General features: G+C 72.6%; 36 protein-coding genes and 1 pseudogene (1 of these 37 only partly in view). 15 read left to right on the forward strand and 22 right to left on the reverse strand.

What is annotated here, in order from left to right; genetic code table 11:
* The 7 genes from ACIRQH_RS38935 to ACIRQH_RS38965 form a co-directional block, all read right to left on the reverse strand.
* On the reverse strand, positions 1–317 hold the 5' portion of the coding sequence (locus ACIRQH_RS38935) for an amino acid adenylation domain-containing protein (protein WP_404230127.1). It extends 7,486 nt beyond the left edge of the window; 317 of the gene's 7,803 nt are visible here — the first part of the coding sequence; it begins with the start codon at positions 315–317; the stop codon falls past the left edge of the window.
* A gap of 42 nt (positions 318–359) precedes the next feature.
* On the reverse strand, positions 360–1,547 hold the full coding sequence (locus ACIRQH_RS38940) for an NAD(P)/FAD-dependent oxidoreductase (protein WP_404230130.1): 1,188 nt from the start codon (positions 1,545–1,547) through the stop codon (positions 360–362).
* Between the two features lie 309 nt (positions 1,548–1,856).
* Positions 1,857–2,087, reverse strand: a complete 231-nt coding sequence (locus ACIRQH_RS38945) for a phosphopantetheine-binding protein (protein WP_358820842.1) — start codon at positions 2,085–2,087, stop codon at positions 1,857–1,859.
* A 38-nt stretch (positions 2,088–2,125) separates the two neighbouring features.
* Positions 2,126–3,712 (reverse strand): amino acid adenylation domain-containing protein, encoded by a 1,587-nt coding sequence (locus tag ACIRQH_RS38950; RefSeq protein WP_404230133.1) that lies wholly within the window; start codon positions 3,710–3,712, stop codon positions 2,126–2,128.
* A 94-nt stretch (positions 3,713–3,806) separates the two neighbouring features.
* Complete coding sequence (locus ACIRQH_RS38955) at positions 3,807–4,514, reverse strand: LmbU family transcriptional regulator (protein WP_404230135.1); 708 nt, start codon at positions 4,512–4,514, stop codon at positions 3,807–3,809.
* Positions 4,515–4,747: 233 nt separating this feature from the next.
* Positions 4,748–4,963, reverse strand: a complete 216-nt coding sequence (locus ACIRQH_RS38960; RefSeq protein WP_356176395.1) for an MbtH family protein — start codon at positions 4,961–4,963, stop codon at positions 4,748–4,750.
* A gap of 1,221 nt (positions 4,964–6,184) precedes the next feature.
* Positions 6,185–6,349: a hypothetical protein gene (locus ACIRQH_RS38965; protein ID WP_355879803.1), complete on the reverse strand. Its 165-nt coding sequence runs from the start codon at positions 6,347–6,349 to the stop codon at positions 6,185–6,187.
* A gap of 704 nt (positions 6,350–7,053) precedes the next feature.
* Here ACIRQH_RS38965 and ACIRQH_RS38970 point away from each other — a divergent pair.
* The 3 genes from ACIRQH_RS38970 (at position 7,054) to ACIRQH_RS38980 (ending at position 10,177) form a co-directional block, all read left to right on the forward strand.
* Positions 7,054–7,800 carry a thioesterase II family protein gene (locus tag ACIRQH_RS38970; protein ID WP_404230138.1) on the forward strand — a complete coding sequence of 249 codons (747 nt, stop codon included), beginning with the start codon at positions 7,054–7,056 and terminating at the stop codon, positions 7,798–7,800.
* A 148-nt stretch (positions 7,801–7,948) separates the two neighbouring features.
* Positions 7,949–9,130 (forward strand): serine hydrolase domain-containing protein, encoded by a 1,182-nt coding sequence (locus ACIRQH_RS38975; RefSeq protein WP_404230139.1) that lies wholly within the window; start codon positions 7,949–7,951, stop codon positions 9,128–9,130.
* 219 nt (positions 9,131–9,349) lie between these two features.
* A complete protein-coding gene (locus ACIRQH_RS38980; protein ID WP_404230142.1) occupies positions 9,350–10,177 on the forward strand; it encodes an LmbU family transcriptional regulator in 828 nt (275 codons plus the stop codon).
* Between the two features lie 54 nt (positions 10,178–10,231).
* On the opposite strand, the gene ACIRQH_RS38985 is transcribed toward ACIRQH_RS38980, so the two are convergent.
* Positions 10,232–10,876 carry an FMN-binding negative transcriptional regulator gene (locus tag ACIRQH_RS38985; RefSeq protein WP_358822405.1) on the reverse strand — a complete coding sequence of 215 codons (645 nt, stop codon included), beginning with the start codon at positions 10,874–10,876 and terminating at the stop codon, positions 10,232–10,234.
* Positions 10,877–11,211: 335 nt separating this feature from the next.
* Between ACIRQH_RS38985 and ACIRQH_RS38990 the strand changes: the two genes are divergently transcribed.
* From ACIRQH_RS38990 to ACIRQH_RS39000, 3 genes are all read left to right on the forward strand, one after another.
* On the forward strand, positions 11,212–12,564 hold the full coding sequence (locus ACIRQH_RS38990) for a lysine N(6)-hydroxylase/L-ornithine N(5)-oxygenase family protein (RefSeq protein WP_404230144.1): 1,353 nt from the start codon (positions 11,212–11,214) through the stop codon (positions 12,562–12,564).
* Positions 12,565–13,331: 767 nt separating this feature from the next.
* On the forward strand, positions 13,332–14,249 hold the full coding sequence (gene argB / locus ACIRQH_RS38995) for an acetylglutamate kinase (RefSeq protein ID WP_358822403.1): 918 nt from the start codon (positions 13,332–13,334) through the stop codon (positions 14,247–14,249).
* Between the two features lie 116 nt (positions 14,250–14,365).
* Positions 14,366–15,151 carry a hypothetical protein gene (locus ACIRQH_RS39000; protein ID WP_404230147.1) on the forward strand — a complete coding sequence of 262 codons (786 nt, stop codon included), beginning with the start codon at positions 14,366–14,368 and terminating at the stop codon, positions 15,149–15,151.
* 81 nt (positions 15,152–15,232) lie between these two features.
* Here ACIRQH_RS39000 and ddaH read toward each other — a convergent pair whose 3' ends face one another.
* The 7 genes from ddaH to ACIRQH_RS39035 form a co-directional block, all read right to left on the reverse strand.
* Positions 15,233–16,081: a dimethylargininase gene (ddaH, locus tag ACIRQH_RS39005; protein WP_404230149.1), complete on the reverse strand. Its 849-nt coding sequence runs from the start codon at positions 16,079–16,081 to the stop codon at positions 15,233–15,235.
* A 452-nt stretch (positions 16,082–16,533) separates the two neighbouring features.
* Complete coding sequence (locus ACIRQH_RS39010) at positions 16,534–17,379, reverse strand: 4'-phosphopantetheinyl transferase superfamily protein (protein WP_358822399.1); 846 nt, start codon at positions 17,377–17,379, stop codon at positions 16,534–16,536.
* Positions 17,379–19,676 carry a polyketide synthase gene (locus ACIRQH_RS39015; RefSeq protein ID WP_404230152.1) on the reverse strand — a complete coding sequence of 766 codons (2,298 nt, stop codon included), beginning with the start codon at positions 19,674–19,676 and terminating at the stop codon, positions 17,379–17,381. Before ACIRQH_RS39015 ends, ACIRQH_RS39010 begins: the two co-directional genes overlap by 1 nt.
* A gap of 12 nt (positions 19,677–19,688) precedes the next feature.
* On the reverse strand, positions 19,689–20,438 hold the full coding sequence (locus tag ACIRQH_RS39020) for a phosphopantetheine-binding protein (RefSeq protein WP_404230155.1): 750 nt from the start codon (positions 20,436–20,438) through the stop codon (positions 19,689–19,691).
* A 607-nt stretch (positions 20,439–21,045) separates the two neighbouring features.
* Positions 21,046–21,276 carry a helix-turn-helix domain-containing protein gene (locus ACIRQH_RS39025; protein ID WP_404230158.1) on the reverse strand — a complete coding sequence of 77 codons (231 nt, stop codon included), beginning with the start codon at positions 21,274–21,276 and terminating at the stop codon, positions 21,046–21,048.
* Positions 21,277–21,414: 138 nt separating this feature from the next.
* Positions 21,415–21,741: a hypothetical protein gene (locus ACIRQH_RS39030; protein ID WP_404230161.1), complete on the reverse strand. Its 327-nt coding sequence runs from the start codon at positions 21,739–21,741 to the stop codon at positions 21,415–21,417.
* A gap of 279 nt (positions 21,742–22,020) precedes the next feature.
* Complete coding sequence (locus ACIRQH_RS39035) at positions 22,021–24,111, reverse strand: condensation domain-containing protein (protein WP_404230164.1); 2,091 nt, start codon at positions 24,109–24,111, stop codon at positions 22,021–22,023.
* A gap of 312 nt (positions 24,112–24,423) precedes the next feature.
* Between ACIRQH_RS39035 and ACIRQH_RS39040 the strand changes: the two are divergent.
* Positions 24,424–25,004, forward strand: a pseudogene (locus ACIRQH_RS39040) (IS5 family transposase); the annotation flags it as partial.
* A gap of 30 nt (positions 25,005–25,034) precedes the next feature.
* Here ACIRQH_RS39040 and ACIRQH_RS39045 read toward each other — a convergent pair.
* Complete coding sequence (locus tag ACIRQH_RS39045; protein ID WP_404230167.1) at positions 25,035–25,673, reverse strand: LysE family translocator; 639 nt, start codon at positions 25,671–25,673, stop codon at positions 25,035–25,037.
* Between the two features lie 333 nt (positions 25,674–26,006).
* Complete coding sequence (locus ACIRQH_RS39050; protein ID WP_404230169.1) at positions 26,007–26,468, reverse strand: nuclear transport factor 2 family protein; 462 nt, start codon at positions 26,466–26,468, stop codon at positions 26,007–26,009.
* Positions 26,469–26,639: 171 nt separating this feature from the next.
* Here ACIRQH_RS39050 and ACIRQH_RS39055 point away from each other — a divergent pair, with 171 nt between their 5' ends.
* Positions 26,640–27,812, forward strand: coding sequence for an SRPBCC family protein (locus ACIRQH_RS39055; RefSeq protein WP_404230172.1), 1,173 nt, complete (start codon positions 26,640–26,642; stop codon positions 27,810–27,812).
* Between the two features lie 164 nt (positions 27,813–27,976).
* Here the strand turns inward: ACIRQH_RS39055 and ACIRQH_RS39060 are convergent, their stop codons facing one another.
* Complete coding sequence (locus ACIRQH_RS39060) at positions 27,977–28,858, reverse strand: TIGR03621 family F420-dependent LLM class oxidoreductase (protein ID WP_404230175.1); 882 nt, start codon at positions 28,856–28,858, stop codon at positions 27,977–27,979.
* Positions 28,859–29,100: 242 nt separating this feature from the next.
* Entirely contained in the window at positions 29,101–29,922 is an 822-nt protein-coding gene (locus ACIRQH_RS39065; RefSeq protein ID WP_358822282.1) for an AfsR/SARP family transcriptional regulator, read from the reverse strand.
* A gap of 456 nt (positions 29,923–30,378) precedes the next feature.
* Here ACIRQH_RS39065 and ACIRQH_RS39070 point away from each other — a divergent pair, with 456 nt between their 5' ends.
* From ACIRQH_RS39070 to ACIRQH_RS39080, 3 genes are all read left to right on the forward strand, one after another.
* Positions 30,379–31,473 (forward strand): thioesterase II family protein, encoded by a 1,095-nt coding sequence (locus tag ACIRQH_RS39070; RefSeq protein WP_404230178.1) that lies wholly within the window; start codon positions 30,379–30,381, stop codon positions 31,471–31,473.
* A complete protein-coding gene (locus tag ACIRQH_RS39075; RefSeq protein ID WP_404230180.1) occupies positions 31,470–33,023 on the forward strand; it encodes a BTAD domain-containing putative transcriptional regulator in 1,554 nt (517 codons plus the stop codon). The genes ACIRQH_RS39070 and ACIRQH_RS39075 overlap by 4 nt, the downstream gene beginning before the upstream one ends.
* A 124-nt stretch (positions 33,024–33,147) precedes the next feature.
* Positions 33,148–33,447 carry a hypothetical protein gene (locus ACIRQH_RS39080; protein WP_404230183.1) on the forward strand — a complete coding sequence of 100 codons (300 nt, stop codon included), beginning with the start codon at positions 33,148–33,150 and terminating at the stop codon, positions 33,445–33,447.
* Positions 33,448–33,460: 13 nt separating this feature from the next.
* Here the strand turns inward: ACIRQH_RS39080 and ACIRQH_RS39085 are convergent, their stop codons facing one another.
* Positions 33,461–34,732: an RNA-guided endonuclease InsQ/TnpB family protein gene (locus ACIRQH_RS39085; RefSeq protein ID WP_404230186.1), complete on the reverse strand. Its 1,272-nt coding sequence runs from the start codon at positions 34,730–34,732 to the stop codon at positions 33,461–33,463.
* A 176-nt stretch (positions 34,733–34,908) separates the two neighbouring features.
* On the opposite strand from ACIRQH_RS39085, the gene tnpA reads away from it, so the two are divergent.
* Entirely contained in the window at positions 34,909–35,415 is a 507-nt protein-coding gene (gene tnpA, locus ACIRQH_RS39090; protein ID WP_404230189.1) for an IS200/IS605 family transposase, read from the forward strand.
* 376 nt (positions 35,416–35,791) lie between these two features.
* Here tnpA and ACIRQH_RS39095 read toward each other — a convergent pair whose 3' ends face one another.
* Positions 35,792–36,646, reverse strand: a complete 855-nt coding sequence (locus ACIRQH_RS39095; protein ID WP_404230192.1) for a BTAD domain-containing putative transcriptional regulator — start codon at positions 36,644–36,646, stop codon at positions 35,792–35,794.
* Between the two features lie 947 nt (positions 36,647–37,593).
* Here ACIRQH_RS39095 and ACIRQH_RS39100 point away from each other — a divergent pair.
* Both ACIRQH_RS39100 and ACIRQH_RS39105 read left to right on the forward strand, forming a co-directional pair.
* A complete protein-coding gene (locus ACIRQH_RS39100) occupies positions 37,594–38,220 on the forward strand; it encodes a DinB family protein (protein WP_404230196.1) in 627 nt (208 codons plus the stop codon).
* 999 nt (positions 38,221–39,219) lie between these two features.
* A complete protein-coding gene (locus tag ACIRQH_RS39105; RefSeq protein WP_404230200.1) occupies positions 39,220–39,840 on the forward strand; it encodes a ScbR family autoregulator-binding transcription factor in 621 nt (206 codons plus the stop codon).
* Between the two features lie 1,002 nt (positions 39,841–40,842).
* On the opposite strand, the gene ACIRQH_RS39110 is transcribed toward ACIRQH_RS39105, so the two are convergent.
* Positions 40,843–41,757 (reverse strand): TetR family transcriptional regulator, encoded by a 915-nt coding sequence (locus tag ACIRQH_RS39110; RefSeq protein ID WP_404230203.1) that lies wholly within the window; start codon positions 41,755–41,757, stop codon positions 40,843–40,845.
* Between the two features lie 492 nt (positions 41,758–42,249).
* Between ACIRQH_RS39110 and ACIRQH_RS39115 the strand changes: the two genes are divergently transcribed.
* Positions 42,250–43,230: a ScbA/BarX family gamma-butyrolactone biosynthesis protein gene (locus tag ACIRQH_RS39115; protein ID WP_404230205.1), complete on the forward strand. Its 981-nt coding sequence runs from the start codon at positions 42,250–42,252 to the stop codon at positions 43,228–43,230.
* The last annotated feature ends 902 nt before the right edge of the window (positions 43,231–44,132 follow it).

Genomic DNA, 44,132 nt, shown 5'->3' on the forward strand with positions numbered 1-44,132 from the left:
AGGTCGAAGGTCTGCTTGGCCGCCCGGTCGACGGCCGCGTCCCGCGTGCGGGGGGTGACCTCGCTCAGCGGCAGGGTGACCTGCTCGTGTCCCTGGGGCAGGACCTGCTGGTGGGGGACGCCGTCGTCGTCCTCGACGATGACCGTGCGCAGCACCTCGTGCCGGTCGACGACGTCGTGGAGCGCCGCCCGCAGTGCGTCGACGTCCAGCTCGCCGGTCAGCCGCAGGGCGAACGCGCCGTTGTAGGTCGGCGAGGGGCCTTCGAAGCGGTCCACGAACCACAGCCGGCGCTGCGCGAACGACAACGGGATCATCATGTCTCCAAAATCGGCGTTACCAGGGAGCGGGTCGGCAGGTCGTCAGCTCTGGTCGAGCAGGGTCAGCAGTTCGTCGTTGTAGAAGTCGTCGATGGAGCACGCGCCCGACAGCGTGGAGAAGTAGCGGTCGATGTGCTGCTGGTGGCCGACCAGTTTGCGCAGCATGTCGGTGCGGCCCTCGGGCTTGAGTTCGGCGACGTTCAGGGCGCCCTGGTAGTGGTTGAGGGCCTCGTCGCCCAGGCTGTTCTCGTAGCGGCGCAGGGCCGGTTTGAGGGCGGTGTCCTCGTGGAGGTTCTGGCCGATGGCGTCGGTGAGGGTCTGGGCCTGGACGAAGGCTTCGGTGATGCCGCGGGCGGTGATGGAGTCCTTGTGGTTGACGGCGTCGCCGACCAGGACCCAGCCGGGGCCGTAGGCCTTGCGGAAGTAGTTGTCCTGGTGGCCGGTTCCGTAGAGCTGCTCGACGCGCTCGCCGGACTGCATGCGCTCGTACAGTTCGGGGGCGGTGGTGCGGAAGGCGTCGAGGTAGGCGGGTTCCACGGCTTTGCGGACGTGGCCGAAGTCCTCCTGCGGGAAGTACGCCATGAGCAGGGTGAGGTCGTCGTTGGTGGGCAGGACGCCGATCCAGCGGCCGGTGCGCTCGTAGAGCTCGAAGTCGGAGGGGACGCCGGCCCAGTAGCTGTAGTAGGTGCAGGTCATCCTTGGGTGTTCGATGACGTTGGGGGCGCCGGTCTTGCGGGCGACCAGGGAGCGCATGCCGTCCGCGCCGACGACCAGGCGGGCCTGTTCGGTGGTGACGGTGCCGGCGGGCGTGGTGTAGCGCACACCGGTGACGCGGTCGCCGTCGAAGAGGAGGTCGTTGACCGCGCAGCCCTGCTGGAAGTCCACGCCGGCCGCGACCGCGCCGTCGGCGAGGATCGGGTCCAGGACGTAGCGCCGGGGCGCGTAGGTGGTGCGCAGGCCGTCGATGGGCAGGGAGAAGCCCTCGATGCGCACGCCGGGGCCCTCGTAGCGCTGGTGGGTGATCGGCTGGGCGCCCGAGTCGCGGATCTTGTCCAGCAGGCCCCACCGGTTGAGGAGGGCGATGCCCTGCTGGTGGATGTAGTGCGAGGAGAGGGTGTCCTGCGGGAAACACGCTTTCTCCAGGAGCAGGACGCGATATCCCTGCTGTGCGAAAAGCATGGCCGTCGGCGAACCCGCACAACGGGCACCTATGACAATCACGTCGTACATGGCGCCTCTCTTACCGGATGGTTTTTGGCACGGTTCGGCCGCGGCCGGAAATGCCAGGGCGTGATGGGGGTGCACTGTTCGCTGCGGCCCGCCGAATTAGAGAAAAGGGGGCGGTGGCCGTGGACGAATTCGAGGCTATCCGGCCCGGGCGGGCGGGATGAAGAGATGCCGCGGACCGTGAAAGGACGGCCGTGGAAAGGGTGTTGCACTGGGTGCGGGTATGGCGGGGTGTCCCGCCGGCGGGACGGCGCAGCGCCTGCCGGGGCCCGCCGGTGCCGGTGGCGGTGGCGGTGGCGGTGGCGGTGGCGGTTATGGGGCGAGGGCGGCCTGGGAGTCGATGTAGGCGGCGATCGACGTCACGGTCGGGTTGAGGAACATCTGGTCCATGGGGACTTCGGCGCCCAGTTCCTCGATGAAGGCGCCCTGAATCCTGATCATGATCAGGGACTGGCCGCCCAGGGCGAAGAAATCGTCGTCGGGTGTGATGTCGTCCCGCTGGAGTTCCCGGCACCAGATGGCGCGGACGCGGTCGGCGGTCATCGCTTTCCTCTCGGTTGTCGTCACGGCCAAGGGCTCGGTCAGGCCGCGGTGTTGCTGCCGGCGTACTGGGTGCGGCAGATGTCTGCCAGGGCGGCGCGGTCCACTTTTCCGTGCGGGCTCAGCGGAATGCGCAGGATGTTCGTGAACCGGGACGGCACCATGTTCCGCGGCAGGGTCCACAGCAGGCGGGTGCGCAGGTCGTCCTCGGCGAGGTCGCTGCCCGAGGGGACGACGAACGCGTTGAGTTCGGCTTCGCCGGCGTCGTTGTGGGTGACCACCACGGCCGCCTCGCGGACGCCGGCCAGCCGGCCCAGGGCGCGTTCGATGTCGGTGGGGTCGATCCGCATGCCCCGCACCTTGATCTGGGCGTCCATGCGTCCGGCGACGACGAGTTCACCGCTGTCGTCGATCCGGCCGCGGTCCCCCGTGCGGTACAGGCGCAGGGGCGTCCCCTCGACGTCGATGGTCGTGAACTTGGCGTTCTCGGGGCCGCCGGCACCCAGGTAGCCGGCGCCGACGCCGGCCCCGGAGATGCAGATCTCGCCGTCCTGGCCCGCCCGGACCTCGCGCAGGTCGGCGTCCAGGAGGTGGATGGCGGTGTTGTGGGCGGGCCGGCCTACGGGGGCGATGTCGTGCTCGCCGGGCCGGTAATGGGCCAGGTCGAAGGAGGTGGCGACGTCCGTGCACTCGGCGACGCCGTACTGGTGCAGCAGGGTGCAGGTGGTGCCCGGGCGGCGCGCGAAGTGGGTGAGGCGTTCGGTCTTGAGCGGCTCCCCGCCGAACAGCACGTAGTCGAGCCGGGCGAGCGCGTCGCCGCCGCGTGCGTTCTCCCAGTCGACCAGCAGGTACAGGGTGCTGGAGGCGCAGTGCACGATGCGGATGTCGTACTGGCCGAGCATGCGGTAGGCGAGCATGGCGTCGAAGTTGCGGCTGGCCATCAGGTGCTGGGTGGCGCCGCAGAACAGCGGTGTCATCAGGGCGCGTTGGGACAGGTCGAAGCCGAAGGCGGAGACGACCAGGTTGTGGGAGCCGCGGTGCAGGCCGTACTCGAGCTGGAGCCAGTTCATGAGGTTGAACCAGCCCTCGTGGCGGACGGCGGCCAGTTTGGGGGTGCCGGTCGAGCCGGAGGTGAACACCGCGTAGCAGAGGTCGTCGCCGGTGACGTGGACGTCGGGGGCCTTTGCCGGCAGGGTCGCGAGGTGGCCGGCGAGCTGTTCGAGGTCGATGACCTCGGCGCCCGCGGACTCGACCATCGTGGCCGTGGCCGGGGAGGCGACGATCAGGGCGAGGCCGGGTACCTGGCCGAGCAGCAGCTGCAGGCGGGCGGCGGGGTAGGCGGGGTCGAAGGGCACGTAGGCCGCGCCGGCCTTCAGGGTGCCGAGGATGGCGACGATCATGTCGATCGAGTAGTCGAGGCAGACGCCGACCTTCGCGCCGCGGCTGTGGCCGCGTGCGGTGAGGTAGTGCGCGAACCGGTTCGCGCGCGCGTTGAGTTCCGCGTACGTCACCTGCCGGCCGGACCATACGACGGCCACCGCGTCGGGGGTGGCCCTGGCGTGCTCCTCGAACCGCCGGTGGACGACGGGTGAGGGCGGCAGGGCCACCCGCTTTCCCTGAAGGATCATCAACTGACTCCGATGTGTGAGGTGTCCGGTCGGGTGGGCCCGCCGCGGCACCTGGGCAGAGGGTTCGCCCCGGGCACGCCGGGGCGGTGTGCGCTCAGGCGCTCTGGCGTTCGGCGCTCTCCAGGATCCGGGCCACCCACTTGTCGACGGGCAGTCCGTGCGCGGCGGCGGCCTTGGAGCAGTACTCCAGTTGGCCGGCGGACAGCTCGATGGTCAGTGTGGTGACCTTCTTCCCGTCCTGCCCGCCGGCCTGCGGCGTGGTCCCGGTGCCGGCGTCCTGCCCGCCGTCGCCGGCGGTGTCGGTGAGCTCGGCCCGGTCGCTCTGCACGGCCAGGCTGGCGCGTACCGCGCGGCGCAGTTCGTTGCGCGACCACTTCTGCTGTTCCGCCTTGCGCAGCCAGTAGTCCTGTTCCGGCGGGGACAGCCGGGTCACCTCGGCGTGGTGGGCGAAGCTGAGGCTGTCGCGGCGCCGGTCGTGGTCGAAACGGCGGGCCACCCAGGCGTAGTTGCGCAGGGTCTGGTAGTCGAGTCCGGTCCGCTCGACGGCCTCCTTGTAGCGCCGCCACCCATAGGTGGCCTCTCCGTAGATCAGCCAGTCGGCGAGCCACCAGGCGGAGGAGTTCACCAGTTCCCGCAGGTTGGCCCCGATCTGTTCCCAGGACCGCTCGGAGAGGTTCTGGGGGAAGACCATCCCCGACTTCTGCACCGTGGCGTGCGTCCCCACGAAGGACAGGACCACATCGCGCTGGGCCGGCTCCCCCGTGGTGTGCGGCCTCGGCTTGTACCTGTTCGCAGTTCTCACAGCGCCCGTCACAACCTTCATCTCCCAACTCACAGTGTTCGCCCGGTCTTGGACCGCTCCCCCGGCCGTGCCGGGCGGCGGTCGCCGCCGCCGGCCGGGGCCGGCCCGCTCACATCGCTCGCGCGTGCCGGGACGCGGCAGGCGAGCGGGCCGGCGTGCCCGGGGCACCGCGGGGCCCGCTGGCGGACCCCGCGGTCTGACGTTGCGTCAGTCCGGTTCGGTGGGTGTGGTGTTCAGTCCGCGGCCATGGCCTCGCGCAGGCTCCGCGGGCGCAGGTCGGTCCAGTTCGACTCGACGTACTCCAGGCACTCGGCGCGGGCCGCCTCGCCGAAGACCACGCGCCAGCCGGCGGGCACCTCGGCGAACGCCGGCCACAGGGAGTGCTGCTCCTCGTCGTTGACCACAACGTTGAAGCGGCCGTCCTCGTCATCGAAGGGGTTCGTGCTCAACTGGCACCGTCCTTAACCGTCATGGGTGACTCGCGATGGGCTGTCGCCGGGCCGGGTGCGTGAGCGCACCGGGCGGGGTTCGCCGGCCGGCGTTGTCCGGTCGACGGGACACCCGGGCGTCCGGTCGACAGGACACCCGGCGTGGGTGCGACCCCGGCGTTGCCCCGACCGTAAGGAGCGGGCCACCGGCACAACAAGGGGCGCCGTCACGCCGCCCGCCCCGTCGGGGCAAGGGCCCGCACCGGGCGGGGATCCTCTGTACCGGGCCGGGTTCCTGTGCCACGATGCGCGGCCGCCCCGCCCAGGTCTCCGGGCGGGGCGCGGAGCGGCTGGAGGCCCGGTTCAGAGCGGCTCGACGACGGGGTCAACACGGTTCGAGTGACGGGGAGTTCGGCGGAGGCCCGGCCGTGTGTGTCCCCGGGTGTGTGTCCCCTGGTGTGTGTCCCCTGGTGTGTTCGATACCGGGGGGCCGGGTGCTCGTGCGGGTGCCGTCGCGGGCGGGGTGGCGCAGGCCGCAACGGTGCCGCAGCGGCGGGGGCGCTGCCGGGGGTGGGGGCCGGACGAGGTGCCGGGCGCGCGGGGCGCTGCTCGCTCGCGCGAGGACCCGGTCACGGTGCGGGACCGTGGGGGTGTGGGGGCGTGCTTCGGTCCCCGCACCAATTTCGCCTGCTCGGGGCGCGAGGTGACGCCGGCCAAGCCGGGTCGCGTCCGGTGCTGCGAACGGCGCGGGCCGGCGTTCGGGCAGCGCGCGTCCCCCGTGCGCGGGGTGCGCCGGCTCGGGGCGTACGGGGGCTCGGCGGGCCGGAGTTGGCCGCGGCCGGGGGCCGGTCGTGGTCCTGCGCCGGCGGGGTGCCTGCCCGCGCCGACCGGGGTGGCTCTCGCGCCGGGCGAACGGCGTCATCGGCTGCCTGCCCGGGGGCGGGCGGGGTCGCGTGTCGATGGGTCCGGGGCGTTCTCGGTGTCCGCGCCGCGGTGTCACGCCGCGTGGTGCTCCGCGCCGTGCGGGCGGTGTTGGCAGCACAGGCCCCGGCAGCGGGAACGCACGACTCCCGGCCGCGCGTGGGGAGTTGTACACCGCTTCGCGTCCCGGCCCCGCAGACCGTGCATGCGGGGCCGGGACGCGGAGGCCGCGGCTACGGCACTCGGGGGCCGTATGCGTGGCCGAGGACCTCGTGCTCCCGCCGGGAAGGCAGGTACGCGCTGCGGGGAGCCTGGAGGTGGTCAGTCGATGCCGCGCACGATGTGCGGTTCGGCGGAGACCGCCGCCTCGTCGTCCGCTCCGGCGAGCCGCAGCGGCGGGGCGCCGGCCTGTGCCGTGCCGCCGACATAGCTGTGGGTGTGGGCGTGGCGCAGTGGCTGGTCGAGTTCTTGCCAGTCGTCGTTCACCGGTTCGTCCCTTCGCCGGACTTCGCTGTCCTGGGCGCAGATTGGCCGATCGGACACCACGGCGTCGAAGGGCGCTCGCGTTGTCCCGGGAGCGGCCTGGGACCGGGGCGGTGCCGCCGGTCCTGACGTACGGATGCGAGATCGTCTGCCTCGCGATGCTGGAGCTGGGCGGGAGCGTACGGCGGCCAGGCCCGTGGGGCGTGCGCTCCGGTTCGAGCGGCGGTGCGGGCCCCTCGCCTTGTGGGCGGGGCCTCGGTACGGGCCTGGCCGGCCGCGTCGCTGGTGCCAACTCCTTCAATCTAGCGACGGTCGGTGCGGGGCCGGTCGAGTCCTGGTCGAGACCGAGGGGGCGGCTGGTGCCCCGGTCGGTGACGCGGCCGGCGGGCGGGCCCGGCCGCTGGGCGGCGGGGCCGCGCCGCTGTGGGCGCAGGCGGCGGAAAAGGGGCAGGCGTACGGCTCGTGAGGGCGGCGCGGCCGGCGGGGGTGCGGGGCGGCCGGCGGGGGTGCGGGGCGGCCGGTCCGCCGGCCGGCGGGGGGCCCGGTGCACGGTGGAGGCGGGCGGTCCGGGGCGGGTGGTGCCGTACCTCGCCTGAGGGCCGCTCGAAAGCCGCCACAGCCGCGGCACAGGGCGCCCGGTGGCCGGAACATGACGGGCGCGCGCCGTTCTATGGTCCCCGGGACGCGGCCCGATCCGAGGGAGAGCGATGAACAGCACACGACCTGCCCTGCGCCTGTTCGTCCTGCACCATGCGGGCGGCTCGCACCTGCTCTACCGCACCTGGCCGGCCGCTCTGCCCCCGTCGTGGGACGTCCGGCTGCTCGACGCCCCGGGCCACGGGCTGCTCCTCGACAGGGCGCAGATCACCGACGCCGGCCGCCTCGCGGACCATCTGCTGGATGGTATCGAGGCGGAACTGGACTGCCCCTACGCCCTGTTCGGGCACAGCATGGGCGCCCTGCTGACGTACGAGATCACCCGGCGGATCCTCGCGCGGGGCCTGCCGCTGCCGGTGTGGGCGGGGGTCTCGGCGCGGACCGCGCCGCAGCCGGCCGGGCAGGGGACGCGCTACCACCAGCTGCCCGACGCCGAACTGCGGGAGCGTCTGAAGCTGCTCGGCGGCACACCCGTCGACGTCCTGGAGGACCCCGAGCTGTGGGCCCTGTTCGAGCCGGTCATCCGGGCCGACCTGCGTCTGGTGGAGACCTGGCACCTCCCGGCGGACGCCGCCGTACTGCCGGTGGCGCTGTCCGCCTACGCGGGCGGCGCGGACCATTCCGCCCCGCCCGCCTCGATGACCGGCTGGGCCCGGCACTTCGGGCACTTCCTGGGCTTGCGGGTCTTTGACGGCGGTCACTTCTACTTCGCCGACGATCCCTCGCCGCTGCTGCGGCAGATCCAGCGGGACGCGACCGCCGCGCTCGACGCGGCGGCCCCGGCCCGCACCCGCTGAACCCCCGGCCCGGACCCGCCCTGTGCGGGCGGCCCGTCGCGCGGGACGCACCGCCGGACCGGGCGGTGCGTGCACGGCGCAGCCCCGCACTGCGCAGCGACCTCGCAGCCCAGCCACGTATCGACAGACGAACGTCAGGAGCCAGAACATGAGGACAGGCAAGAGATCCCGGGCCGGTGCGGTCGGTGTGGCGGCGCTCGCGCTGACGGCGAGCGCGTTCACCGCTCCCGCCCAGGCGGCGCGGGACACCACCCCTGCGGCGGCCGCCCACCAGGCGACGCAGCGGGCACTCGATGCGGCCGTCGCGGCCGGTGTCCCCGGCGTCAGCGCCCAGGCGCGCGACGCCGACGGGGTGTGGAAGGCGGCGGCGGGCGTCGGCGACCGGACCACGGGTGCGGCGCGCGGCACCGACGACCGGTTCCGCGTCGGGAACATCACCGACACCTTCGTCGCCACGGTGCTGCTCCAGATGGAGGCGGAGAAGAAGCTGAGCCTGGACGACAGCGTGGACCGCTATCTGCCGGGCCTGGTGAGCGGCAACGGCAACGACGGCCGTGCGATCACCGTGCGCCAGCTCCTCAACCACACCAGCGGCCTGTTCGACTACGTCTCGGACCCGGCGTACGGGCAGAGGTATCTGACGGGTGAGGGCTATCTGCGCCACCGCTACGACACGCTGACGCCCCTGACGCGGGTGAAGGTGGCCCTCGCGCACCCGCCGGCGTTCCAGCCCGGCGTGCGGCACTGGTTCTCCAACACCAACGACGTCCTGGCCGCCCTCGTGGTGGAGAAGGCCGGCGGCCGGTCCTACGAGGACGAGGTGCGCCGGCGGATCATCGAGCCGCTCGGGCTCACGGCGACGTCGAATCCCGGCGAGCGCACCGGCCTGCCCCGGCCCAGCAGCCGCGGCTACTCCAGGCTGTTCGCCGCGCAGCCGGAGCGGATCGACGACGTGACCGCGGTGAACGGGTCGCAGAGCTGGGGCAACGGCGACATCATCTCCAGCGCCGGGGACCTGAACCGCTTCTTCGGCGCCCTGCTGCGCGGAAGGCTGCTGCCGGCGCGGCAGTTGAAGGAGCTCGAGCGGACCGTCGAGAACCCCGACTTCCCCGGCTCGTCCTACGGGCTGGGCATCGAGCGGCTCACGCTGGGCTGCGGCATCACCCTCTGGTACCACGACGGCGGCGCGGTGGGCTGGCTGTCGCTGTCCGCCCTGACCGAGGACGGCAGCCACCAGCTGACGTTCAACTACAACAGCAACTGGGGTGCGGAAACGGTCCTGCCCGTCCTGGACGCCGAGTTCTGCCCGGCGCCGTCCGCCGCGCACTGAGGCGGCCCGGCGGCCGTGGTGCTCCGTCCTTTCAGCGGCGCGCGTCGTGCCGGCGGGACGGCCCCCCACCACCCCGCCCGCCTCCTCCCCCGGCGGGCGGGGCCGTGGGGCAGAGGTGTTCGCCGTGCGGCAGTTCGAGTTCGGCTCCGGTTCCTCTCCAGCCCGCGCTGGAAGAGTCTTCGCCGGTCGTGTGCCACACCCCCTTCTTCCACTGGAGGCATGATGGAGCGTCAGGCCGGTCGAACCGCGGGGTCGCACGGCGGCCCGGCCACCGCTCTTGCGCAGGGCGCGCCGCCCCCGTCGCGCGCGGCGGGGGCGCGGGCACGCCGGGGCCAGGTGCTGACGACCCGGGTGGGTCTGCAGATGCCGGAGCTGATGGCGTACGACGAGTGGGAGCGGGCCGGGCGTCAGCTCGCCGATGTCCTCGACTCCTCGTCGTGGTGGCTGGGCGACTGGCTGGTCTACGGCAAGGACCACTACACCGACCGCTACCAGCGCGGGATACGCGCGGTGGGTCTCTCCTACCAGACGCTGCGCAACTACGCGTGGGTGTCGCGGCGTTTTCCTCATCCGCGGCGCCGGGCGGCGCTGAGTTTCCAGCACCACGCCGAGCTGGCGTCGTTGCCGGCCGAGGAGCAGGACCGGTGGCTGGAGCGGGCCGAGCGGCAGCAGTGGACGACCAAGCAGCTGCGCAGTGCGCTGCGCGCCGCGCGCCGCAGTGAGCAGCAGCCGCCGGCCGCCGCGGAGGCCGGTCAGCGTCTGGATCTGCCCGGCAGCCGCCTGCAGTGGTGGCACCGGGCGGCGGAGCAGCTGGGTGTCGACTTCGAGCAGTGGGTGACGGCGACGCTGGACAGTGCGGCCGCCACCGCCCTGAGGGACCCGGACGCGGCCGGGGCGCAGCGGGAGGTATCCGCGCCGCGGGACGCCGGCGCCCTGCCGGCACCGGCCGCCGGCGTCCCCGCCGCGGGAGCGGGCGCCGGGGGTGCGGGCCAGGGCGGCACGGCCGGGGGTGGCCGCAGGGTTGGGGCGGTGGCCGTCAGCGCCTGACCTTTCTGGCGCTGCGGCCCCGCTTCCCTTGCGTTGCTCGGGTTCCGCCGCCGCTCAGGGCAGCCGGCTCATCAGGCCGGCCGTCTCGCGTTTGTAGGTGCAGGCGCTCTGCCCGAACGACTCCCGGACCCGCTCGCGGACCTCGCCGGGCTGTTCCTGGCTGAGCTTGAACATGCCCTCGGCGCCCGTCACGGTGAAGCGGAAGGCTCCCACGGCGGGTGCGATCTTGCGGAAGTAGCCCAGGGAGGCGGTCATGTCCCAGCCGTCGCCGAACCGTCCCTCGAAGGCGCGGACGGTGGACTCCACGACGCCCAGGGTCTCCTGCACCGAGTCGATCCTCTCCACCACGCCCCGTACGTGGACGGCGGTGAAGTTCCAGGTCGGGGCGGCCGGCGTCACCTCGTAGACGGTGGGTGAGACGTAGGAGTGCGGGCCGGTGAAGGTCAGCAGCAGGACGCTGCCCGACTCCAGGGCCGCCCAGTGCGGGTTCGCCCGGTTCATGTGTCCAAGGAGGGTGGCGCCGGGCAGGTCGCCGGTCCACTCCCCCGAGGTGTCGGGGTCGAAGATGACCGGCAGGTGGGTGGCGAACGGGCCGTCCTCGGGGCGGCCGTTGGCGGCCGCGAGGGCCAGTGGATTGGCGCGGATCAGGTCCACCATCCACGAACTGTCCGGTTCGCGGTAGGAGCTGGGCACGAACATGCGGATTCACCCTTTCAAAAGGCGGCTTCGGGCTCGACGGTGGATCGGAGAACAGCTCCGGTTCAGGGCACGGCCGATCCGAATTGCGCGCTGATCGCATTGCTCCGGGCATCTCGCTGTCGGCGGTGCCGCGCGGAGTTCAGAAATTTTGCGCCGACCATATCGTCGTCCCGCCGGCAGGACAACGCTTTCTGGTTGTCGCGCACTTCGAGTATCTCTCGAACGGTCTTCATGCCATCTTCAAGTTGCCTTTGAGAGGCTCTCCACAGCAACACTGCAGAACGGTCTCTCGGGCCACCGGCCGAGTTTTCCAGACGCAAGCGGGAGAGTTTTCTATGGGCATAACGGGCAGGCGCAGCCAGGAGATCTACGACGTGGTCGGTATCGGGTTCGGCCCGTCCAACCTGTCGCTCGCGATCGCCTTGGAGGAACACGGGGCGAGCGCTCCGGAACATCCGGTCACGTCCCATTTCTTCGAGCGGCAGCCTTCGTTCGGCTGGCACCGGAACATGCTGCTGCCGTCGACGACCATGCAGATCTCGTTCCTCAAGGACCTGGCGACCTTCAGGAATCCGATGTCCCGGTTCAGCTTCATCTCGTATCTGCACGCCGCGAACCGGCTGGTGCAGTTCGTCAACAACCAGGACTTCTTCCCGACCCGCCAGGAGTTCCACCAGTACCTGGAGTGGGCGGCGGCGGGTCTGAGCGACCGGGTCACCTACGGCGCGGAGGTCACCGCGATCCGGCCCGGCACCGAGGGCGGGGTGCGCAATCCCGACCTCATCGAGGTCGAGGTCCGGGCGTGCGACGGCACGGTCAGCCGGGTCACCGCCCGCAACGTGGCCATCTCCACGGGCCTGGTGCCGCGGCTGCCGGACGGGGTGAACGCGGATGAACGGGTGTGGCACAGCTCGCAGTTCCTGGGCCGCTTCAACGAACAGGACCCGGCCGGCCTGAAGAGTGTGGCGGTGGTCGGCGCCGGGCAGAGCGCGGCCGAGATCACCCGGTTCCTGCACGACGCGCTGCCAGACGCCCAGGTCTCGGCGGTCATCCCCTCCTACGGCTACTCCGTCGCCGACGACACCCCGTTCGCCAACCAGGTCTTCGACCCCGGCGCGGTCGACGAGTACTACTTCGGCAACGAGCGGGCCCAGGACGCGTTCTGGCGCTACCACCGCAACACCAACTACTCGGTGGTCGACGCGGATGTCATCCAGTCCCTCTACCAGCGGCTGTACGACGAGCAGGTGCGCGGCAGCCGACGCCTGCACTTTCGCAACCTGACCCGGGTCGCGGAGGTCAAACGGGCCGGCAGCGAGACGCGGGTGCTGCTGCGCTCGCTGCTGGACGACTCGACGGAGGAACTGGCCGTCGACGCACTGGTGTTCGCCACCGGCTACGACGGCCTGGACCCGGCCCGCCTGCTCGGCGACTTCGACCGGCACTTCGAGCGGGACGCGGCGGGCCGCCACCGGGTGGAGCGCGACTACCGTCTGGTCCCCGCGTCGGATCTGACCTGCGGCGTCTATCTGCAGGGCGGCACCGAGCACAGTCACGGCCTGTCGTCGGCGCTTTTGTCGAACATCGCCGTGCGCAGCGGTGAGATCGCCGACTCGATCGTGCTGGGGCGCACCGGGCGGGAGTGGGAGCGCGGCTGCCCGGTGCAGGCCCAACCCTCGGCCGTCTGACCGGGCGCCATCCCCGGGCGGGCGACGCCCGGGCCCCCCGGTGCCGTGGCTGCGGCACCGGGGACCACGAGCGGACCGCCGCGGCCCTTCGGGTGCGCCCGTTCACCGTGCACGGCGTCCACCGGCTCGCGGAACACCCGCGCCGCGCACCGTTCCCGAGCGAAATGCGAGCCGAATTCGAGCGGATTGCGAGCGGCCCGCGAGGAGAATTCGAGCGGGATCCGTCCCTCATCCGCCCCTCCGGTTCAACACGTCGAAAAGGGTGGAGCAAATGCCCCTGCGGGGATCGGCGGTACCGGTGGGAGCGGCACAACCGGCCGATCGGGCGGCGCGCCCGGTCGCGGAATCGCCGGGGTCCTTGCCGTCCGTTGCGGATTCTGGGCGGGAATTCTTGCGCCCGGGGTCGCGGCGGGTGCCGGGCGGTTGTCCTGCCGGCAGGACGTGCCGGCCCGCGGCGGCGGTATGCGGAAAGGAGCGAAGAAGCCGCTCGTGTGCGCGTGTTGACGGGAATCGGCTTCCGTCGGCCGGTGTGCGGCGCGATGATGGCGGCGCGTTCGGCGAGCGGGCCGGCAGGTGTTCACCTTCCCAAGAGGGCGCCGTACAGCCAAGTCCTTTCGTGCCGTCTTCAAGCGCATGTCCACCGGTCTGCGGGGTCCTGGTCGAAGCACTGCGATCCGCCTGACGGGGAATCCCGGCCCGCGCCCTGCTCCGCAGGAGTCCGTTTCCTCCCCGTCCTGAAGGACCGGGGTATCCACGGAGGAGTTTTGATGACCGTCAGCACCGTCAGCGTGCATCCCGCCCAGGCGAAGGCCTCGGCGGTCGGGGAGGCCCTGCCGTGGCTGGCCCGCCACCAGGGCCGCACGGTCGTCATCAAACTCGGCGGCCACGCCATGGTCGACGCCGGCCTCACGGCGGCCTTCGCCCGCGATGTCGTCTTCCTGCGCTACGCAGGGCTGCGACCCGTGGTGGTGCACGGCGGAGGCCCCCAGATCGACGCCGAGCTCGCGCGGCGCGGCCTTCAGCGCGAGTTCAGGGCCGGGCTGCGGGTCACCTCGCCGCCCGCGATGGAGGTGGTGCGGATGGTGCTGGCCGGGCAGGTGCAGCGCGAACTGGTCGGTCTGATCAACCGGTTCGGGCCGCTGGCCGTCGGCATGACCGGCGAGGACGGCGACACCCTCACCTCGGTGCGGCACGTGCCGTGGATCGACGGTGAGGCGGTGGACATCGGCCGGGTCGGCGACATCACGGCGGTGAACACCGGTGTCATCGAGGGCCTGCTGGCGGACGGCCGGATCCCGGTCGTCTCACCGCTGGCCCGCAGCGCCGAGGACGGCCTGGTCCACAACGTCAACGCCGACACCGTCGCCGCCGCCCTGGCCGGCGCGCTGAACGCGACGGCGCTCGTCATGCTGACGGACGTCGCGGGCCTGTACGCGGGCTGGCCGCACAGCGACGAGGTCATCGAGCAGCTGACGGCCGGCGAGCTGGAAAAACTCCTGCCCGAACTGAGCGAGGGCATGGTGCCCAAGATGACCGGCTGCCTGCACGCGGTGCGCGGCGGGGTGGGCGCGGCCCGGGTGATCGACGGGCGGGTCCCGCACGCGGTGCTCCTGCAGATGTTCGCCGGCCACCAGGCGGGCACGCTCATCGTGCCGGACCCGGACGAGGCGGAGCCCCGGCCGTGAACCACCGACCACTCCACCAACACCAGCAGCAGCAGCGGTGCGGGCGGGCTGTCCGGGCGAGTGGGCCCGTGGGCAGCGCGGACGACGCCACGCGAGCGAAGGCGAGGGCAGTGCCCGTGACCGACACCCCCTGGGCTCCCGACCCGGCCGGCACTGCCCCGCGCGCCGCGCCCTCCCCCGGGCCCGCACCCGGCCCGGCCGATCTGCCGGGCCAGGGCTATGACGTGGGTCCGGTGGCTGGGGCGGATCTCACGCCGCAGCGGGCCGCCGAACTGGCCGTCGCCGCCGAGAGCGTCGGCGGCCGGGCCCGCGAACTGGCCCGCCGCCTGACCCTCTCCCTGTCCCCCGAGGCCCGCAGGATCCTGCTGAGCGCCCTGACCGAAGCCGACCCCTACGACGTGGACGACGTGTACGACGGGGCCGGGGACGCGTACGACGCCGGGATGTACGAGGACGGCCCTGGCGGCGTGTACGACGACGGTGACACCGACGACGTCGGGGTGTACGCCGGTCGGGGCAGGCCGCTTTCCGGGGTGTCCGGTGCCGCGGCTGCTTCCCGTCCCGCCGGGCTGAGTCTCCTACCGGCACGCCAGGAGCGCGGGCCGGGCCCGGTGGGCGGCCGTGTCGGGTCCGGGGGCGGGGCGCCGGACGGGGTGGTGCGGCTGCGGTTCGCCGACGTGGTGGCGCTGGAGCGCGCGGGGGCCGCCTTCGGCGCGGGGCCGGGCGGGGGTGCGTTCAGCGATCCCGCGACGCTGACCCTGCAGATCCCCGGACAGGCGGGCACCGAGACGCTGCGGGCGGTCCTCGACGTGCTGGACGCGGCGGCGGTCACGGCCGAGTCGCTGACCGTGCACTCGCACGAACTCGCCGACGTGTTCTCCGCGTTGACCGGCCTGTCCTGAAGACTGCGGACGTCACCCCGCCCTGCCCTGCCCCCGGCGGGGACGGTGCGGAGCGGGGTGGCCCCGTGTCGGGTGCGGGGGTCAGGAGAGGTCGAGGGTGCAGCACTTGACGCTGCCGCCGGCCTTGAGGAGCTCGCCCAGGCTGACGCCGATGGGGTTGAAGCCGCGCTCCTTGAGCCGGCCGATGAGGCCGGTGGCCGCCTGGGGCAGCAGGACGTTGAGGCCGTCGCTGAAGGCGTTGAGGCCGAACACGGCGGCGTCCTGGGCGTCGGCGAGGACGGCGTCGGGGAACATTTCCCTGAGCACGGCCTGGCTGCCGGGGCTGAAGGCCGCCGGGTAGTACATGATCTCGTCCGGGGAGAGCACCGCGAGTGCGGTGTCCAGGTGGTAGAAGGCCGGGTCGACCAGGGTCAGGCCCGTCACGGGGAGGCCGAAGAACTCCTGGGCCTCGGCGTGGGAGCGGGCGTCGGTGCGAAAGCCGGTGCCGGCCAGCATCCGGCGTCCCACGCGCAGGTAGTCGCCCTCGCCCTCGTTGATGTGCTCGGGCCACAGCAGTTCGCGGTAGCCGTTGCGGGCGAACCAGTCGAGGTAGGCGGGTCCTTCCGCGGTGCGCTCGCGGTGGCGGAAGCGGGCGCCGAGGACCTTGCCGTCCACCACGGTGGCGCCGTTGGCGGCGAACACCATGTCCGGCAGGCCCTCGACGGGCTCGACGACCTCGACGGTGTGCCCCAAGGACACGTACAGCTCCCGCAGTTGCTCCCACTGGAGCAGGGCGGTCGCGGTGTCGGTCGGCTTGTCGGGGTTCATCCACGGGTTGATGCTGTAGGTGACGTCGAAGTACTGCGGGCGGCACATGAGCAGGCGGTGCGGTGCCGCGGTGCGTGGGGTGCGGGGTGTCTGTTCCTGGACTGCGGTGCCGGTCGACGGCATGGCGGGTCCTCCTGTGCTCTTCGTGGGAGAGGGGTGCGTGCCCGGCGTCGCGGGGTGTGCGGCGCCGGGCCCGGCCGGGCCCGAGGGCGGGCCGTCGTGCGCAACGGGTGCGGGGCCCGGATCCCGGGGTGGCGGGGTGCTCGGGCGGGGGTGGCCGCGCGGCGCAGCGGCGCCTCGGCCATTGGGTTGGAGCCCCGCCGGATACGGTCGACGAACTCCGTCAACTCCCCTGTTTTCAGAGGTGGTTGACGCCTTCCAGGCTAGCGGGGTGCGGCCGGTGGGGCGGGTTGCTCGATCGGTGTTCAAGCGTTCCCCCACGGCGGTTCCCCGGCCTGCGGTGCTGTCCTGTCCTACGATGCCGCCTCGGGCCTGCGGTGCTGCCCTTGCCTAGGGTGCTGCCCCGGGCCGGCGGTGTGCGGGGCGGGGCAGGGCCGGTGGGGCGGGTCGGGGTGTCAGGGCAGGATCGGTGCCGGGTCGGGCAGGGCGATCAGCTGGGGCACGCTGCGGCTCCAGGGGAAGCCGTGGTGGAGCTGGAGCACGGCGGGCGAGCCGGGGTCGACGATCACCGCGACGGCGGCGAGCACGTCGGGGGCCGGCTCGAGTTCCAGAAACCGCCAGCGCGGGGCGCCTTCACTGTCGTCGGCGGGGGGTGTGAAGCCCAGAACGCCGTTGTCCTCGGCCAGTTCGAAGGCGAACGAGTCGAAGGGCAGGCCAAGGCCCAGGCCGCGGGCCTTGGAGTAGGCCTCCTTGAGCGTCCACAGGCGCAGCACGCGGCGGTCCTGCGGGCGGCCGGGGGGTGCCTTGGCCACCCACTGCTGTTCCGTGGGGGCGAAGGTCTCGACGACGGCGTTCAGGCCGCGGTCGCCACGGTCCAGGCGTTCGACGTCCACGCCGATGCGGTGGCGGCGCACCATGCCGAGCAGGTTGTGCCCGTGGGTGTGGGAGAGGTTGAAGTCGAGTTTGCGGCCGCCGCGCAGCAGGCCTTCGGGGGGCTTGCGGAAGAAGGGGCGACCGCGGGGCGAACGCCAGATCACGGCCTCCGACTCCGGCACGCCCGTCTCCAGGGCCAGCACGCGGCGCACCAAGACGTGCGCGATGAGGTACTGGTGACGGTCGCGTTCGAACAGGAAACGTTCGGCGAGTTCGCGTTCGGGTGCGTCCAGCCAGGCGCCGGCCAGGATCTGGGCGAACTCGGCGGCGAGTTCCTCGTTGGTGCAGAACCACAGTTTGACCGGCGGGGCCCGGTCGGGTTCACCGGGTCCGGCCGGGTGGCCGCGGCGCAGGGCGGTGGGCAGCATCAGCTCGGCTCCCTCGCCACGCCGGCCCGGCCGGCCTCGTCCGCCGGGGCGGCGCTGAGGTGGGTGTCCTCCAGCCACAGCGGGCGGCGCAGGAAGGGCGACGGGGGCAGGGGCACCACCATGGCGCCGGCGCCGCTGCGCCTTTCCAGGGCGGCCCAGTCGACGGGCAGACCGGACAGCCACAGCCGCCTCAGCTGCTCCAGACGCCCTGCCTGCCACAGCGCGGCGAGGTAGTCGGCGGTCTCGGGCGCGCCGGCGAGAGCGTAGGGGTCGTGCGGGGCCGAGCGCAGGTCGGCGCTGCAAAACCCCTCGCCCTGCGTGCCGTGCGCGCTGTGCGGATCGGCCGTGAACCGGGTGAGTGCCGCGTGGAGTTGGGGCAGATCGCGAACGGTCAGAGCCAGTCGGCAGGGCAGTGCGGCACGGCCTGTGCGCAGGGTGCGGGCCAGGGCACCGAGCGAGGGCAGCGGACCGGCCGCCGATATCGGGCCGGAGACCGGTGTCGGGCCGGACACCGGTGTCGGGGCAGAGGCGCGTGCGGGGGCGGGTCCCGTGGTGGTGGCGGGGGCGATCCAGTCGGCGAGGCGGGCGGCCAGGGCGGCCAGGTGGGCCGGGGTGGGTGCGGACAGCAGCACCAGGTCCTCCCGTATCGCCGCCGCCTGCTCCCGACCGGCACCCGGCTCCTGCTCCTGCTCCTGCTCCTGTGTCGGTGTCTGCCCCTGCGCCTGCGCCTGTGGCTGTGGCTGTGGCTGTGCCGGTGTCTGTGGCGGCTGGGGGGTGGCGGGGCTGGTCCGCGGGGGCGGGAACTCCTCCAGGAGGGCCGTGACATGGGGTCCGTTGGCCCAGGCGAGCTCGACGAGGGCGGTGCGCGGCAGTTCCTGTCCGTGCGGGCTGCGGGGGCGGGGCCAGGCCTTGGGGGCGGGGCGGCCCGGGGTGGGTGCGAGGGTGGCGGTGCGCAGCTGCAGGACGGCGGAGGTCAGGGCCGCGATCCCGGTGGCCGCGCCGGCGTCGCCGATGCGTTGCACGGTGCTCGCGTGGGTCTCGCGGACGGCGGGGCCGGGCGCGGACGGGCCGGACCGTTGGGCGGGTGTGGGATGTGCGGGGCTGCCGTATGTGGTGCCGCGCAGCACGGCGTGGATGTGGTCGCCGTCGGCGAGGGCCCGGGCGAGGGTTTTGAGGACGAGGGCGCCGACTGCCTCGCCGGCGGTGTCGCGGGCGCGCGAGGGGTGCAGCAGGAGTTCGACGCCGCCGGCGATCGCGGCCGCGCATTCTCCGCGGCGCAGGGCGCCGACGGCGAGGTGCACGGCGACGAGTGCGGAGGTGGCGGCACTGTCGACGGCGTGGGCGGGGCCGCTGAGGCGAAGGCGGGCGGCCAGGTGGGCGGCGAGGTCGCCGTGGCCGCCGGCGGGCATCGGCCGGCCCCGGGTCCAGTCCTGGGCGGCCAGCAGGGCGTAGTCGGCGGAGCTCACGCCGGCGAACACGCCCACGGCGCGGGGGCTGCCGTCGGGTCCGGTCAGGGAGTCCAGGCGGGAGCCGGTGCAGCCGGCGTCCTCCAGTGCCTCCCAGACGATCTCCTGGAACAGGCGTGCCTGGGGGTCCATCAGGGCGGCGTCAGCGGCGTCCAGTTGGAAGAACTCCGCGTCGAACTCGGCGGCCCCGTCCAGGAAGTGGCCGCGCAGGCCGGGTTCGAGGGGGGATCCGCCGGGCCGGTCGAGCGGTCCGGGCGAGGAGGTGTCCCGCCCCTCGCGCAGGTTGTTCCAGTGCAGCTGCAGGTCGGCCGCGCCGGGATAGCGTCCGGCGATCCCCACCACCGCGTAGTGGTCCAGGTCCGCTTCGGGCCCGTCGGCGCCGGCGACGTCTGCTCCCGATACGTCGACGTCGCCTACCGGCCGTGCCACCGGGGCGGAGGTCTCCCGTGCCACCGGGTCGGACGGCGTCGCGGGCGTGGGTGCGGGCGTAGGTGTGGTCCGTGCGGCGGGCGCGGGCACGGCCGGTGTGCCCGGGGCGGCCTTGCTCACCGGGGCAGGCGTCGCCGACCGCGCCTGCCCCGGCGTCACCTCCCCCGCCGGTGCCGCGCCGGGCGCAGGACCGAGCGGAGCGGACTTTGCGGCACCGCTACCGGGTCCGGCGGACCGCCGTGCACCGTAGGCCGGCAACGGCTGTTGTGGGCCGGGGCGTTGAGGGGCGCCGGCGGACAGCAGGGCCGTGAGGATGCGGACGGCCTGTGTCCGTTCCAGACGTCCCGCCTTGAAGCGGGTGAGGACTTCGCGTTCGTTCATGAGATCCGCGGTGACGTCCATGGGTTCGCTTCTTCAGTCCCGGTGCGAGAGCTGGCCCAGCGCGTCGTCGATGGACAGCCATCCGGCGCGCACCGCGTCCAGCAGGGCGCCGACGCCCAGCGGGGCGGCTCCCGGCACCGTCATGCCCAGCATGGCGGGCAGGATCTCGGGGACCTGGTGCGGCGGATCGGCCGCGACGATGTGCACCGCGAGGCTGACGAGGTCGGGGTGGTCGTAGAGGGTGCCGACGGGCTCCTGCAGCCCGTAGATCCGGTTGACGGCGGCCACGAACTCCGAGGCGATGACGGAGTCGACGCCGAGCAGGGTGAAGGGGGCCTCGGTGTGGATGTCCCAGGGGTCGCAGCACAGGATGCGGGCGAGTTCCTCGCGCAGCGTCTCCAGCACCGGACCGACCGCGTCGTCGTGCGCCTCGACCGGCAGCGCGGTGGACACCGGAGGGCGGGCGGGCGCCGGACGTCCGCCCGCGGCGGTGGCGGTGCGCGGGAGTACGGTGCGCGCCAGGTGACGAGCCAGAGCGGCGGGTGTGGGGTGGTCGAGCAGGACGTCGGCCCGCACGTCGGTGCCGTAGTGGCCGTTGAGCGCGGCGACGAACTGGACGGACAGCAGCGAGCCGAGGCCCAGCAGCCGGAAGGTCTCCTCCGGGTCGATCCGCTCCGGCGTGATCCGCAGGACGTCGGCGAGGACCACGACGAGTGAGCCGAGCAGCTGCTCGTGCGCGGCATCGGAAGGCGCCGGGCGGGAGAACTGGCTTTCATCGTGCATGAGTTGACTCCAAGGGTTCCGTCCTGCAGGCCGATGGCGGGAACAGCAGCGGTACGTCCCCTCCGCGGACGCCCGCCCGGCCGAATCCGGCCGGCCACACCGGCTCCGGATGAACTGTGCGAACCGGCAGTTACGGTCGGGCTTCCTCAAGACCAAACCATACCCGCTGTTTTGAAAGACTTCCAGGGGTCGCCTTGAGCCCACCTGGAGAGATTCACCCCCGAGAGTCTGTCTCCAAGTCGCCTTAAACATGCCCTAATTGGGGCAGTCGGCATCCAAAAACCAGCAGACCGTACGTCCTGTTTATGTCTCGCCACGGGTGACCGGTCGGGCCGTAATTCCTCCAGTGCCAGATCGGCCCTTACGGGAGGGCGGGAAACGGGCATGGCGGTCTGTATTGGGGTGCGGGATGTCCGCGAAAGTGGCGCAAGGGTGCACGACGAACGGGGGTTCCTGCCCTCCGGGAATCGACGACGGTGGCCGTCGCCGGGTCAGCCCACTGTTGCCGTGCCGGGACACCCAGGCGGCTCACACCGGCGAACAGGCGCCGCAAGGCCCTTCATGCCTTTCCGGCGCCGGTGCGCGTCGACGGAAACGGTCGCGCGCGTCAATCGGACGTGGGCGCTTCGATACCGAGCTCGACCCTGTTCCCGCCGAAATCCGCGATCAGGCGCAGGTCGGCGTTGACGGCACCGAGGTAGCGCCGAATGGTGGCCAGTTCCAGTTGCTGAACCGGGGTCTGTTCGATCCGGGAGACGTTCGACTGCTGGATCTTCATCAGGTCCGCTACCTGGACCTGAGTCAGGCCCTGGGCCCGGCGCAGTTCAGCGAGCGTCATGGCCGCTCCCGCTGTCGCCGTAGCGGGTGAACCGGCTGGTGCGGAGCCGTAGAGAGGCACGGCACCCGTTCTTGCAGGAGCCGGGCTCCTTGTACGGAAAAGGGCGTTCGCAGCCGGGCTGTCGCGCGGGGTGTCGGGTCAGGCGGCGTTGCCAGGGGTGCGGGTCTCGCGCCGGTGCTGCTGGGCGGAGTAGACGGCGACGAAAGCGGCCAGAGCGCGCAGGTCGCCGTGCGGGCCCAGTGCGGTGAGCGGCACGCCCGGGCCCGGTCCCCGGGTCAGTGTGCGGTGTGCCTGCAGTGCGGCGGCCATCAGTTCGCCGCGAGGGCGGCTGGCGTGGTCGGGGTCCGCGCAGGCAATCGCCAGTGCTTCGGCCCAGGCGTGGGAGGCGATCTCGTCCCTGCGCGTGCGCGCCGGGTGCGGGATCGGGGCCGGGGCCGGGGCGACGGTGGGGGCGGGGTCCGGCATGGCTGCCTCCTCGGCGTCCGGCTGCTCTCGGCTGGGCTTGTGCCCGGTGCCGTGCGGTGTGCGGTGCGCGGCGAAGTGCGGCGGTGCCGTGCGGTGGTGCCGTGCGGTGGTGAAGCGCGCGGTGCGGTGCGGTGCGGCGGTGCTGCGGTGTGCGGTGTGCGGTGTGCGGTGTGCGGTGTGCGGTGTGCGGTGTGCGGTGTGCGGTGTGCGGTGAAGTGTGTTGGTGGGGTGCGGTGTTGCGGTGCGGGCCGGGGTCCGGTGTGGGTGGCAGGTGGGGGGTCAGGGGTGGGGGCGGGCGGCTGCGGCGAGGCGGTGGGCGAGGTCGTCGGGGTCGGCGGCGGTGGTGTCGAGGACGACGGCGCGGGGCTGGTGGCCGTCGGCGGCGGCGAGGCGGGCGAGGGTGCAGGCGGCGACGCCGTCCCCGCTGAAGGCGGCCAGGACCGGACCGCCGGTGCCGGGGCACAGGTGGGGGGCGAGTGCGTCGTAGGCGGCGCGGGCTGCTGTTTCGGCGTGGGCGCCGCCGGCGGGCAGGGGGGTGAGCAGGAGGAGGTTCTCGGGGCCGGGGTAGGCGTGGGCGATCCGGTCGTAGAAGGCCCGGGTGCGGCCGGGTGCCTGGAGCAGGGCGAGGGTGGCGGCGCGGGGGTGGGCGGGCGGGCGCAGCACGGCGGGCAGGGGGGTGCTCTCCTGCTCTGTGGCGGGGATGGGGCCGGGGGCGGGGTCGGTGCCCAGGTGGGTGAGGAGGGCCAGGACGTCGCCGAGGGTGGTGCCTGGGCCGGCGCCGCGGGGCAGTTCGCGCAGCAGCAGGGCGGCGTGGGCGAGGAGTTCGGTGATCTCGCCGAAGCGGGCCTGGTCGTAGGAGGCGGTCAGGACGAGGCATGCGCCGCGGTCGTGGTGGGCGGTCAGGGTGAGCGGGTAGGCGGTGTGGGCGCCGAGGGTCTGGGGCGGCTCCACCTCGATGCCGTGGGCGACGAGTTCGGCGTCCAGTTCGCTCAGGGCGTGCGGCAGGGTCTCGAAGGTGAGCAGGGTGTCGGCGGGCGGGGCGGGGCGGCGGGTCCAGGCGTGGATCTGGCCGGCGGTCACCCATTCGTAGGCGGCCTGGTCCAGGCTGTGGTCGCGCAGGTGGGCCATCAGCTGGGGCACGGTGGCGTCCGGGTCGACGAGGACGGACTGCGGCAGTGGGCCGGCCAGCGCGCCGGGGGTGCGTGCGACTCCCTCGAAGAGGATGCCGCGGCCGGCGGTGGTGGTGGCGAAGCGGACGTGGCAGGGGCCCTGGGCGCGGCCGGCGCGGTAGAGGAGCAGGGACCACACGGCCTGCAGGGCGGTGGACTCGCCGCCGCCCCAGGCGGCGGCCCATTCGGCGAGGCGGGCGGTCTCCTCCTGGGTCAGGCGCAGCCGGGAGCGGCCCTCGGTGCGGTGGGCGCTGTCGGTGAACAGCGGCGGTACGCGGACCGCGTCGGCGTCGTCCGCGCCGGTGCCGGCGGCGGTGTGGGTGAAGAAGTCCTGGGCGGCGGTGGTGTCCTGGGCGGCGAGCCAGGCGCTGTAGTCGCTCATGTCGGGGCGGCGCTGTCCGCCGGGCAGTTCGCCGCCGGCGAGGTAGGCGCGGTAGAACTCGCGGACCAGCAGGCGCACCGACCAGCTGTCGAGCAGGGCTTGGTGGTAGGTGAGCAGGACGCGGGCGGGGCCGGTGCGGGCGGTGTCGGCAAGGTCGGCGCTTTCGCCGCCCAGGAGGGTGACGCGCAGCGGGGCGGGGCGGCGGGGGTCGATGCCGCGGCGCCGGTCGGATGCGACGAGGGTGTGCCATTCGGCGCTGTCGTGCGGCAGGTGGACGACTTGCGGGTCGGGCCGGTCGTGGATGACGAGGCCGGGTTCGCTCTGGTCGTCGAAGGCGGTGCGCAGTACTGATTCGCGGGCGAACACGGAGTGCCAGGCGGTGGTGAAGCGCGGCACGTCGAGGGGGCCGTGCCAGTCGAAGGAGGCCTGTTCGACCTGGCGGCCGGGGCCGGGGTGGGCGTCGGCGGCGGCCAGGAGTTCGCGCTGCAGCAGGGTCGTGTTCTGGTGGCGGGCGGTGAAGGCGCCGCGGCCGGCGCGGGTGAGGAGGTCGGCCAGCGCCCCGAGGGGGAAGTCGGCCGGGTCGGGGCCCTCAGCGGTGGAGAACCGCACCGTGTGCCGGCCGGGTCCGGGCCGGCGCAGGTCGGTCTTCCAGGCGCGGGCGCCGGGGTGGCGGGCGGTGATGCTGTCGAGGGCGGCTTCGATGCGGGTGGTGGGCAGCGGGCCGCACAGTTTGAGGACCGGCGCGGCGCCGGGGCCCAGGTCGACGACGACGGTGATCGGCTCGCGCTGCGGCAGACGTGCGAAACGGTTCGTGGTCATCGGCAGTCCGGAGGCACGCGCGATGAAGCCCCCTCCCCCTCTCCTCACGAGGCGCTGCCCAAGCATGCGGCAGCCCTGCGACAAACCTCTGACACTCCCCTGACATCCCGCTCGACCCGGCCCGCACACCGCCCACCCGGCCGCCGGGGGAAGCGGATCGGGGTGCGGGGAAAGGGGGCGGACGAGTACGGGGCGGAGCGGGGGTGGAGCGGAGCGGGGGTGGAGGGGGCGCCGTCTGCCCTGCCGGGCGGGCCGCAACGCCCGTGCCGGGTGCGGGTGTTGTGGCGCGCGAGCTAGAGCGTGTCTCCTTGATGGGTTGGGCGGTTGGACTCCACCGTCTGCCGGGCTCACCACCATTGGCCGGAGCCAGAGAAAAGGGGGCACCGGGCCGGCCGGAGCCCGAGGATCACGCGCTCGGACGCTCCCGCGGCGGACTGAGTACGAAGGTCCGCTTGGCCGGCGACACCCAAGCTCGTCCTCTGGGCATCCACGTCACCGCGGGTCAGGCCGGTGACGCTCCGGCTTTCGAGGCGGTCATGGCCAGGATCCGGATCCCACGCAGCAGGCCCGGGAGGCCAAGAACCCGCCCAGTGGCAGTCCTGGCGGATCGCGCCTACTCATCACGCGCGATCCGTGCGCACCTTCGGCGTCGGGGTATCCGGGCTGTCATCCCGCAGGCCGCCAACCAGATCGGTCACCGTCTGCGGCGAGGCCGCGCTGGACGTCGCCCACCCGGCTCTGACGCCGGAAAATACAAGGAGCGCAATGCCGTCCAGCGGTGCATCGCCCGACTCAAGCAGTGGCGCGGCCCGGCCCTACGGACGGACAAACTTGCCATCGCCTACCAGGCCGCGCTCCACGTCGCGTCCATCCTGATCTGGGTACGGTGCTGAGCAGGTCGCCGGCCTGTGGCCTTCGGATCCTCAGTTGGTGAGTGCCAGCCTGATACCGAAGACGCCGATGACCGTGCCGGTGATCCGGTCGAGCAGGCGGCGGGCCTGGGGTTTGCGGAGCCAGCCGTGCAGGGCGCGAGCGAAGCCGATCAGGACGGCAGACCAGAGCAGACCGATGAGAATGTGCACCGTGGTGAGCAGGAGGCCCATGGTGAAGTGGTCAGTGCCTGGGGGGATGAATTGGGGCAGGACGGCGACGTAGAAGGCGCCCATCTTCGGGTTCAGGAGATTGGTGAGCGTCCCCTGCCGCCAGCCGCCGCTGACCGAGTCCGCGCCGGCGGCCAGGACGTCATCGTCCATGTCTGCCGTAGGCAGTCCCCGGAAGGTGTCCCGGAGCATGCGCGCAGCCATCCATAGCAGGTAAGCGGCGCCGATCCAGCGCAACGCGATGTAGGCGAGGTGGGAGGCCGTGAGAAGCGCGGTCACTCCGAGGGAGGTAAACGCCCCCCACACCAGGGTGCCGGTCTGGATTCCGAGGACGACGCCCCAGGCTCTCCTGCGCCGGCCAAGGGCCGACGTGCGCAAGATCAGCGCGGTATCGAGGCCGGGAGTCAGAGTGAGAAGCCCTACAACCAGGGCGAAGGACCACAGGGCGGAACTTATTGCCATGGAATGCCAGCCTACCCCGCCAGATCGCCTGCCTTGCTGGCAGGTCCGGCGGATCACAAGCTGGGTGGGTTCTACTCCCAAGAGACAGGTCCTAGGCGTGGGGCGTGGAGGGTGGGGCGCATGGGGTGGGGTCCGCCGCGGTGCCGGCCGGGGTCTTCGTGCTGCCCGTAGGACCGTGTGCGAGGCCGGGTGCGAAGTGGCGGTGACTGTCGTGCCGGCCGGGGCGAGGCCGGGGACGACGTGCTGCCCGTAGGACCGCGTGCGGGGCCACGCCAGGCGCAGGTCCGGGGTGGGGTGCGGGGCCGGGCTGGTTGGTGGCCGGCGGGGGTGGGGTCAGGTGAGGTCGTCGCGGGTGATGCGGCGGTGGGCGGTGCGCCAGGTGCCGTGGGCGCGGACCAGGACGTCTTCCATGACGCACACGTACAGGACCTTGGAGGTCGCGCCGGGGGGTGTGGCGTGGGCGAGGGCGGAGCAGCGGGTGTGCAGGGTGCCGTCGGGCTGGGGCCGCACGTCGAGCATGCCGACCCAGTGGTGGAGGCGGCTGCCGGCCCGCTGCCGGCGTGCCGCGGTGGCGCGGGCGTAGTGGGTGAGTCCGGCGCGGGCCCGTAACGGGGCGGGCAGCGGGGGCAGTTCGACGACGGCGTCCTCGGTGAAGGTGGCCGCCCACTGCTCGCCGCCGTCGATGTCCAGGATCTGCATCTGGTGCGCGTAGAACTGTTGCGCCTGTGCGTACAGGGCGGCGAACTCCCCTGGGTGCGGGGCGTGTTCGGCGCTCGCCATCAGTTCGGCGGTCATGGTCCTCGGCCTCCTTCTGTCCGGGTCCTGGACAGTCTTTGAGGCGCGGCTCGAGCATCCTTCGAATACTCCTCGAGTGAGGGCGCCGACGGTGGAGTGCACAGGGGGTGGTGGCGAGCGCTCCCTGTTCCTGGGTGTGCGGAGCGGGAAATGACGGTGGAGGTGTCTTTGATGTCTGGTGAGCGTGTGCGGCGCCTCGTGCATTCGGCGGAGGTGGCCGCGCCGGCCGAGGCGGTCTACGCGCTGCTCGCGAACGCCGTGCGCGGGCCGCTGTACAGCCCCGGTGTCCTGCATGTGGAGCGTATGGACGCCGACGGGGACCGGGAGCGGCTGCGGGTGTGGGAGCACTCGGGCGGCCGTGTGCGCTGCTCGCTGTGGGCGCGGGTGGCCCACCCGGGCGAACGGCGCATCGAGTTCTGGCAGTTGCGCGGCGAGGCGCCGATCACGTCGATGGCCGGGCAGTGGACCATTGAGGAGGCGGCGGGCGGGCGCAGTGTGGTGAGCGTCCTGCACGAGTTCACCGTCGCCGGTGACCCTCTCGGCGCGGAGGCGGCCCGGGCCGCTCTCGCCGTCAAGGACAACGCCCGAAGCACGCTGCGGAGCGTGCGCCGGATCGCGCGGAGCACCGGCGGCTGGCGGCAGCGGGTGCTGACGTTCCAGGAGTCGCTGCGGGTCCAGGGGCCGGGAGAGGTCGTCTACGACTTCCTCTACCGGGCCACCGACTGGGCCGGCCGCATACCGCAGGTCCGGCACGCCGATGTGAGCGAGGTGTCCCCCGGGATCCAGGCCGTCAACTACCGTCTGCGGCTGCCGGACCGGACGGAACGCGCCACGAGTTCGCTGCGGCTGTGCTTCCCCCATGCCGGGCGCATCGTCTACAAACAGACCACACCCTGGGCGCCGGTCGCCGCCCACACCGGGGAGTGGTCGGTCCTGCCCGACGAACACGGCGTCCGCGTGATCGCCGAACACACGGTGCTCCTCGACGAACACGCCCTGCCGGGCCGCGAATCCGCCATGCCGGGCCGCGAGTGCACGCAATCGTCCGGCGCGGACACGGAACTGTCCGAGGCGAGCACGAGGCCCTTGGAGGAGAGCGCGGCCCGCGTGCCGGCCGGAGCAGGAAAGTTGCGTGAGCGTCAGAGGCCGGAGCCGGCGCCGCTCCCGCAGGCCGGCTGGGGACAGGAGCGGCCCGCGCGGCGGCCAGCGGGGCAGGGGCCGGTACCGGAGGGCGGCGGAGTGCGCGAGCTGGTGCGGGATGCCATCGGGCAGGCGTCTCGCACGATCCTCGAACAGGCCGGACGGCACGCCGAATCGGCGGTGCAGGCACTGCCGCGACGCTAGCGGGCAGGCCTGTTGAGGCCCGGGGCTCTCTTGCGGCTGGTGCGTGGCCGTCCCGGATGGCCGGTGCGTGACCCGTGACCCCTGACGGGTGACCCGTGACGGGTGATGGGTGTCCCGTGACGGGTGACGGGTGACGGGTGTCCCGTGACGGTGGCGGGGACGGGTCAGGTGCCGGTGAGCTCTTCGAGCACGGGGGCGAAGGTGTCCATGGCGTTGTCGAGGACCACCATGTAGGACAGGCCGAAGCGTTCGCGTTGTTCGCGTAGTTGCTCGGCGATCTGTTTGACGGTGCCGAAGAGCATCACCGGCAGGGTCAGGCGGTCTTCCTGCGACAGCTCGGGGTGGATCTTGGGGAGCCGGTCCGCGGCCGCCCGCCGGTCGTCGGTGATCTCGACGTGGTGGACCAGCAGGTTCCGTTCGGCGGGAGCGGTGCGATGGGCGGCGAAGCGCTCGTAGGCGGCGACGCGTTCGTCGAGCTGGGCGGGGGTCAGGGCGTTGAGGATGCCCTTCTCGTAGCCGGCGGTCGCGGTGAACGCGGCGATGTCGGCGTGCTCGGCCATCAGGCGCAGCAGCCGGTCGCCGTTGCCGCCGATGAGCAGCGGGGGCCGGGGGCGCTGGACGGCGGGCGGTGTGTGTGCGGGATCGCTCAGCAGCCGGTCGAGTTCGCCGACGGTGTGCCGCAGGGCGTCGATGCGGCCACCGGGCGGGAGGAACTCGATGCGGGCGCGCTCGTGTTCGGCCTGCGCGTAGCCGGCGCCGAGGCCGATCTCCAGGCGTCCGCCGGTCAGGGCGTCGGTGGTGGCCACGTCCCGGGCCAGCAGCGCGGGGTTCCAGAAGCCGGCGTTCAGGACGAAGGTGCCGATCCGGGGGCGTTCGGTGGCGTCCGCCGCGGCCGTCATGGCCGGGAACGGGGAGACCATGCCCAGATGGTCGGGGACCAGGATGACGTCGTAGCCGAGCAGTTCGGCGCGCCGGCATCGCTCCCGCCACTGCGCGCCCGCTGCCGGCTTCAACATGTTCACGCCGAAACGAAACGGCCTGGTCATGCCCCGCCCCCCAAAGTTGTTCTGCCTGCCCGCCCGCCGCGTGCCTGCCCGCACGTGCTGTCTGGTGCTCGCCTGCCCGTCGCCTTGCCTGACGGCGGCCGGCCTGCGCTGTGCCGGCTGTGCCGCCGCGGTGACCCTACCCCAGCGCCCGTCTCGTCAACGGGCCTTCCTGGAGGCTGCTCTGGCCTGTTCGGAGCGCTCCCGGAGGTGAGTCCGGCGCCGGCGGGAGTGCTGGTGCCGGGTCAGGCGGCGTAGAGGTCGAAGGTGGAGGTGCGGCGGTCGCCGGCGGTCACGTCCAGGGCGGGGTCGACGGTGAGCATCATCTGGTGCAGGCGCTGCAGTTGCGGTGAGGGCTCCACGCCGAGTTCGTCTATGAGCTGTTTGCGCAGTCTGCGGTACACGTCCAGGGCGGTGGCCTGCCGTCCGGAGCGGTAGAGGGCGACCATCGCCTGGGAGTGCAGGCCCTCGTGCTGGGGGTGACGGGCGATCAGGTCGGTGAGTTCGGCGATGAGTTCGCCGTGCCGGCCCAGGCGCAGGTCGGCGTCGATGCGCCGCTCGACGGTGACCAGGCGGGATTCCTTGAGCCGCATGATCTCGATGGAGAGGATGGCTCCGGCGCGTACGTCGACCAGGGCGGGTCCGTCCCACATGTCCAGGGCGCTGCGCAGCAGGGTGGCGGCCTGGCCGTCCTCGCCCTGTTCGAAGGCGCGCTGTCCGCCGGCGACGAACTGCTCGTAGCGGTGCAGGTCGACGGCGTCGGCGGGGATCTGCAGGACGTATCCGCCGTGCCGGGTGGCCAGGACCTCCTTGGCGTTGCCGGGGGCGTCGGGTCCCATGGCGGTGCCCAGGTGGCGGCGCAGCTGCAGGACGTAGGTCTGCAGGGTGGTCATGGCGCTCTGCGGCATCTCGGTGCCCCACAGCTCTTCCATGAGGGTGGCCACCGGCACGATCCGGCCGGGATAGAACGCGAACAGGGCAAGGAGCTGACGCGGCTTGCTCGCGGTGGGCACGATCGAGACACCGTTGACGGTGGCGCTCAAGGGCCCCAGAACCTGTATCTCCACGGTTTCCTCCCCGTACTCCATCGAGTGGCGGCCGTGCCGGTGCCCCGTCAGGGGGCGGCCTTGGCCTTCGGCACGCTAGACCCGTTTTCGGCCGCCGCCCGGATTGCTGGACCCGCCCTCAAGCAGCCCTCTACACACCCCCCGCAACCCGCCGCCACACACACGGGCCCCACACGGAACGCGGACGGATCGGAAGCGGGGCCACGGGCGGAAGGCGGACGGGCCACGGGCGGATGGCGGGTGGGTCAGGGGCGGGCCGCGGACGGGGGTAGGGGACTTGAGAAGGCGTGCAGGCCGGTTCGAAAGCCGCTGGTGGTGGCGCCCGTTGGGGGCGGGGTGCGGCTATCGTCCGCATTCCCCGGCCCGCCGCACACAGGGCACGGCCGCCGGGCGCCGGTGTGCGGCCCCGGCCATCGGGGCCGGGGCCGCTTCGAGTGACTCGTCGATGGAGTGGCCATGCACAGGACGCAGGAGCCGCAGCTACGGCTGTTCGTGTTCCATCACGCCGGTGGCTCGCATCTGGCCTACCGCCACTGGCCGTCGTGTTTCCCGGCCGGCTGGCAGGTCCACCTCCCCGACGCGCCGGGCCGCGGCCCGCGGGACGAACGCCCCCCGCTGCACGATGCAGACGCCCTCGTCGACCACTACCTGCACGCACTGGGCGACACGATGAGCGGGCGTTTCGCGTTCTTCGGACACAGCCTGGGCGCCATGGTCGCCTACGAACTCACCCGCCGCCTGATCGACGAGGGCCGCACCCCGCCCTTGTGGCTCGGCATCTCCGCCCGCGACCCCTTCCCCGCCATCCCCCACCCCCACGGCACGGCCGACACGCCGAACACCACGGGCACGACGCCCGCCACGGGCACGGCGTCCGCAACGTACGCGGCAGGCACGACATCTACGGCGGGCCCCCAGGTGACGCGCGAGAGGCGGGGCGTGGACGGAACGCGGATCGCGGGCAGCACGCAAGACACCGGGCGCACCAAGGCCCGGCGGGACGGCTGGAACATGGAGGCCGGGCGGGAGGCCGGGAGCGCGGAGGCCGGGCGGGACGGCGGGAGCATGGAGGCCGAGGGCGGGGAGGCCGGGCAAGCCGGTGGGGGGAGGCGGAGCGGTGAGGGCGCGCCGGACACCGTGAGCCCTGTGGGGGGTGGGGGGCGGCATCTGCTGTCGGATGCGGAACTGCGGCGCCAGTTGGCGGCGATGGGCGGCACGCCTCCGGCGGTACTGGCCCACCCGCAGTTGTGGGAGCTGTTCGCGCCGGTCATCCGCGCGGATCTGCGGATCAACGAGACCTGGCGCCCCCGGCCGCCCGCCGCCCCGCTGCCGGTTGCGCTGTCGGTGTTCGGCGGCCACCGCGACCCGGTGGCTCCCCCCCACCTGCTCGGCGGCTGGGCCCAGACCTGCGAACCCTTCCTGGGGCTACGCCTGTTCGACGGCGGACACTTCTACTTCTCTGACCGCCTGCCCGAGGTCGCCCGGCACATCCAGGACGACGTGCACCGCGCCCTGCTGCACTCCCGCGCCCCCTCCGCGGTGACCTCATGAACACCTCGGCCGGACACGGCGCGACCATGAACACCCCGGCCGCACCCGGTGATCCGAGGTGCCCCTCGGTCGCGCACGGCGGCCCGACGGGCACCCATCCAGGACATGACGGCCCCCCGGGCACCCCGGCCGATCCCGGGCACGGCCACGGGCACGGCGGCCTGGTCGACGGCCTGGCCGGTCACGGTGGCACGGCAGGTGTCCAGGCCGGGGACGGTGACACGACGGGCGCCCCGGCCGGTGGCGGGCACGGCGGTCCGGCGGGCGTCCAGACCGGTCGCGGCGGTCCGGTGGGCGGCCCGGCCGGGGACGACGGTCCGGCCGGGGACGACGGTCCGGTGGGGCAGGGCGGAGCGGTGGGGCAGGGCGGGGCGGTGGGTGTCCGGGCCGGGCAGGGGCGCGGGCGTGGCGGCCCGGTGGGCGGGTCGGCCGGCCGGCGCGTAGGGGGTGCGGTGCGGGGGACGGTGAGCGAGTTCCGGCTGCTGGGCCCGGTCACCGTGTGCGACACGGCGGGCGGGATCATCGCGCCCAGCGGTCCCAAACAGCGGGCGCTGCTCGCCACTTTGGTCCTGCACGCGGGTCAACTGCTGTCCGTGGACCGCCTGGTGGAAGAGTTGTGGGGCAGCACCCCGCCCGCGAACGCGCCCAACGCCCTGCAGGCCCACGTCGCCCGGCTGCGCCGCCTGCTGCCCGCACCGGGTCATGAGTGGATCAGTACCCTGCCCACCGGCTACCTGCTGGCCCCCGGCGACGCCTCGACCGACGTGGCCCGCTTCACCCGCCTGTCCGGCCAGGGCCGCGCCGCGCTGCCCCACGATCCCGGCCAGGCGGCGCAACTCCTGCAGCGGGCCCTGTCACTGTGGCGGGGCCCGGCCCTGCAGGACAGCCGCCACGGCCCGCTGTGCACAGCGGAGGCCGACCGTCTCGAGGAGCAGCGCCTGACCGCTCTGGAAGCCCTCTACGAGGCGAGCCTGCAGTGCGGCCGCTCCACCGAGATCACCGCCGGCCTGGAACGCCTGAGCGCCGACCACCCGTTGCGTGAACGGTTCTACGACCTGCTCATGCTCGCCCTGTACCGGGGCGGCCGGCAGGCCGAGGCCCTCGGCGTCTACGAACGCGCCCGCCGCCACCTGGTCACCACCCTGGGCATCGAACCCGGCCCGGCCCTGCGCGCCCGCCTGGAAGCAATCCTCAACCACTCCCCCACCCTGACCCCGCACCCCACAAGTCCCCCCGGCGTTACGGGGTTTACGGGTCGGACGGGTGCTCCCGCTGCCCCGCGCCGTGCGGGCAATGCGGGGCGGGCGTGCCCGGCAGACCCGCCGCCTGCGGGGAGTTGTTCAGGACCGGCGGGTTCCGCGGACCCGGCCGGCCTGGACGGGTTGGCCGACCTGGACGGGTTGGCCGAGCTGGACGCCTGGAGTGGCCCGGCGGGTTCTGCCGCTCTGGCCGGGGAGTTGGCGCAGCTGCGGGCCCGGATCGAGGAACTGGCGCGTGAGCAGCAGGACTTGCTCAGGCGGGTCCAGCGGGAGCAGGCCGCGGCGCGCTAGCGGCTCGCCTCGGATCCCTGGCGGGGAGCCCGCTGATGTCGGTGGGGGGTGGGATCGTTCCTGCATGACTCATACGGCTGAGGACGGTGGCGGTGGCGGTGCGGAGGGAAACGTCGAGCACGCGGTGATCGCGCGGTATCGACTGACGGGCGACGGGTTCGGCGAGCCGGGCGAACGCGCGGCTGTCCGCGCGGCCCAGAGCCTCATGAGCGAGGCGATCGAAGGAGCCGGTGTCGGCGAGTTCGACGGCAACGAGTTCGGGGGCGGCGAGGTGGCACTCTTCGCCTACGGCCCTGATGCCGATGCGCTTTTCGCCGTCATGGAACCTGTTTTGCGTGACCTGCCGTTGCGTCCGGCGCACGTGGTGCTGCGGTACGGATCCGCGTCGGAGCCCTCCGCTGGCGAACGGCTCGTTGAGCTTTGACATCCTCCCCGGCCTACAGTCCGGGGATTCCCGTCTGCGCCCGGCCGGTCGGCTGGCTGTCTCGGGTGGGTTCCTGTTTCTTGCGCACCGGGGTGCGGGTTGCACGCGGTGCCGGTACGAGTACCGGTCTTACCTGCGCTCCACGAGCGTTTTGGGTCTCCGCCTGCCCGGCGGCGACCTTGGTTCCTTCGATGCGGATGTTGCGGGCCGCGTTGACGTCCCGGTCGTGGACGGTGTTGCAGGTTTGGCACGTCCACGTGCGGACGTTGAGGGGCTTGGGTCCGTCCTTGACGCCGCAGGCGGAGCAGAGCTGCGAGGAGGGGAAGAACCTGTCCACGCGGGCGAAGGTCCGTCCGTATCGGGCAGCCTTGTACTCCAGCATCGTCACGAACGTCGACCAGCCGGCGTCGTGGACGGACTTGGCCAGTCGTGTGCGGACGAGGCCTTTCACCGCGAGGTCCTCGACATAAACCGCTTGGTTCTCGCGGATCAATGTCGTGGACAGCTTGTGGTGGAAGTCCCGGCGGGCGTCGGCTGTGCGGGCATGGGCCCGTGCGACCTGCACGACGGCCTTTTTGCGGTTGTTCGATCCCTTGGTCTTGCGGGCCAGGTTCTGCTGGGCCTTGCGGAGCTTGCGCTCGGCCCGGCGGAAGAACCGCGCCGAGGCGATCTTGCGGCCATCGGACAGGACCGCGAAGTGGGTGAGGCCCAGATCGACACCCACCTCGCCCGTCGCCTCGGGCAGCACCTCGCCCGGGTCGCTCTCCACCACGAAGGAGGCGAAGTACCGGTCGGACGCGTCCTTGACCACGGTCACCGAGGACGGCGTGGAGGGCAGGGGGCGAGACCAACGAACAGTGATGTCGCCGATCTTCGGCAGGCACAGTTTCCGGCCGGATGTGAGCGACCAGCGGGCGTTCGCGGTGAAGCGGACGGCTTGCCGGTTGTCCCGCTTCGACTTGAAGCGAGGCGCGCCCATGCGCGGGCGCTTGCCCGTCAGGCCGTCGAAGAAGTTCCGGTAGGCGGCATCCAGGTCACGCAGGGACTGCTGCAGCACCACGGCGGACACCTCGCCCAGCCACGCCCGCTCGGGCCTGTGTTTGGCGTCGGTGATGAGCAGCTTCGACAGGTCGCCGATCTTCGGGAACGGCAGGCCATCCGCACGGGCGGTCTCGCGGGCCTTCAACGCGTCGTTGTAGACCACCCGCGCGCAGCCGAACGCCCTTGCCAGCGCGATGCGCTGACCGGGACCCGGCTCGAGACGGAAGGTGTACCGAAGCTGCACAGCCCGGACCATACCCTGATGGCCGACGGCCGACATGCAAGACGTTTGCCTGGGCGGGCACCGCGGCTTCCCGCTCCTGCCGCACTTGGTTTTCGTGACGAAGTACTGGCACGAGGTGTTCACCGGCCGGCACCTGACACGTCTCGGAGACGTCATGCGCACGGTGTGCGAGGACCTTGGGGGTCGAACTGGCCGAGTTCAACGGCGAGAACATCCACGTCCGCCTCCTGATGAACTTTCCGCCGAAGGCCGCACTGTCGAGGCTCCTCAACAGCTGCAAGGGCGTCAGCTTCCGCAGACTGCGCCAGTCGTTCCCCGGCCTCGTCCGGCACTGCTGCCGGGCCAACAAGCTGTGGTCCGGCTCCTACCTCGCCGACTCCGCCGGCGGGGCACCGCTGTCGATCGTCCGCCGGTACATCGAGCAGCGAAACCCTCCACTCCAGCCACCAGGCCAGAATACTTCCCAGAATCGCTTCACCCCCGGCAGGAAGGCCGGAGCACTGCGATGTATCCCGGTAGCGTGGGACGGCCAGGGCCAAGTCCGCGGTCCGGCTGCGGGATCGCAGAGTCCGGGGGCGCTGTTCGGCTTCGGCTCCGCAGGGCTGTCCCCGGCGGCGTGTGCAGGGGCTGATCGCGGCATCCCGCTCGGCGTGGCTGCGGTGGCCGGTGTCCGTTGCGGGTGAATGGGCGCAGGGCTGCGGAGTCCGGCTCGGTCCGGTTCAGCCATGATCCGCAGGCCGGCAGGAAGGCCGGCTCGACCTGGCTGTCCACGCCGCGGGGCCGGGCGTTGGGATGCCGGTGCGGGAGAGGTTGCCCGGCACGGCGTCGAGTCTGCCCCCTGGCCGGCGGCCTGTGGGGCCTTTGGCGGGGCCGGGAACGCGGGCCGGCGTGTGCGAGGGCGGTGTTGCGGGCCGTGGACAGCGCCATGCCCCGGCCGGCTCCGGGGCCGGTGGGCGGCCTGCCGGATACGGGCGGGGCGAAGGCGTTCGCTGCAGACGAGCAGCCGAGCGGGCGAGCGGGCGAGTGGGTGCGGGGAGGGGTGGGGAGGGGTGGGGAGGGTCAGTCGACGCGGACCAGGCGGTCGCGTGAGGCGGCGGTGAGGGCTTCGGGCCGCAGGACGTGGACGGCGGGGGCGGGCGCCTCGGAGGTCTCCAGGATGGCCCGCTGCAGCCGGCGCAGTCCTCCGGAGGGCTCCAGGCCCAGATCGCGGACCAGGGCCTGACGCAGCCGCTGATACACGCTCAATGCCTCGCCCCGGCGCCCCGAGCGGTGCAGGGCCAGCATGAACTGGCCGTGCAGGTTCTCATGCGTGCGATAGCGGCTGACCAGCACCGTCAGCTCGCCCAGCAGTTCACGGTGCCGGCCCAGCCGCAGGTCCGCCTCGATGCGCTGGTAGAGGGCGCACAGCCGGGTCTCCTCCAGACGGCGGACCTCCATCTCCAGCTGCGCGCCGGTCTGCACGTCCGCGAGCGCCGATCCGCTCCACAGGGCCAGCGCCTCACGCAGCAGCCGGGCCGCGCCCGCGAAGTCCTCCGCGTCCATGGCCCGGTAGCCCATCCCCGCGAGCCGCTCGAACTTCTGGACGTCGCTCGTACCGCCGCCGCCACGCAGCAGATAGCCGCCCGGCGCCGTCACCAGCACATCCTTCGCCGACACCGGCACACCGTCCTGCGCGGCGGGTTGAAGGGCCGCTCCGATCAGCTCCCGCAACTGCAGGATGTAGGTCTGCAGCGTGGTGCGCGCCGAACGCGGCGGCCGCTGCCCCCACAACTCCTCGATCAGCAGGCCGACCGGCAGCACCCGGTCCACATGCAACGCCAGCAACGCGAGCACCTTGCGCGGCTTGGGCGCCGTCGGCATCACCGCGACCCCGTTCACCCGCACACCCAACGGACCTAGAACATCGATTTCCACGCCGTATCCCCCTGCTCGTGTGTGGCCTGCATCTCCAGGCAACCCCAGTAAAAAACCAGCACTCCGGTTTGTCAATACCAGACCGGCTGTGCTGTTTCTTTACGCTCCCATCCGTTCCTCGAGCACCCCTAAAGCCGCGAGGGATCGACCCCCAAGCGCCACAAACCCCCTCACCATCAGCACGATCACGGACAAACGACGCGAACACCCCGCCGTCGTCCGGCAGTTCTCGAGGGAGGCAGGAACTCCGCAAGCCCCGGTAAACAGCCAATACGGTCTGTTAGGGAACCGGGCTCGACACCACCCCCCACACCCCGCCACACCGGCCCCCGCCGACCGGAACACGCCAATCCGCCCCCACCACCCGGCAATCCACCCTCCCCGCGCCCCGACCCCACCCACGCCAGCGACACCCGCCACCCGGCCGCGACGCCGCCGGCGCACCCCGACACCCCTGCGATCCACCACACACCACCCCGACCGACCGACTGCACACCCGACCGACCGCCCAGCCGCCTGGCCGCCCGCCTGTCCGCCTGGAGCGCCGGGTCTCCTCCTCCAGCACCGGGCCGCCGGACGGGAATCATCTCGAGCGGCGAGACAGGACACAGGTATCCCCTACGCATCGCGTTCGCGTCTCGCGCCCGAACACCCCTTGTCCCGGAGCCAGACCTGCCCGGCGACGGCCCCGGGCAGGAAGCAAGCCCACCCGCTTTCCCTGACCGTCACTCGCCCTGTCGGCGTACGCCCGAACGTACCCAGGTAGGTACAGACGAACGTCCCAGCCTCTCGGCAGTCGGGGCCGCGGCCGTGCCATCCTTTGCGGAGCTTTGCACGCGGTGGCGGACCACCAGACCCCTGACGCGGACCCCCTCGCGTTGGAGCGGTGCTGGATCGTGGCCTCATGGGCGCCGGCCCGAGGACGGCGAGACCTGAGGCGGCGGCGGTTGACCGAGCCGACCGATCCGCACATCCTGATCATCCTGACCACCCCGGAACCACCGTGCCCTGGAGCTGACTTGGCTGACGTGATCGTGCCCGACCCCGTCACGCGCGACATTCTCGCGATCTTCGAAAACGTACGATTCCGGCTGGTCGAGCGCCTGGAGGACTTGACCGACGCCGAGTACCACTGGGAGCCGGTCAGCGACTGCATCAGCATTTGCCCCGGCGACGACGGTGTCTTCCGCGTCGCCACGCTGTTTCCGGAATCGAGCCCGGAGGCACCGGACGCCTTCACGACGATCGCCTGGCGTATCTGGCACATCGGCAACCTCTGCCTGCGCGGCTATGTGATCCACTTCTTCGAGGACGTTCCCGAGCTCGGCGACCGCCACGAGTGGCCGGGCACCGCGAAAGAGGGCATCCAGGCGCTGGCCGAGGACTGGGAGCACTTCATCTCCCGTATCGCAGCCCTCGGCGACAAGCGCCTCCTGGCGCCGATAGGCATGGGCCCAGGCGGATGGGCCGATGAGACCTATCTGAAGCTCGCGCTGCACGCCTTGAAAGAGGTCACACATCACGGGGGCGAGATCGGCCTGCTGCGCGACCTGTACCTGCGCGAAGGCGTCTGATTTGGCGGTAGGCGACCTTGTCCGGCGGCCGGGGTGCGGATGGCCAGATCGTCGATCCGGTGGCGCTCGTCGAGATCGATGACGTCGTGGGTCAGGTTGCCCTGGGCGCTGTGGCGTCCGGCCAACTGAGCACGTTCGTCTGTACCCAGCTGGGGAGCAGGACGCGTACGCCGACACGCCCTCGCGCCGGGACCGCCCGGCACATCTCACACCCCACGCCCGAACGGCTCAACGCCTCAACGGCTCAACGGCTCAACGGCTCAACGGCTCAACGGCTCAACGGCTCAACGGCGGAGTTGACCGGTGGCAGGCAGCCGGGCGCCGCCCGTTCCGCACCCGGCGCTTGGCCAGTCGCCCATCCTCACGGCACGGTCGGGATTTTGACGTGGCCGCCGAGACCCGGACCGCCTGAGCCGGCGCCCCCGGACTCAGAATCCCGGACGCAGAGCCCAGGACGCAGAGCCCCGGGCTCCCGGAGCGAGGACGCCGTCGGCCTGGCCGCGCAGCCGCGGCGGCGGCAGTGGCGGCGGTGGCGGGCGTGTGAGCGTGGGGCCGCAAAGAACATACTGCGCTTTTGCCTCAACTCGGTCGTGAAACCGGCGCGTTGGTCTTGACGCGTTCTTAACGCCCCCTCGGTGCGGCGCGGTTGGCGCCACGGCCACGCCGGTGGCGGGGCAGGGGGCGTGAGACTCCGGCGGAACCGGTGGCGCCGGGTGCGGCCGGGTATCGGCCGGTGTCTGTGATCCGGCCGGAAAAGGGGAGGCCGGACCGGCAGCCGGACCGGCCGGTGCCCTGCTCTGCCGGGGCCTGGTCACCCGCCCCGGTTCCGGCTGCCGGACTCTCTGGGATCATGGCCGGCGCAGCACATTGGGGGATGTGGTTCCTGCGGGGACGGTCCGGTGTGAACCGGCCGCCCTCTTCCTTTCCAGCAAAGAAACCGCCACGCTGGTTTTATAGTTACCTGCACCGTGCAGCAGCCTTCCCCGAGGAGTTCCCCGCATGAAGCAGCAACGTGCCGTACGCACCCGTGACGCGCTCATCCGCTCCGCGGCCGAGACGTTCGAGAGCCGCGGCTACGTCCAGGCGAAGCTCGCGGAGATCAGCTCCCGTGCCGGGGTGAGCGCCGGCGCCCTGCACTTCCACTTCCCCAACAAGGCTGCGGTGGCCGCCACCGTCGAGGCCACCGCGGCCGCCACCCTGCGCCGCGCGGCCCACACGGCACAGCTGCCGGGCATGAACCCCCTGCAACGCCTCACCGCCGCCTCACACGCCCTGGCCGGGGAACTGCAGGCCGACGTCGTGGCGCGGGCGGGTTTCCATCTCAGCTGCCACGCGCAGCACCGCACGGGAGTAGACCTGCGCGCCGAATGGCACGCCTGGGTGAGCCGGCAACTCACCGAGGCCGAAGCACAGCACCTGCTCGCCGAGCACGTGCGGGCGCATGACGTCGCCCTGGCGGTCACGGCGGCGACCACCGGCATCGAGGTCCTGGCCGGCACCGACCCCGGGTGGCTCTCCCCCGCCGCACTGACCCGGTTCTGGCACTTCCTGCTGCCCTGCCTGGCCCGGCCCGAAGCACTGACCACACTCCAGAGCGACCTCCGCACCCGCACCGCCTGACACACCACCACCCACCCCGCACCCACCCCGACCCGGCACACCACGACACCGCCCAGCCCGACGAGCCGCGAGGCAGCAGGCAGCAGGCAGCAGGCAGCAGGCAGCAGGCAGCAGGCAGCAGGACGGTGGGGCAGGAGCGGGGCGTGGGCAAGCGCATCACCGCCCAGATCCCCCGGGCAGCGGGCGCGCCACCGCCCCGCCGTCCGGCTCCTTGCCTCTTCATCGGATTCAACGGCGGATTCGGTTCATCTTGGGATCGAAGAGCGGTTCGTCGCGGACGGTGGCGGGGCCTCCAGGGACCGGCCGCGCGGACACCGGCGCGTCGGCGCACCGCACTCCTCCTCGACGACCCGGCCCGGTTCAGGGGCCGGCACCCGCCGGCACCCGCCGCAACCCGCCCGAGGCGCAGCCCGAGGCGCCGCGGGCGGCGGGGCCGGAGCAGCGCGCAGGGTGCGGCCAACCACCGCTCACTTCGCTGCGCGCGGCAGCCGCCACCGCACCGCCGCCCGGACACCCCAAGGCGGAAGGCACACCGCCACCAGCACCGCATCGGGACAGGGACCTGCGCACACCACCGCCGCCCCACCCAGCACCGGAGGGGCAGCGCGCCGCCCCCGAACCGCCCCTCGCAGGGCAGGAGTTGCCAGCACGCCCCTTCGCCGACCCGCCCCCCGGGCGGGAGGAGGCGCACACCACGCTGCCCCGCCCAGCCCCGGAGGGGACAGCGCCCGCCACCGAACCGCCCCTCGCGGGACAGGAGTTGCCAGCGCGCCCCCTCCCCCGACCTGCCCGCCCGGGGGGAGAGAGGGGGCGGCGGCGCACACCACCGCCCCGCCCTCGCCCTGCACGGCCGGGCCGGGCCGGGCCGGGCCGGGCCGGGCCGGGCCGGGCCGGGCCGGGCCGGGCCGGGCCGTGGAGGGACGGCCCGTGGGGGGACGGGCCGTGGAGGGACGGGCCGTGGGGGGACGGGCCGTGGAGGGACGGGCCGTGGGGGGACGGGGGTCAGTGCGCTGCTGTCGAGCCGCCCGCCCGCAGGACTTCGCGGACCGGGGGCGGGACGAGGGCGGGCAGTACCAGCGTCCAGAAGCCGGTCAGGGGATCCGGTGCCAGCCATACCGGATCCTGCGCGCCCAGCACTTCGAAGCCGACCGTCGCCGCCACCACCACCACCGCCGCGTCCCCCGCCGACACCCCCGAAGCAAGCACACCCCGCGCCCCGGCCACGGTCAGCACCTCGTGCACCCAGCCGCTCCACACCCCCCGCAGAGCACCGCCCACGTGCGGCCACCGGCCCGGCGGGCGGTCGCCCCCCACCCGCCGTCCGGCAGCTCCCCGCCCCACCGGCCCCTGCTCCACCGCGCGTTCACCCACCGGACGCTCGCCCCACGCACCGTCCAGCCCGAATCCGGCACGCAGCACCACATCACGGGAAAGGCCGCGCACGAAAAGATGCGTGGTATCGATCAGCTGCTGCAACTCCCCCACCCGATCCCCACCCGCACCGGCCCCCGCACCGGAGGCCGGCGATCCGGGGTCCGGCGATCCGGAGGCCGGCGATCCGGGGGCTGGTGATCCGGCGCCCGCGACACGCTCACCCTCCGCGCCCCCGGCCGTATGCGCGACCGCACCCCCGCCCCCGTCCTCATCCCCGCAGCCGTGGCCGTGGCCGTGGCCGTCCGTGCGGGTTGCCGTCCGCGCGTCGATGATCCGCCGCAGCCGTGACAGGGCGGCGTGGGTGACCGCGTCGGCGAGGTCGGCCTTGGTGGCGAAGTGGAAGTACAGGGCGCCTGCGCTGACCTGTGCCTTCGCCGTGACGGCCGCCAGTGACGTGACCTCGTAGCCGTCCCGGTCGAAGAGCTGCGCGGCCGCCTCGATGAGTGCCTCACGGGTGCGCACTGCGCGTTCCTGTCGGGTCATCACGGCTCCGTCGGTGCACTGGGAGGGGGCCGCGCACACACGCGACACAAAGATCATCAGCTCTCGTCCTCGAGAACCGCTCGAGGCCGCCCCCCAACCCCCTACAGACCCCCTTCACACCCAACCGGGCACCGCCCCCGAAAGAAACGGGCAAACACCCCCGCACACCCCCCGCCCCCGGCCGCCGGCAGGCACCCCGCACCGCACACCCCCGGCCACCGCTCCCCCACACCCCCGGGGGCGCCTGTCAGCAGGCAGCCGGCACACGCGACCGGAAAGGGGCACCCGCCCGCCGCCCCGCCCGCGCTAGCGTTGAGCCCGCACCCGGCACCCGTTCAGGCCCCACCGGCCGGAAGGAAACGCTCCATTTCACGCCAGCCGGCAGTACCCCTTCAACGCTAGAAACTAAACCGGTTGGTCTGTATGTTGAGGCATCTGAGGCGCTCGGCCCGGTCCGGCGCATCATCTCGTTGCCATCCAGGGGGATCAGACATGTCCACGAACACGTTCCACCCCGCACCAGGCACCTCGCACCGCATACCCGCCGGCCGACCGCCGCAGGATGCCAGGCCCGCACCCGCGCCCGCCGCGATGCGGCTGACCTGCACGGTGCCCAAGGAGTTCGTCCACCGGGCCGCCCTCGCCGAAGTCCTGCTCACCGGCCACACCCGCCTGGCCGACAACCGCTTCCAGGTCACCGCCCAGTGGCCCCGCAGCCACAGCTTCTACACCCCCATCGCAGGAACCCACCACGACCCGCTGCTCGCCACAGAAACGATCAGGCAGGTCGGAGCCTTCCTCCCCCACGCCGAGTTCGGCGTCCCCATCGGCCACCAGTTCCTCATGCGCGCCTTCCACCTGCAGGTCGACCCCGCCCACCTGCACGTCGGCGCCACCCCCGCCGACCTCGACATCGACGTCACCTTCCACGACATCCGCACCCGCGGCACCACCCACAGCGCGGCCCGCTACGACGCCGTCATCCGCCGCCACGGCGACACCGTCGCCACCGGCAGCTTCACCTACACCTGCATCACCCCCCAGGCCTACCGCCGCCTGCGCGGCAACCACGGCCACCTCCACACCCCCCTCACCGCCCCCCTGCCCCCGCAAAACGTCGGGCGCCTCTCCCCCACCGACGTCGTCCTGTCCCCCACCACCACCCCCGACACCTGGCAACTACGCATCGACACCCGCCACCCCGTCCTCTTCGACCACCCCGTCGACCACGCCCCCGGCATGCTCCTCGCCGAAGCCGCCCGCCAGGCCGCCATCGCCGCAACCCCCCACACCACCCCCCTCATCCCCACCGAAATCCACAGCACCTACCACCACTACGTCGAACTCGACACCCCCTGCCACCTCCACACCCAACGACTCACCCCCACCCCCCACGGCAACCGCATCAAAATCACCGGCGCCCAGGACGGCAAAGAAAAGTTCCACACCACCCTCACCACCACCCACCTCTAACCCCCACCCACCACCCAACCCCCAGCACCAGCCGGCACAAGACGCAGCAGAACAAGACGAGCACGGCAGGACAGGGCAGGGCGCTACACGACACCCCACACCGGCCCCCACCGCGTCACGGCAGACCGGCAACCCCGAACACCAACCCCGACCGACTCCAGCTCCAGCTCCGGCCGGCTCCGGCATCGGCTCCCGATCCCCCACCAGACCGGCCCGGACTCCCCACCGGCCCGGACTCCAGCACCAACACAGCCCCGCCCGCCAGAACGCACCAGGAACAGACCAACACGGCACCCCACCCCGCAACACCCAGGCCCGGCACAGGACAGGTCACCACACCTGAACCCAGCGCCGGGCCTCCGCCATCCCCCTCCCACCACACGCACCACAGGCCACACACCACACGCCACACCAGGACCCCCACCACACCCAACCCAGCGCGGACAAACAGGCAGACAGGCCGAAAAGCAGACAGGCAGATCCGCCCGCCCACGGAAGCAACACCCCGGCATGGAGCCCCCACCCGACACGCACCGGCACGCACCGGCACGCACCGGCGCCACCATCACGCCCGGCACACCCGGTACAACACCCCAGGCACCGTCACAGACCGCGACCCTCGAAACAGGACAGGCCGGAGACCGGAGACCGGAGCGCTGAAACCAGAGCAGACAGGCGACCGGAGCAGACGGACCGGGGCACAGGCGGGCAAGCCGAACGTGAAACCGCAGCCACAGAACCAGGACGGACAAAAGACCAGGGCCCGCCCCAGCAACCACCCCGCCCAGACACCAGCACCCGACCCGGCACCAGCACCAGCACCAGCACCAGCACCAGCACAGGCGTACCGGCTCCGCTCCGAACCCCGATACCAGGCAGAGCAGTTCGCGCCCGCCCGCGGG

It is taken from the genome of Streptomyces sp. NPDC102279 (assembly GCF_044766365.1).
Taxonomy (GTDB): Bacteria; Actinomycetota; Actinomycetes; order Streptomycetales; family Streptomycetaceae; genus Streptomyces.

Excerpts from the sequence above, each read along its gene's own strand:
- ACIRQH_RS39025 (WP_404230158.1), bottom strand. The coding sequence starts at position 21,276 with ATGACGCTCGCTGAACTGCGCCGGGCCCAGGGCCTGACTCAGGTCCAG.
- ACIRQH_RS38950 (WP_404230133.1), bottom strand. The coding sequence starts at position 3,712 with ATGATCCTTCAGGGAAAGCGGGTGGCCCTGCCGCCCTCACCCGTCGTC.
- ACIRQH_RS39020 (WP_404230155.1), bottom strand. The coding sequence starts at position 20,438 with ATGCACGATGAAAGCCAGTTCTCCCGCCCGGCGCCTTCCGATGCCGCG.
- ACIRQH_RS38975 (WP_404230139.1), top strand. The coding sequence starts at position 7,949 with ATGAGGACAGGCAAGAGATCCCGGGCCGGTGCGGTCGGTGTGGCGGCG.
- ACIRQH_RS39110 (WP_404230203.1), bottom strand. The coding sequence starts at position 41,757 with ATGACCCGACAGGAACGCGCAGTGCGCACCCGTGAGGCACTCATCGAG.
- ACIRQH_RS39055 (WP_404230172.1), top strand. The coding sequence starts at position 26,640 with ATGTCTGGTGAGCGTGTGCGGCGCCTCGTGCATTCGGCGGAGGTGGCC.
- ACIRQH_RS38990 (WP_404230144.1), top strand. The coding sequence starts at position 11,212 with ATGGGCATAACGGGCAGGCGCAGCCAGGAGATCTACGACGTGGTCGGT.
- ACIRQH_RS39075 (WP_404230180.1), top strand. The coding sequence starts at position 31,470 with ATGAACACCTCGGCCGGACACGGCGCGACCATGAACACCCCGGCCGCA.
- ACIRQH_RS39010 (WP_358822399.1), bottom strand. The coding sequence starts at position 17,379 with ATGCTGCCCACCGCCCTGCGCCGCGGCCACCCGGCCGGACCCGGTGAA.
- ddaH (WP_404230149.1), bottom strand. The coding sequence starts at position 16,081 with ATGCCGTCGACCGGCACCGCAGTCCAGGAACAGACACCCCGCACCCCA.
- ACIRQH_RS39035 (WP_404230164.1), bottom strand. The coding sequence starts at position 24,111 with ATGACCACGAACCGTTTCGCACGTCTGCCGCAGCGCGAGCCGATCACC.
- ACIRQH_RS38940 (WP_404230130.1), bottom strand. The coding sequence starts at position 1,547 with ATGTACGACGTGATTGTCATAGGTGCCCGTTGTGCGGGTTCGCCGACG.
- argB (WP_358822403.1), top strand. The coding sequence starts at position 13,332 with ATGACCGTCAGCACCGTCAGCGTGCATCCCGCCCAGGCGAAGGCCTCG.
- ACIRQH_RS39070 (WP_404230178.1), top strand. The coding sequence starts at position 30,379 with ATGCACAGGACGCAGGAGCCGCAGCTACGGCTGTTCGTGTTCCATCAC.
- ACIRQH_RS39060 (WP_404230175.1), bottom strand. The coding sequence starts at position 28,858 with ATGACCAGGCCGTTTCGTTTCGGCGTGAACATGTTGAAGCCGGCAGCG.
- ACIRQH_RS39105 (WP_404230200.1), top strand. The coding sequence starts at position 39,220 with ATGAAGCAGCAACGTGCCGTACGCACCCGTGACGCGCTCATCCGCTCC.
- ACIRQH_RS38985 (WP_358822405.1), bottom strand. The coding sequence starts at position 10,876 with ATGTTCGTGCCCAGCTCCTACCGCGAACCGGACAGTTCGTGGATGGTG.
- ACIRQH_RS38970 (WP_404230138.1), top strand. The coding sequence starts at position 7,054 with ATGAACAGCACACGACCTGCCCTGCGCCTGTTCGTCCTGCACCATGCG.
- ACIRQH_RS39050 (WP_404230169.1), bottom strand. The coding sequence starts at position 26,468 with ATGACCGCCGAACTGATGGCGAGCGCCGAACACGCCCCGCACCCAGGG.
- ACIRQH_RS39030 (WP_404230161.1), bottom strand. The coding sequence starts at position 21,741 with ATGCCGGACCCCGCCCCCACCGTCGCCCCGGCCCCGGCCCCGATCCCG.
- ACIRQH_RS39115 (WP_404230205.1), top strand. The coding sequence starts at position 42,250 with ATGTCCACGAACACGTTCCACCCCGCACCAGGCACCTCGCACCGCATA.
- ACIRQH_RS39045 (WP_404230167.1), bottom strand. The coding sequence starts at position 25,673 with ATGGCAATAAGTTCCGCCCTGTGGTCCTTCGCCCTGGTTGTAGGGCTT.
- ACIRQH_RS38980 (WP_404230142.1), top strand. The coding sequence starts at position 9,350 with ATGATGGAGCGTCAGGCCGGTCGAACCGCGGGGTCGCACGGCGGCCCG.
- ACIRQH_RS39015 (WP_404230152.1), bottom strand. The coding sequence starts at position 19,676 with ATGGACGTCACCGCGGATCTCATGAACGAACGCGAAGTCCTCACCCGC.
- ACIRQH_RS38945 (WP_358820842.1), bottom strand. The coding sequence starts at position 2,087 with ATGACCGCCGACCGCGTCCGCGCCATCTGGTGCCGGGAACTCCAGCGG.